Below are 57,671 nucleotides of genomic sequence, written 5' to 3'. Positions count from 1 at the left end.
GTATTACGTGATGGACAATTGATTCAAACCGTACAAGGAACGACATTTATTGATCAAAACTTAACAGCTAATAAGGAATATAAATATGCAGTGAAGGCTGTAGATGCAGCTGGAAATACATCAATTCAAAGTGAAATTCTTCCGGTAAAAACCAAAGATCAAAATGTATCTTATGAAAAATGGGATCCAAAGAAGGCATATACAAAGGGCGATAAAGTAGAACATCAAGGGACGGTGTATGAAGCGGTTCAAAATCATCAAGGAAATGGTGACCCGAATTGGATATTTGCGTTATCTTTATGGAAACCACTTACAATCAAATAACATGTAAGAATCAGATGTGAAGATAGAACAACATAAAATTGGGGCAGTATTTTAAAGATTACTGGATGTTGTTTGAATTTTGATAGATTTCTCTACTAAGTTATTATTCAATAATAAAAATTAGAAAAGGATGTAGATTAGTGATTAGTCAGAAAACGAAGAAAAGATTTAATAAAGTTATTATAATGACCGCAGCATGTAGCATGTTTTCTATGTTTGGAACGTCTATTTCGCACACTAAAGCTGCAACACATTCAGCTGCTCCAGCAGTTTATGTGAGTCCCCAAAATATACCTGCCTCAGATATTATTAGTATAGACTGGTCACCAGTTCAGACTCCACCTTATACGTACTGGGCTGTACACAACTGGAATGCAGGTGGTGAAGCTGGAGGATATGCTGGTTTTCAACAACAAAGTGGGTTTGATGAAAATGGAAAACGTACTTTACATTTTGCCTTATGGGATCCAATTTCCTCTAAAGAAGCAATAAAGGCCGAATACTTATCTCCTAATTCGCAAGCTGGACCCTTTGGGGGAGAAGGAACAGGAATGAAGGTTCAAACAACTTATGGTTGGAAAGACTACAATTGGTACACAATGACAATGCGTTCATGGCAAGAAAATGGTCATACTAAATTTGGACAATGGATGAAAGATGTAACAAAGAATAAATGGCATCAGATTGCAATTATGGACTTTCCGGTTGCTAATGTTGCATTTAATCATGGATTAGGAATGTTTCAAGAAGACTGGGCTGATAGTGGACAGAATGTTCGAGAAGCGCGCCTAAAAAATGGTTATAGCCGAAAATTAGTTGATAAACAATGGAGTTCTTGGAATAATCAAAGTATTTCTGGAACGCATGATAATACTTATCAATATGATGGAGGATCTACTTCAGAATATGTATGGGTCAAAGCAGGAGGTAATACGCAGTCTACTATTGGGTCAGGAAAAATATTCACGCTAAATCAACCTACTCAACCTGAAATAGGAAAACTAGATTTTGATATCCAATCTATATATTATGAAAATGAAAAATTAAATGTATCTTGGAAACTAAAAGAAAATAGTACACCGCAATTTAAGGGGAAAATTGAAATTTATAACAATGAAAATATGACGGGCCAACCTATTAACGTAATTAATGATATTAAATCTTATCAAAATGGAATCAGTCAATCTATATCATTACCAACAAATGCTTATGCAAAAATTGTATTAACGGATATATTTGATCAAACTGTTGAGAAAAAGGTACAAATCAAAAATGAATCTCCAAACATGTTTGAAGGTAATGAATTTGCATGGTCGCTGAAAGGGATTGGAGATTTTGAATTTGCGAAAGTAAATTTAAATAAATCAACAGAAGAAATGCAAATTGATCTAAAAGCAGGTGTACCACATGACTACTTTGATAGTACATATGCAAGTATTAAAGTGCAAAATGCAACAGGGAAAGTAGTATACAATAAAGATATTTATGGAAACAAACAGCAAAATGCTGAATCGCAAAAAGTTCCAGTCAAAGTAGGCGATTATATAGAGTTAACACATCTAGAAGGTGTACATAGAGCCACTCTTACAAATGTAGATAATAGTAAACAAGAGAGCTTTGGAAAAAAAGTCATGTACGAAGTTACAAAGGAAGGCCTGAAGAAAGTAGAAAAGATGCCAGAAGCAACAATTTTAGAAGGAAACAAGTTTGCGTGGTCATTAAAAGGATATAGTAATAGAGAAATTGCAAAAGTAGATTATGATAAAACGGTAGAAGAGATGAAGGTAAAACTAGAAGCAGGTGTACCACATTCCTATTTTGCTAGTACGTATGCTAGTATTAAGGTCCAGAATTCTTCTGGTAACGTTCTGTACAATAAGGAAATCGTGGGAAATAAACAACAAAATGCTGAAAGCCAAACTGTGCCCGTCAAGGTAGGGGATTACATTGAATTTACCCATATAGAAGGAGAAGTAGCAAAGGAAAAAACGCGAGCAACTTTAATTAACCTTGAAAATAACAAAAATGAAACCATTGGAAAAACAGCAAGATATCAAGTTACAAAAGAAGGCTTGAAGAAAGTAGAGAAAATGCCAGAAACAACGGTTTTAGATGGAAATCAATTCGCTTGGTCATTAAAGGGATATAATGATCGAGAAATCGCGAAAATAGAATATAACAAAGCAACAGAAAAAATGCAGCTTAAATTAGAAGCGGGTATACCCCATTCTTATTTTAGTAATACGTATGCAAGCATTAAAGTCCAGAATTTATCTGGTAATATTTTGTACAATAAAGAAATTATAGGGAATAGACAACAAGATGCTGAGAGCCAAACCGTTTCAGTCAAAGTAGGAGATTGTATTGAGTTTACTCATATAGAGGGAGAAACACAAAAGGAAAAGACACGCGCCACACTTACTAATCTTGAGAATAGTAAGCAGGAGTATATGGGAAAGAAAAGAATATATCAGGTTACCTCTATGGGATTATTAATAAAGTCATAGATTTCACTACAAAAGTTAAATTATAGATTTATATATTATATAAAAATCTTAACCATTATACGCATTAAAAAATTCTCAAGAGAATATAGATCGGCGGGTATAGTATGAACATATTTAAAGGGTTTCTAATTTCATCAATTGCAATGACCACATTTGTAGGAACAGATCTAATTTTACAAAATGATAGTATTCATAATAAAGTTTACGCTGAATCTTATAATGTCACATACAAAGAAAGAGATTCACAGGAAGAAAGATTAGTTGTAAAGTTTAAAAATCAAATTGACTTACCTTATGAAGATGGTATTGAGAAACGAATAAAAAATGGGGATTATGATAACAATTTAAAGAAGTTATTTTCCGAAAATACAGAACTTACTTTGAATCGTCTGTTCTCATCTGTAAATCCGATAGAGATTGAAAAGTTATCAGTACAATCTAAATCAGTTGCTAATGAATCAGCTAATAATTTATTAAATTATTATATTGTACAAGCTCCTAATAACATAGAAATAGAATTATTACTGAAAAAATTTGAAGCATCTCCTCTCGTAGAGGAGGCTTATATACAAGAAAAACAAATTTTGACACCTCCTGAAATACAGTTACCAAATTTATCTGTTAATCCGTACGATGATCCTAGATTTACAAATCAAGGATATCTTGAAGCGGCACCAAAGGGAATTAATGCCTCGCATGCTTGGAGCATTAAAGGTGGTGACGGAAAGGGTACAACTTTTGTGGATATGGAATATGGATGGTTATTGAACCATGAGGATCTAGTTAATAAAAATATAAAGCTTATGTCGGGACAAAATATAAGCCAGCATAGAGCTCATGGTACTTCTGTATTAGGAATTGTTTCATCTGAAGATAATCAAATTGGAAATATTGGAATTGTACCAAAAGCAAATGTAAAAGTAATATCCCAGATTAGGGACAATGGAATTTATAATACAGCGGATGCTATTTTAAGTGCTGTACATAATTTACAAGCGGGAGATATTCTTTTATTAGAGGCACAAGCTTCGTATGATGGGTATGGGGATAAATATTTACCTGTAGAAGTACATCCAGATATTTTTGATGCAATTCGTGTTGGTGCAGATAAAGGGATTATTATTATAGAAGCTGGCGCAAATGGTTCAAACGACTTAGATAATTTTAAAGATCGTAATGGAAAAAAGATCTTAAATCGAAATAGTCCAGACTTCAAGGATTCAGGTGCTATTATGGTTGGGGCGGGATCATCAACTGTTCCACATAAACGTTTATGGTTTTCAAATTATGGAAGTCGATTAGATGTATATGGATGGGGAGAAAATGTTGATACAACATCAGCAAATCCAAGTCAAAATACTACAAATTTATATACATCAACATTTAGTGGAACATCAAGTGCTTCACCAATTATTGCTGGAGCAGCAACTTCGATTCAAGGTATTGCTAAAGAACATCGAGGTTCTCCTTATACACCAGCCGAATTAAGAAATATCTTAAGTAATCCGAATACAGGAACAAAATCTCAAGATCCGTGGAATGATAGAATAGGTGTTTTACCTGATCTAAAATCTATATTAGATAACTTAGGTTTTAATTCAGATATACCGGACTCTTCTAGTATTTTAGAAGGAAACCAGTTTGCATGGTCACTAAAAGGAATTAGTGATTTCGAGTTTGCAAAAATTAATTTCAATAAGTCAACAGAAGAAATGCAAATCGACTTAAAAGCAGGCGTACCGCATCATTATTTTAATGAAACGTATGCGAGTATTAAAGTACAAAATGCATCAGGAAAAGTAGTATACAATAAAGACATTTATGGAAACAAACAACAAAATGCTGAATCGCAAAGAGTTCCAGTCAAAGTAGGAGACTATATTGAATTAACACATCTAGAAGGTATTCATAGAGCTACTTTAACAAATGTAGGTAATAGTAAACAAGAAAGCTTTGGAAAAAAAGCAATATACCAAGTTACAAAGGAAGGTCTGAAGAAAGCAGAAAAAATGCCCGAAGCTACAATTTTAGATGGAAATCAATTTGCATGGTCACTAAAAGGAATTAGTGATTTCGAGTTTGCAAAAGTTAATTTTAATAAGTCGACAGAAGAAATGCAAATCGCCTTAAAAGCAGGCGTACCGCATCATTATTTTAATGAAACGTATGCGAGTATTAAAGTACAAAACACATCAGGAAAAGTGGTCTATAACAAAGAGATTTATGGAAACAAACAGCAAAATGCTGAATCGCAAAAATTTCCAGTCAAAGTAGGGGATTATATAGAGTTAACACATCTAGAAGGTGTACATAGAGCTACTCTTACAAATGTAGATAATAGTAAACAAGAAAGTTTTGGAAAAAAAGTCATGTACGAAGTTACAAAAGAAGGCTTGAAGAAAGTAGAAAAAATGCCAGAAACAACGGTTTTAGATGGAAATCATTTTGGGTGGTCTTTAAAAGGATATAGTGATAGAGAAATCGCAAAAGTTGATTATAATAGGACAACAGAGAAAATGCAGGTGAATTTAGAAGCAGGCGTACCACATTCTTACTTTAATAATACGTATGCAAGTATTACAGTAAAGAATTCGACCGGTAGTGTTGTGTATAATAAGGAAATAGTAGGAAATAGACAACAAACTGCTGAAATCCAAAAGGTGCCCGTAAAAGCGGGAGATTACATTGAGATTACCCATATGGAAGGGGAAGCAGTAAAGGAAAAGACACGCGCTACACTTATTAACCTTGAGAATAATAAACAAGAATATATAGGCAAAAAAAGAACCTATCAAGTTACTTCAACGGGATTAAACAAAATAGATTAACATGAAGAACCTTCTAATTATTAGTTAGATGCAAATAGTCGTTCATTATGAACGACTATTTGGCTTTTATTTAAAGAAAAGTGAAATGAAAATACTCTCTCTTTTGTATATACTCTCCTTGCCATCAACTGCTACATTTGTTTATCAGGGGGTAAATTTTAAAAATGTGCTTGAGAATTGATAAATGTTTAAGTGTTATAGATTTGAGAAAAAAGAAACAGAATAGTAAGGTATTTGTTGATAAATCCTCTCTTTCGTTACAATATTTTACATATTTGGTATGATATATATATGAGTTCTATGTATATTAAGGGAGGAATGAGAATGAAAAGTTTCATAACACGTGCAAGTGGTAATACAATCTCAAAAAGGTTAGTTTTAATGGTGTTGTCGATGGTTTTAATGATATTGATGATTACACCATCGAATGATGTATCGGCAGCCAATCTATCAAAAGCAGGTTCACTAAAAGGCGTAAATTTATTTAATGGAAGTTGGACAGTTGCTATACAGGCAGCAAATTTACAATATGTTTCGGCTGAGCCTTCGGGAAATATAATAGCAAATCGTAATGCAGTTAATGGATGGGAGAAATTCGAATTAATTTCGACTGGGGAATTATATACGTACGCTTTAAAAGCTAAAAGTAATGGGAAGTATGTTTCGTTTGAGCCAAATGGTAGAGTAGTAGCAGATCGTACATCAATTGGTGCATGGGAAAAGTTTATCTTATATAATGGTGGAGACAATAGGATATATGTATTACAAGCACTAAGTAATGGTAGATATATATCAGCAAATGGTGGTAGAGAATTAACAGCTACTAGTTATGTAGCTGGAAGCTGGGAAAGATTTGTTATTGTATACTTCTAAACTTTGAAGTGTTATATATCTAAATGATAATGGCATGTTTAGTTGGTATAAATACCTAATACAATAAAGTTTTAAGCATGTAATACAAGTGTATATTAACGTGTAAAAGGGCTGCAAATAATTAGCAGTCCTTTTTGCATGGACTTACTGAGGTTATAATGAGAAGAAAAAGAACCCTATAGGGTTCTTTTTCAAGGCATATTAACAGTAAGGAGAATCATGAAATGCTACTTCAAATCTTTATTAGGGGAAAGATTTTGAAAAAGCTTAACACGTATTTATTTTTACATAAATGTAAGATGTAGTAAATTGATAATGTTTATACTTACTATTACTAATATTCAATTAAGATAGTTAATACTATTTGTATGGTGTTAATGAAGTACATATTTAGAAAACTAATAATAGCCCCAAGTTGGTTAAATATGTCTAATATTATATTTTATTTGTTAAAAGAGCTTATAGTTATATCATTTCAAAAATTAATTAACATTTAAACAATTTTAACTGAAATTGGATGTGTATTAAATAAAATAGACAAAGACCCTGTAATAAATACAGGGCCGGATACAGGGTTAAGGGAACGCATAGTTTCTTAATATCATAGTAGCATATATTCTTTGTATAGCTACATGAGGATTTTGACAGAATTAAGAACAAGACAGAAAATCTGTAGGAAAGTAAATATAGTGCTGGAAATGTGATTTTAAATTAAGCTATAGGTATATTGAAATGGATGAAAACTCTTGAGTACCATGATTAAATTGCCTTTAATTATGAGGTTTAGGTTAGAGGGATAATTGGATCTTACTGAAAAGAAAAAATGTTTTTTAGATTAAAAGAAGAAAAGACACCTTTTGGGTGTCTTTTCTTTAGGTAAACAGTTCACATATTGCTGAATTAGATACGAAACCATAATTCGACTACGAAGTAAATCCTAACATAATCTGAACAGAAAAAATATGTAATATTACATTTTTAGTTTTTAATTATTTTATTCAATATAGAGAAGCAACGTAAATAAAAGGGCATGCAGTAGTATCTGCAGCCCTTTTTAGGAGGAACTCAAGACATCATTAGGACACGTATTGGAAACAGGTTCAAGAATAGTATGTGTGAAAAGAAAAAGTCCTATACCAAAAGTAGACAGGACCTTATCTTTTTTACATTTTAAAAAATGAAATTCTGTCCTTTTGAAATCAGTACAGCACACACTTGGTTCGAAATGAAATTAGAAAAAGTATACATGAAAATGGCAGACAACTATTTTGTTGCCTGCCGGTGCCAGTGGGTTGAATGAGTTAGTCAATTCAATAAATTGTGCTATCCCATTACCAGAAGATTGAAGCCGCTAGTTCAAACGGCTTAGACATAGTTTGTCTAATAAAGAAAAAATTATGAGTAGAAATTTTGTTTGCTCTATATGAAAAGATAAGTAGATATTCATCAGACAAGGATAATTTAGCATATCTTGAATAGGGTGTAGGAATGAATTAAAGAAATGGATATTTGTTTAGGAGGGGACTGACTCAGGAGTGGGACTTTCGGACAGGGTTTGGGGAGCGGTGATTGCCTTTGGCATTGCGACTAATATCGTTGCTTGTATAATGGCAGTATACATTCAAAAATATGAGCTAATGATAAATCATCTTACAAATATTTTATTTTTAATAATTATCTCTTTAACGTTTATAAAGATGAAAATTAACAGATGGGTGGCTTTAGGATTTACATTAGTTGTAATAGAGAAAGGTATTAAAGCGGGATATGACTTCTACACACATAATTATTATAGTGTCAGTTGGAGTTTAGCTATTATTGTCTATTGCATATACGAGATGGAAAAGTATCATATTGAAATAAACGAATAGGCGCAACAAAAAGGTGTTAGTAGGTGGAATTCTTTTTAAAATACTATAAAAAAGACACTACAAGAGTGTCTTTTTTTTGAAAATACTCTATAATTAACTTTGGGGAAGGTAATGTTAGAGTATTCGTTTAGCATTATCTTTATATTTGATAAACCATGAAATCGAAAGATTTTGTGGTTTATTTTATGAACAATAGATATTACAGTATTGGCAGTGAGCTATTAATCATTTTAAGCATTAGGGGAGAATGGATTAAAAGTCTAACATCGAATAACGGTTCCGGAATATAGTGTTGCGAAATGATCTCCCATATCCCAAACGGTACTTGCCTGTATATAGCCCTTAAAGCCTTCTGAAGAATAATAAATCTCTTTTGGTATACTTTCTTTAGTTTGGAAATGTGCTTTAGAGTACTTTACATAATGGTTTTTAACAACTTTTGCTTCTGGAACAATAGTGTTTTTTTGTTCCAATGTTGGCCTAGCACTAGAAGGTGGTATGAATTTTACATTGTCTTGGTAATTAGGATCTAAGGTGTCAGCTTGTACACTGTGTGACGAAACAAAGGTGCTTAGACTACTTCCCGCGATTAAAGTTGCAAATACTAACTTTGAGAATTTTGTTAATCTACTCATTCTATAATCTCCTTTTTATTATTTTGTAAGGTATCTCCTTACACCTCACAGTCTATATCCACTACAAAAGGGTGTACATACATATTGATAGACAAAATTCTACAAAATACCGCATGTTTTTGGGATTTATGTATAATAATCCAATGTCTAATAGTCTATCAAAAGTAAAAAGTAGGTCTTATATAAAAGAAAATGAATAATTTATGCAGGTAATGTATATGGAATTATTGTTTAAATATTCTAAAATGAGTTGATAAAGATGTTGGTAGGTTTTTTGGAAAACAAATAATTTCCTAGGTGAAATTTGGAAGGAAGATTCTCTGTTAGAGTTTTTATAAGGGAATTCATTTTCGTAGATTCAAAATGTAAAAATAACTAAAAGAGCAAGTGTTTCAATGGGTAAAAAGCTATGTTGAGTCTTTTTTCTCTGTCGGTGGTCGTCTAATCAATGAAATGACGGATGCTTATGATAGTTTGTGTCTAGCAACATTCGTGTATAAACGAATGAATTAAGAAAAGGGTGAAATATTGGATAACTCGAAATGGATACCTTTAAGTAATGTTGATGATGATGAGGAAATTTGGGTAGGAGCAAGAGTTAGGTTGTACAATGTTGGTATGAATAGAGAAGATAAAGAAAATAATTTCTATGAATATATTATTTCTTATATCTACGACAACACTAAATACTTACAACTAACTAATTTAACAACAGGAAAAGCAGGTTATATTATTTGTGCCATTGAAAAAGAATTACCAAATAATTATGCTTTGGGCAGAACATTAAAGCAAAGAATAGGTTTAGAAAATACCTATTTTAGATTTGAATAATCAACAAATAAGGGAAGCACCAACTCTAAGGTGTCTTCCCTTATTTAATACTTTTTATCAATAATCAATATTAACAGAGCCTAAATAAAAAAGTGAGAAAAATGATAAACATTCTTCTCACTTTCATCAATTAGGGTGGCATATACATAAATATGCGTTTGGGTGGATTTTTGGATGAAAAATCCACATGCATAGTATAACAAACTACATAAGGTAGATTATATGTAATATTGCATATAGGGAAAGATTCTTCTATAGAAATAAAATACAGTTTATACTGAATTATTTATTTATTATAAGGTAATAATATATTATCGGATTTTATATCTATTACTTATGTATACGTGTTACAATGAATTTCTCCAATTTATTTTATTCTTTTATATAGAATTTATGGTTTAGTTATCTCTTACAACAAAATCGGCCGTAGTAAATGATTCATGAATAGTGTGATGCATTTAGAATGGTTCAAAGGCTGTTAAACATAATCATACAAAGAATAAATTTATGTAGTTATTTTTTAGAGAATTTATTATGGTAAAGACTTCATCCGATTTGAATAGCGCTAAATTAAAATTTTTATCCAATCAAGGTCAAATAATATCTGTTAAATGAAGGGTATGTTTCATCCATTTTATTGGGAACAATTCGTAGTTTTAGAATTGCTGAATATGGAAAGATAACATATTCGAAAGGAGGATAGATAAAACGCTGCCTGTGAAATTTAAATCGTTAAATAAGGAAGTTGAGATGATAGGATTTAATAGGGGTTTCATTTCGAATGGTACTGTAAATATATGTAGAAAAAATAAAGGAGAAAAATTTAAATAAACTATATCAGTAGTAAAAGTGAAAGGGAGAAGTATCTAGTGTTTAATATAAAAGAAAGATTGGGACAAATAAAGCTTAAAACGAAGTTGTCTATGGCATTTATTGCAATATTAATTATACCAAGCCTTATCGTAGGAATATCATCTTATAATAAAGCAAAAACAGATCTTAATGAAACAATTTTACAATCAGCACAAGATAATATAAGTATTTTAGATAAGATTGTTGATGATGAATTAGAAAATAAGCAAACAGATGTCTCTCATTTTGCAAAGGTACTCACACAAAGGGATTATAATCCTGAACAATCGCAAAATGTACAGAGTAAATTTGATCAATATATACAGTTACATCCAGAGATAGAAACGATTTATACGGCATCCAGTAACAATCAATTTATTCATGCACCTGTTGGAAAAATACCAGAAGGGTTTAATCCGTTAGAAAGCAGTTGGTATAAGGATGCAGTAAAAGCAAATGGAGAGATCATTGTTTCATCTCCATATAAATCAAAGGCTACAGGAAATATGGTAATAGCAATTGCAAAGCAAAATGCAGATAAAAGTGGTGTCATTGGCGTAGATTTGAATATTAAAGATATAGTAAAAACATCCAAAATGATTAAAATTGGAAAGCAAGGATTTGTATCTATAGTCAGTCAAGATAAAACAATAGTTATTCATCCATCACTAAAGCCAGGAGAGAAATTAGAGAAAACTTTAGCGGATGAACTGTACAAAAAAGAAGATGACGTAATTACTTATAGCCTTAACGGGGAAGATCGAAACATAAGCTTTAAAACAAACAAAAAAACAGGTTGGAAAATAGCTGGCGTAATGCCTACGAAAGAAATTGAAGAAGCTACCAATCCTATTTTTTATAAAACGCTCACTATAATAGGGGCTTCATTATTGTTAGGTGGAATTGTAATTTTATTCATACTTAGATCTATTATTAATCCACTAAGACAATTAGTTATTTCGGCCCAAAGAATTAGTCAGGGAGATTTAACCGAGAAAATAGATATTCGTTCAAAGGATGAACTTGGTCAATTAGGCGGTAGTTTCAATACAATGGCAGAGTCGTTACGTAATATTATTTCTCAAATTAACACATCTGCAGGACATGTAGCTGCGTCTTCTGAGGAACTAACTGCTAGTGTAGAACAAGCAAGCGTTGCGACGGAACAAATTACAAAAGAGATGGAAGAGATCTCGAATAGTGCAGAGGTTCAAAATAATGAAGTTGAGTCTGGAGCTGAATTAATTGGTGAGGTAACACGAAATATTCAATATGTAGCTGAGAATGCATCTGAAGTATCGGCTTCATCCATATACACAAAACAAAAAGCCAATGAAGGTGAACAATTAGTAGAACAAACTGTAACACAAATGCAGTCTATCCATCACTCTGTTTCTCAATCCGATAATGTAATAAAATTATTAGATAAGAAATCGCAACAAATTGGAAGTATATTAGAAGCGATTCAAAATATTGCGGAACAAACAAATTTATTAGCATTAAATGCAGCAATTGAAGCAGCTAGAGCAGGAGAACAGGGGCGAGGATTTGCAATTGTTGCCGATGAAGTTAGGAAGCTAGCAGAGCAATCATCCGATTCTTCGATGGAAATTGGAAGTTTAATTAAGGAAATACAAGCAGACGTACATGAGACTGTAAAAGCTATGAATGAAGTAGGAGTAGAAGTACAGTCGGGAATTAAGGTTGCGAATGATACAAAACAAAGTTTTTATGAGATTTCAAAATCTGCAAATGAAATTGTATCAAAAGTACATGGTATGGTAGAACTATCAAATAAAATGACAACTGATGCAATGAAAGTTGATACATCGATTGATCAAATAGCTATGGCTGTAAAAGAGAATTCTTCAAGTATGCAAACGATAGCTGGTTCATCTGAGGAACAACATGCTTCTATGGAAGAGATAAATTCTTCAGCAATACAATTAGCACAGATGGCGGAAGAACTTCAAGAGTTAATTGGTGGATTTAAGATTTAAGTTGAGATTCTAGGAGAGAATGCTAGAATCTTGTTACAGAGTGGAAATGAAAAATCTTATAACATAGTATATAAGTATAATACGTACTCTCTACACGTATTGAACAGGCAGATAAGCCATTTAAAAACCCTCCATTTGGAGGGTTTTTAAATACATTTACATTAAATTTGTTGTGGTGCACCACCAACACTATATGAAGGAGTAGGATAATGACCATGAGTAGCAAGCTGATTTGTTTTAGAAAACTGAAAAATTCCCACCGTTAATACCCCAATAAAAGCAATGCCTGATAATAATAAGCTAATTTTTTTCATTATTTTAACACTCCTTTTGCGATTGATTTTTGTCTTGCCTGATAACAAATATGGAAATAGTCACTTACCTTTTGGTAGTTCTCTAATTGTCTACATTTTGTGGCAAATAATTCAGCGTATTCGACAACATATTCCCATAATTCTTCTTCCTCAAAGTATAAGATTCCTTCTTGAATGATTTTTTCTAATTCTTCCAATGGAATATTTTCGTTTAATCTTTTTAAAATAGAGAAGTGGTGTGTGTATTCTTCGTTATGAATTTCTCTGCAAATTTGTAGTCCCTTATCAATGAGTTGGCTGGCCGTTGATTGTTCTCCTAACTTATAATGTTCCTTAGCTTGTAGGAAGATGGCCTTGAAGTGTGTAGGGATTTTCTCTGTTACTTCTGAAAGGTGACGAATGGCTAAAGTAGACATACTTTGATCAGAATACAGCCACCCCATAGTATTTTTTACGTATAACAAGGAATCTTCTTCCCTATTTTTTTGTAGTAAATCAATTGCACAATGTAGATATTCTTCTGCTTGTTCGTACTGTTTTAAATAGATGCAGCAACCACCTAACAAACTATTACAAAAGGCTGTTTTTACTTCATAACCTTCATATTTTGAAAAGATTACTCTCGATTTATTTGCGTATTCGATAGAAGCAAGCATGTTATAGGTATGGTGATAAAAAGTAGCAATTCTATAGTAGAATTCAGCGTGTTCAATTTCATCTGGTATGTCTACTAATATCTTTTCTGCCAGTTTATAATGTTCCTCTGCCTCAGTAAAATTTGATATAAAAGTGGAATGAATGGATTTAAAAAAGTGATAATAGAAGCGTAGAAAATGGTCTGTAGGCATATCATAGTCACTAATGGCATCAAAGCTATTTTGTTGGATACCAAGGCTATCTGTTAAGACATTATAACGGAATTCAAGTAGTGAATAATATAGTAACAAATTTTGATCTTGATGTTCTTGATTTGGCTCAGTACTTAATTTGCTGATTTTTTCATCAATTTTCTTTTTTAGATTAGTAGCTTTTATAACTTGTTGAGATAGCATAGATCGATACCAGTCGTTTAATAGAGAGGTTAACTGCTCATTTCCTTTTACTGAGACACTCATAATATACGCCCCCATCTTATAGAAATATCCTAATCCAATTTAATTGTAACTATCATAGCAAAATAGAAGAAAAAATAGTATGATTTTACAACTTTTTCAAGAAAATTCATAAAATAATCAATTATTGTCGAATGTACTTAGAATAAAACATCCAAAAATTATCAAAAGATGATATGAGTCTTTATACGTTCTATTAGGTGAACTAAGAAACTGTGATTGAAGATTTATGAAATTTCCTTTTCTTAAAACGGATCAATTACATATTACTTTTTAAATTGTTTATCAGATACTATAGTATGTATTACAAACAAATATATAAATCTTGTGTGTGTAAATAAGAAGAGAATAAAGAAAACAAAAAAAGAACTTGTAAGAATTCCTACAAGTCCTTATTTAGATAATGTAAAAAGGTGAAACAGAATACCTCATTATTTTTAATAGGGAAATTATCTTACTTATGGCTTGGTTTTATAGAAGATTTGTTCTTATTGTTGATTAAAGGGAAATTTAAGACTGGTAAGGGGGAAGTGCATAAAAGAGAAAGTCTCCTTTACTTATTCTGAAAAGATAATTCAAAAAGCTATTTGTGTATAGAATAAGCTATGCATAAATTCATCAACATTGGTGATAATAAATAAGAGAATCAACATATAAGCATAAACTTGTTAAAGCTCAGTGTAATTCTATAAATAGTAGATATAATCATCTGAAAAATAACATTATTTACTTTTCGAGTAGGGTAAGTAGAAAAAAATAGGAAGTTTTTCTTTGAAGAAAGCTCTTTTGACAGGAATAGATTTTTTCATAACTAGAACAAATAAATTAATAATCGCATATACTGTATTGTCGTTAAAGCAAGACATTATTTTCTCAGAACAAGGGAATCACTAGAAAAATACGTGATTCCTTTATTCTTCAATATAATATCAATAGTTGATTTGAAATAACCGAAGAAATAAAATCTTTGTTAATGGACAATCACATAATTTTAGGTATAGTAGGTTTATAATTTAGACTATAAAAATTAATGTGTCTTTTATTATTTAACTAAGAAGACTCACTCCATAAGGAACTCACAGCAAGTATGAGCATGTGGGAGTAGTTCAAAGCATGCAATATTGTTTGATTTGGCTAATACATAGATTTATCATCTCAGAACTGGTGTAAGAATTATAATGTTTATACCATTCTATTGTATTTTCTAAAGTCTGTTGTAGGGACCATTTTGGCTGCCAATTAAGATTGAATTTTGCTTTGCTAATGTCAAGATTCAGTAAATTTGCTTCATGGAAATTTATTGGACCTATATTTTCTGCTGTCCAATCCCCGCAGCCCCAAATATCTAGTAAACTGGTCACTAATTTTTCTACTGGAACAATATTGCTTAGGGATGGCCCGAAGTTCCATGCTCCTGAATAAAGGATACCATTATTTATAATTTTTTCTGTAAGGAGTAAATACCCGCTTAAGGGTTCTAGTACATGTTGCCAGGGTCTAATAGCAGTAGGGTTTCTAATAATAATGTTTTTGTTTGATTCTAATGCTCGTATACAATCAGGAATAATTCTATCTATTGACCAATCGCCACCACCAATTACATTACCAGCTCGAACGCTTGCAATTATTTTCTTGTGTTGAGAAAAGTTTTCTTCTGAAAAGTAAGAATTTCGATAGGAAGAAATTAAAAGTTCGCAGCATCCTTTACTTGAGCTATATATGTCATGGCCGCCCATAGGGTCAATTTCACGATAACCCCAAGGCCATTCTTTATTTTCATAGCACTTGTCACTTGTCACCATAATTCCTATTTTAGCTGATTCATGTAATCGAATTGCCTCTAGTACATTCATAGTTCCTACAACGTTTACCTCGTATGTTTCTCTAGGATATTCATATGAATACTTAACTAGAGGTTGGGCAGCTAAATGGAATACAATTTCAGGTTTATAATCTGTAAAAACCTTATTTAATTTATTAAAATCTCTAATGTCTCCACGAATATCAATTATATTATTTTGAAGGTTAGTAATGTTAAAGTTATCATTTTTATTTTTAGGATCTAATGAATATCCGATTACAGTAGCACCTAATTCATTCAACCATAGGGATAACCAAGAACCTTTAAAACCAGTATGTCCAGTAATTAAAATTGTTTTTCCGTAAAAAGCATTATTAAAGTTTTGGTTTAACAATTAGTCCACCTCCTTTAGTACCCTATTTTTAGGGGGTTAGGTATAAATGTTTATTATTTTTATACCAATTAACAGTTTTTATAATTCCTTCTTCAATATTAATTCTAGGTTCCCAGGAAAGAGAGTTTTTTATTTTTTGCACATCTGCTTCAGGAACCCATCTTTCATTTGTTCTAGAGGAAATTGCACCGTAATTTGGTCTGGAATTGGTTTTCAAATGTTTGAATAATAATTCTACATAATGTTTCAAGGGGTGAATAGTGCCGCTCCCAATATTAAAGATTTCATTTTGTACAGTAGTATTTTCTACTGCTAGGATACAGGCATCTATTACATTTTCTATATAACAATAATCTCTTAATTGATTACATAAAGTTAAATTTACATCTTTGTTTTGTAATACTCGCAAGATTATATAGCTAAAAATTTTATGCGGCTCTTCGCCTTCTCCGAATATGCCAAAAGGTCTTAATGTTATAAGATTAATATTGTTTTCGCTAGCAATTTGATGGGCGAGTATAGTAGCAGCAGCTTTGGTACTTCCATAGATATCCACAGGAGTTAGTAACATATTTTCATGAATAGGTTCCATCTTGTTACCGTATTCAGAACTACTCCCAAAATTGATGATTTTTTTACAATTCACCAATTTTGCTGCTTGAATAATGTTACAAGTCCCTATAACATTTGTTTCTATAGCATGGATGTAATCTGTATGGGCAGAATTTACACCATAGGCTGCCAGGTGAAAGATATAATCGGGATTAATTTTCTTTATTGCATCTTGTACTTGTTTTTTATCTCGTATATCTATTTCATAGGTTTCAATATATTTTAGAATATCCTTTAGTCTCCAAGAGTTTGATGGTGTTCTTATGAAAAGAACAATTTTTGCTTGTAAATTTAAAAGTCTTCGTGCCAAGTGAGAACCAATAAAACCGTATCCACCAGTAATAAGGAAAGTTTTATTTTTAAATGAAGCAATCATAGTGATAATCTATCCTTTATTAAGATGTATTTTTAGTTGCTGAAATAAATAGATTTATTTTTAAATAAGGAAAGTATCAGTCTTAATTGTGATGAGGGGAGGGGTATTTAAAATGATTTTTTATTGTTGTTGTATCAATTTGGTCAGCAAATAAAGAGGAGGGAGATTTTTGAAAAGTATTATGAAGGGTATGACATGTCTTGTTCAATTGTTCAATATAAGGAATGTATATATAATCTAAAACTGCTGGAGGTAATTCTAAAGTTTCTTGTTTCCATAAATCGAACTCGTTTGGATTAATAATTTGCATACTTCCAAAATGAAAAGCTATTAATTCATCTTGATCAATAAAAACTTTATTATCTGTTTTAGATATAGAACTGCTATTTAAAATGACATTCCAAGGTGCTGCATCAATACCTTTATGAGTCATGATTTTTATATTAGAAAAGATGTTAGGAATGTGATTTAAATATTTTTGGTCACCCCATCTATTCATTTCAACATCATAATGATTATTACAATATTCTAGGCATTTATCTTTCCACCATGTTAAAATTTCTTTACTATTTTGATCGTTTTTGAAGCCTACTAAACCAGCTTGGTATATACCGTGTATGCTTTCAATTGCAGTAGAGCTTCTTTGAGGGCAAAGGAATACAGAGTATTTCCACCACTCATCAAGAATGATATTAGGTGCTGTAAAGAAATACATATCAGCATCACAATATATAATGTGATCAACTTCCGGATAAAGACTAAGGACATGTAGACATAGGGGCGCTTTTAATGTCCAACAATATTCTTGTAAACTTCTATCATTTTTTATACTGAGGAGTTCATGATTTTCAATTTCTTTTACTGGAATTAGTATGGCGTGCTTTAATTTTAATTTCTCTAATATTTGATAAGTTAAATCATCCATACAACAGATCCATACAGTAAATTTAGCGTTGAAATTTTCTAAGGAATAATAAGAGGTCAATCCTTGAATTAATCGTTCTTTACTTATAATCATGGAAAAGTTCATAAAATGATTGGATTGATTCATTTTTCTTCTTAATTGTGAATCTTTATATAAAGTTTGAGCTTTATTTATATCTTTTTTACTTAAAAATTGTTTAGTATCTTTATTGAATTTATCCTTTAATTGCTTTAAAACAAATTGAATTCTCTCTAAATACGGAGTGTAAATATGGTTTAATATATTATTGGGTATTGAAATTTCTCCCAAAGACCAAAGGTCAAAATCATTTTCAGTAAAGATAGTAATACATGCAAAATGGTAAACAACTAGTTTGTCGTTTTCAATAAATACATCGTTTTTAGTCTTGTCAATTTTATAATCGTTATTATATATACAGTTCCAAGGCGCAGCATTTATACCTAAGTTATTTGAAATTTTTACTTTTGGAAAATATATAGGGATATAATCTAAATACTTTTGGTCTCCAAATTTCCCCTCCTCAGCCTCGGCACTGCACCAATCTATACATTTATTTTTCCACCATCTTACACTTTTTAGTCCATAGAGATCATTCTTAAATCCAATTAGACCGGCCTGATATTTTCCATACATCTTTTCTACCCAATCACGATCTCTTTGGGGGGTTAGGAAAATAGAATGGTCACCCCATTCCTCAAAAATAATATTAGGGTCAGAGAAAAAGCATAAATCACCATCACAATATAGAATAGATGGTAAATCATAATTGACCAATAAATATTCTATCAAGACAGATTTTAAAGTCCAACAATATTCATTTACTTTTCTTTTTCTCTTAATTGCTTTTAGTTCACGATCTTCTAATTCTTCAACTTGTAAAAGGTTTACATTAATTAAACTCATTTCTTTTAATAGTGAATATGCAAAAGGATCTATACAACAAATCCACAATGTGAATTTTTCTGAGTACTGCATTAGTGATTGCTGTAAAGCAATAATTTTCAAGACATACTCACTACCTACAATGACGCAGAAATGATTATTTAGATCATGTTGTTGATTATAGAATTGGGGATGTCTTTTTTGAGTATTTTTTTTGGAGAGATTTGAAGCTTTAATTCCTGTTGAAAGTGGGTTAACTATTTTCTCATTAGAGGGGATATACAATCGAGGTAAACTTATTTTTTTATCATTAGAGTTCAATGCTTATTCAGTCCTCTCCACTAAAATTTATTTGGATTCCAACTTTCATTTACAGTTTTTAAATCTTTAGGTGTATCGACACTAGCCCAAAAGTCATTGTGTTCATAGACTGCGAGCTCATTGTCTTTTATTAAATTTCGAAGAGGATCTTCTTCTAGAACACAATCATCATTATTACTTAAATAATCGAATATTTCTTTGTTAAATACAAAAAACCCGCCATTAATTACTTCATCAAGTAATGGTTTTTCTTTAAAATCAATAGCAATTCCATCTTCGACCTCCAATAGGCCGTATTGACTATTTTTTTTAATTCCAGTTAATGTAGCAATTTTTCCTTTTTCTTTATGGAATGCTATTAGTTGATCAATATCTATATTAGCTAATCCGTCACCATAAGTTAATAAAAAGGTTTCACCCTGTACAAAGGATTCAAGTTTTTTTAGTCTTGCCCCGGTCATTGTATCAATTCCTGTATCTATAAAATGTATATTCCAATTTTCTAATTCCTGAAGTAGCGTATATTGACTGGTTTTAAAATTCAAACTAAAGTCATTCTCTTTCCAGCTAAAGTCCATAAAATATTCTTTAATTTTCTCACCTTTATATCCTAAGGGCAAAATGAAATCAGAATGTCCATATTTTCTATACCAATTCATTATATGCAAGAGGAGAGGCTTTCCTTGAACTCGAACTAATGGTTTGGGAATGTCCTCTAAAATTCCTTGCATCCGAAGCCCTTTTCCGCCACACAAAATTATGACTTTCATAGATTTATTTCCTTCCTCTCTATATATTTTACTAATTTAAACTATGTAGTTTGTTTGATAAATGTATACACGGTTGTACCATAATGACAATCAACTAAAAAATATATGTTAGATTTATAATTCAAATGCTGATTAAACGTGAAGAATACGCACTGTAGTTTATTCTCAATCTTATGTAAATTAGGTTATTTTAAAATCAATGCTTTATTTTATTTAATACTAATGAAAGAAATTGCTTGTTTATAAGATAAAAGAAGGGGAGGGGAAACAAGGGAATTGAAGAAGCTTATAATGAAAAATCTAAGAAGGAAATTAACTATTTAAAGGAAAAGTGAACAAATATTAAATTGTAGATTTTACAAATTTAAAAAAGAGCACCGTATAAAGGTGCTCTAGTGATGGAATCAATTTTGTAAAGAACCATTTATTCAATAAAGAAGGACTTATGAATTATTATATGAACGGTTTATTAATTAAGTGTGTATCAATTAGATGGGAATTTTATTTCTCTACACCTATTTTAATTTACTGGCAAAATCATGTTAAAAGTAAGAAGGAAAGTATTAAGTTAATGTTATTTTATTTAAAATATAATCCCAATCGGAATCATCACCTTCCCATCTATCCTGATAACGTGGGAGTTCAATTGAACAAACCCTTGATATTCCCCAATTTTGTTCAACGATATTAGATATATCCTCCTTAAAATTGACAATAAGAATATTAAAATCTTTATTTGTAATTTCGGATAATACGTTTTTTAATTCAATCGCTTCATCTCGATTTCCCCAAATCCTAATGAATAAAATCGATTCACTACTATTTATTTTTTCAAGGAATCGATTAATTCTAGTGTCTAATTTAGCTTTAAAAGAAGGATAAGTTGATTTCCAATTCTTTTCTGAGTCAATAGGAAAGTCATGCATTGAAAAACAATTATAATAAGTGTCCTTTATACAATAGGTAATTCGTTCTGCCCATTTAGTTTGATTATCAAATTCTGATTCAATAAGACCGTAACTTTCTGAACCTTCTATGACCATATTTTCCAACTTCATAAATTTTTCAAACCGACTTTGAAGTAATCTGTTTACATCTGAAAGTGATGGATAATAAAACCAATCTAAAGGTCCAGAAAATGTTCTTAAATGGTGCCTTTTGATTTGGTTAGTGACTTGACACAATCCTCCTAAACTTACAATTACGCCATAGGATTTTTGTATATCATCTAGGTTCATCCTCATCATCCTTTTTAAAAGTAATTTAAATTATCTATTCAGTATATGATGCAATAACATATTGATGTGGACATATATATCAAAGTACATAGAACTAAGACAATGGTATAAATTTGAAAAGTCAAAATCCCTAAGTTAAGGGATTATATCTTTAATGTTATATCATTGAGTTGCTATTGGAATGAAAACTGGTAGGGATATTGCACCAGAGTTATTTACTCTCCAGTAACTTAAATTAGAAACCAGTCCTTGATTACTGTAGTAAAATTGTTGTCTTTTTAAAAGAATACTTAGATAAAAAAAGAAAACCCTATTGGTTAGCATTTAACGAGTAGAGTTTTCTTTGAAGTAGCACCTTTTACATGATAAATATTGAAGAGGGAAAACCCACTTAGAAAAACTTTTAAGCAGAAAAATAGACTAGTCTATTTTAATTTCTAATGGTCCCAGTATCTTTTATTTTGACGTGTGTCTTTACATTTATTTTAGCCTCTGCTAACGCTTGCAACCAATCTCCTTTTACTTTTTTCCACTCTTTATATTGAAATGCTCTAGCATATAGGGATAATCCGATTGGATCAATTTTATTCTGCTGTATTTCATACAACATATTTTGTAAATTATTATTAATTTCTTTTTGAATAGCACTTTTTAAATTATTTATATTTTTTTTATTATCATAGTGTCCCTTAATTGAATTCGCATTGGTTTTTTCTATTAAAGCTACATTAGCATATATATCGAGATTAAATACAAACTTTCCGTTTTGAAAATTAACAACTACCTTCCTTGTCGCGTTCTGTACGAAGATAGAAGTGTTTGTTTTTTTGTTGGACTTTTTAGGAGGAAGCGCAAGGTGTAGTATCATTCGCCCGCTACTTTTTTGCTTATTTATAAGATTGAAAAATTTAACATCTTTTTTAGGGATATGAGTTAAATATTTCCCTTTTTGATTTAAAAATGCAATTCCAACTGTGTCGATTTCATTCTTTGTTTTTTTGATAATTGGAACAGTTTGCGTCATTCCTTCTTCATTTTGTTCTCGCATTAATTGTTGAATTGTAGAAGAGACGGATTGGTTATTTTGAATTGACGATTCGATTACACCATTTATATAAGATGAAAGTGATGGTTTACTAGGCTTATGAATTTTAAAAACTTCTTCTGCAGGTCCATCTACAAGTACTACTTTAGCATTAATGGTAGCGTAAGGATCACGGTAAGAAGAATCAAGCTCCTGCAACCAATTTGCTTCTTGCGCTAATTTTTTCCCAATTAAAATGATTTCAGCTTTGGAAGCTGTCATAAAGCCTGTTAACTTCGTATCTATCTTACTGAATCCAGTATATACAGTTGATGCTTGTGTCCAATGTTCTATAGTACTTTTTGGTTGTTTATGATGAAAGAGTGGTATGCTTGTTCCAACTTTTATGTCTCCATTAGGGGTTCTATCCAAGCCAATTAACAGGATTAATGAAACCTTCTCAAGAGGAATTCTCTGACTACAACCAATTATATATACACAACAAATTACAATCCATATCCATTTTCGAATCAAAGTTGTTTCCTCCTAGTAATCCAAGTAAAAAGAATACTGTAAGCGAAAAATAAGATTGGTAATAGAATAAAGAAAAAGACATTTAAGATATCCATAAGATAATATATAAACAAATATTGATCCACATCGGGATTTAGGAAAATAAATAGGCCAACTATAAGTAACATAAAAGCAAGTAGCGCCCAATTGCGGGCGTTTTTTTGAAGTGAAATGGTCACAGATTCAAAACTGAAAAATAAATACGGATATATTGTAGTGGAAAATACAATTAAATAGTAAGCGATATATATAATTTCTAATCGTTCCATGAAAGAAAAACGAACCCCTTTTAACAGATGAAATACTGGCCAGATTACATCTTTTATCCCTTCTGGACTAAAGTATATATAAGAAAGGATAGTAACATATAGATAGAAAAACATGGTTCCAGTATTCGCTATTAGTAGTCCTTTTATGGCTTTTTGTTTTTTTTGTAAGAATGGGTATATATAATATGCAATTTCTAGGCCAGCATAAGGAGTAATGGTTTCTTTTGTTGCCTTTACAATAGGGTATAATCCTTCTTTAAATATAGGTAGTAGGTGTAAAGGATTGTAGTTAGTCTTTAGTGAAAAAAGAAGAAATAGCGGCATCCAAGTAGTGAAGAAGAAAACAAGCATAGAATAACTAGTAAGAGCCCTTAACCCACTCAGGGCTAAAATAATAAAAGGTAATAGTAATAATATGGTGATTTGATAAGCAGGAGTGGAAGGGAATATCCACACTTTTACAATATCAGTTGCCTTTAATAAAGTATTAAATCCAGCAAAAAATAGATAAAAGGCATATGCAAGAAAAAGAATTGTCCCTATCCATTTACCAAAGTATGTTTTTAAGATTTGTGAGAAATTTTTGTTAGGATTTTTTTGTAACATTAATATAATAAATACACCGATTATAGAAGTAACTATCCATCCGAGAATGATCGAAATCCAGCCATCTGTACCAGCAGTAGTAGCAAGTGGGCTTGGCATAATTAACATACCAGATGCGAGTTGCAGCGAATGAATGAAAATAATAAATTCGAATAAAGTTACTTTTTGGAACTTAAGATTCTCCATGTTAACCACCTTCTTTTTTCTTTCTTTGTTTCGGCTGTCCTGTACTCGAGCGGGTGGTAATCATCGAAATAGGAAATCTTACAAAAGAATCTTTTAACTCTTGGAGACGAAATGGTGCGATTGGCATTCCGTATGGTGAACCATAGGAAGTTAGTGAAACAAAATGAGCAAATAAGAGCATTAATCCACTAACAATACCTACAATCCCATAAAAGTAAGCCAATAACATCATTGGAAAACGGATAAGGCGTATAGAACTTGATAAATCATAATTAGAAACAATAAATGAAGCAATGGCTGTAATAGATACGATAATAACCATAACGTTACTAACAAGACCAGCTTGAACAGCTGCCTGTCCAATTACAATCCCTCCAACGATTCCAATAGTTTGTCCAATTGGTTGTGGTAAGCGAATGCCAGCTTCACGTAGCATTTCTAGTGTAATTTCCATTATAAAAGCTTCCAATAAGGGGGAGAAAGGGACTTTGACTCTTGATGTTGCAATAGAAGTGTATAAGTCTATAGGAATAATTTCAAAGTGAAAAGAGACTATAGCAATATAAAATGCGGGTAAAAAAATAGCTATAATAAATCCTGCAAATCGTAATAAGCGAAAAAATGATGCGATGAGCCAATGAATATTATAGTCATCTGGGGTTTGAAAAAATCCAATCAAATTCATCGGAACAACCATTGCACCAGGGGATCTATCCATTAATACTGCTACTTTCCCATCAAGTATATGATTTGAAATGGCGTCTGGGCGCTCGCTTAAATATGCCTGTGGAAAAGGAGTCCAATTTTGATCTTTTGTATAATTAGATAGCTCTCCAATACTTAATACCGCATCTGTTTTGATTTTACAGATTCTGGTTTCAATTTCTTGGACTACATCTGCGTTTGCTACATCACCTAAGTAAATTAAATAGACTAAAGAAGTGGCTCTTTCTCCAATCGTCAGCTTTTTGATTTTTAACTCTGTAGAAGGAATATATCGACGGATAAGACCTATATTTTTTGTGGCATTTTCAATAAATCCATCATGGGATCCTTTTATAGTAACTTCTGAAATTGGCTCTTGAATTGCTCTCTCTGCCCAGCCTTTTGTATTTATTAGAAGTGAACGCTTTTCTCCCTCCATAAACAGTACACATTGCCCCTCAAGTAATCCTTCTTTAATTTCATTCCATGTATATACTATTTTGGTATGAGTAGCAATAATATTAGAATTAAATATTTGACTGTCTTCATTTACGTTTTGTAATAATGGTGTAACAACATTGCTTTTTAATGCAACACCATCTGTAAGGCCTTCAAAATAATATAATAAAATATTCGTGTTTGTTTTTAATTGCAAAGGATGTTCAATTAAATCTGCACTAATATCAAAGATGTTATCTAATGTATTTTTAAGTTCTTTTAAGTTACTTGTTTGGATCTTTTCAATGGTTTTATCTGTCTTAGTTTCTAAGGTCTCTTCATTTAAGGACAAAATTGACACCTCTTTAATATATAACGATTAGTTGTATTTATTATTTTTATATGATTGAATTTTATTCACTAATTTAAACTAATTGGAGATAAGAATTAATAAATTTGATGTGCTATATTATTAATTCAATAATTGGGAGCAAAAAGCAGATGTAATTTGTGTGGAAATTTCAGTATTAAGATAGAATTGAAATTTGAATGATTATAATAAAAAGAGCCCTTGATAGGTTCTTTTTTTAGTTGGTAAATATGATGTCAACAATAGATGGCGATAAAGGTAGTAATTTAGATGTCTTTATGTTAATCTGCTAAATTTTGTAAGGAGAATTCTTTTTTTCATACCTTCATACTCAATGAAAAAGGATATTTCATTTATTTGGGTGTTCTAGTGTATTTTAATTTTGCGCACCAACAAATTTTGTTTAGGGACAAAATGCGTTTTCTTAATTATCAGAAAAAACAGTGCGACAAAATTCCTATTAATTATTTTGGTAGGTATCAAATATTTCTTTGACCTTATTTTCTTGATATTACCGTACGTTTATATGTTTCTAAGGGAAAGAAATACTTTCATTTTTATTACCATCTATTGTTTGATTAAGATGGTAACATGAAAGTGAAACGTTTACAACCAGAAAATAAAGAAAAAATATTAAAATACGACTTTTTTCGACAATCATTCTATGTTTATATTTCATTTTATTATAGGAAAAGGCGGGGGAAAGCGGACCTTTTCCTATAAAATGTTTTGTTGGAATTAGAAATAACTAAAAAAGTAATATTATCTTAAAATTAAAATGAAATTCAATGATAAGGTTATAATTGAATTTTTAAACCTCATGTGTATTGAAAGTATGGTCAAATCTTAATCCACGTTGCGTTTCTTCCTTTTGTAACTAGCTTAATATGGCCAAACACTTGCAAGGAATTTAAAGCCTTACTGATTGTACTTTCTGCAATGTCTGGATAAGTGTTACGAATACTTTCCTTAGTAAAGGGTTGTTTTTGTTTAAGTATAAAATCCTGAATTCTCTCAACTTTAGTATGTTTACATATAGAATCTAGAACTGTGTTATGTAGATCTTTGTAAGCCTCTAATATAATGGTTAAAAACGTTTTTAACCAAAAGCTATTATTATGTTCCTCGCAGTACCAATTCACCGAAGATTTATAAATCGAATTGTAATAATCAGATTCGTTTTTCTTAATATATTTATCCAAACATACATATTTTACAAATGTATGTCCACTCTTAATTAACAGCAATTGCATTAACATAAATGCCAGCCTGTTATTACCTTGATTGAAAGGGACTATGCAATAAAAATTTAATATAAAACGAGCTATTAATAAAAGTGAATGTAGCCCCTTACTAGTATTTAATGAGTTGTATTGATCACATAATTGCTCCATAAACCGTGGGATAAGTTCATGCGGAAGAATGCGGTAACTATTCAAGTGCATTCCATGTTCTGGAACTCCTGGAATAATAAAAGGTTTTTCACGCCATTTGGCACTGTCAGAGGTAATATAATGTATTAGTTGAAAATGTAATTCCTGTATAGTTGCTGGATTAATTAATAAAGTACAGGAGTTTTTATGTACAAAAGAAAGTGTTTGATAATAGCAGAAAATAGCATCTTCAGAAATATTTTGAGGTACTATATCATCTAAAATAAGTTCTTTTAATCTTTTATTAGGAACTTTTATATCCTCATAAATAGTTGTGAAATTTTTTATGTAATGTAGTGGTATAGTTTTTTCTAAACTATTAAATATGTCAGGGTTTTGTTCCTGATAAGCAGCTAATTTTCCTTTGAATTCGCTAATTTCACTTATTAAATTGATTAACCTCCTTTTTAATTCAATATTTTTGTACTTATCATCAAAAAAGTCTCTCATTTTTGTTCCTCCTGTAACCCCTTAACACGTTGTTGCATATATCTTTCCATTCTAAAGGTATGCCACGAAATCATTGTAAAATAAAGATATTGTAGGTCTGATTTTGAATATATATATCAGAATCTATATTTTTATTTAACAATTAAAATGTGGAAATTATAAAGAAGAATCGTTACGATTCAATTTTAATAGGCATAATCCTAACATCAAATGCAAAAATGTACAATAAAAAAATATAAAATATAAAACTATCAAATCTTTTGAAAGATTATCTAAAAGAGTTTTAAGAAGTTGTAGGTATAGATGTTCTTTGGTTTAGGAGTAAATAATAAAGCGATAATAAAGTTTTCATAGGTAATTAAAAAGTAGATAGACTATTAATTTGTGACAATTACGTGCCTAATCTATCATATGCTTTTATGAGAATTCTAAAATTAAATCCTAACGAGCTGAATTTTCTATATTTAGCATAAATATTAGGGAGGCGTGCTGATGAAATGTATCATTTTATATAGAAATATGTAACGTTTAACACTCGTATTGTAAAATATTTTGACATACGTTAATTTAAATATTAGGTACAGGAACATTTAATAAAAACTCAGTACTAAAATACCCTTTAAACGTTTCACCCTAAGAAAACTTTTCTCAAGCACACTGAAGTTCATCCTTTGTTTCTGTGCCTTATTAGATAAAAATAACACAATAAATTATTAGAATGTGATAGTTAAAATTGTATTTTTAAATCTTTTCTATTTTTAAACCTTTTCTCTTTTCTTAAACATTAACAATTTCTTGATAATCTGTTTAAAGTAAGGAAATACAGGATAGAAAATAGCTATTAATAAAGAAAATACAGTTAAGCTAGATACCTTAAGTTATTTTATAAGTAATTAAGCGTTAGTTTGAATTAGTAGGGGTATTATATGTGTTTTAACCTCAAGTGTATATGTTTAAGGTTAAAGAATTTGTGAGTGGTATAAAAGTAGCGGAAGTCTGGAAGAAACGGATATAATCGGTTTCTTCTAGACTTTTTTGCTTTTTGTAATATAAAAAATTTATTTTTCCTACATGAGGAATTTTTTTGTTTTAATATTTGAATTTTTTGTGAAATTAAATGAAGTTTTTATTCTTCTTTTAATACATAATGTTACAAAATTGCTTAATTGTATTTACTTTATTTTTATAGGAGATTAAAAATAATAATAAATGTACCAATTTATGAGAGATATTAATATATTAATTGACGATTTGTTCGTTTATCCCTATATTGCTATTATATTAGCGAAAGCAATATATTGGGGGGACAAAAATGAAATTGAAATTAACATCTAAATTGGAAAGATTAAGAACAAGTAAAAAGGGGATTGGTGCTTGTGTTTTGGCTGCAGGCATGACAGCAATCACAATGACTCCTCAAAGTGCGTATGCACACGGGTTTGTTGAAAAGCCGAGTAGTCGTGCTGCTTTATGTAGTCAGAATTATGGGGCATTAAATTTAAATTGTGGAAATGTAATGTATGAACCTCAAAGTCTAGAAGCACCTAAAGGGTTTCCCGATGGTGGACCGATTGATGGTAAAATCGCTTCGGCAGGAGGACTATTTGGAGGAACTCTTGACCAACAAACAACAAATCGTTGGTTCAAAAACACAATTAAGGGTGGAGAAAATACATTTACATGGAAATATACAGCAGCACATTCTACAAGTAAATGGCATTATTACATTACAAAAAAAGGATGGGATCCTAATAAACCATTAACACGTGCGGAATTAGAACCAATTGGAACTGTAAAACATGACGGTTCGGCCGCATCAAATAATTTAACACATACAATTAATGTACCAACTGATCGTAATGGTTATCATGTTATTTTAGCTGTATGGGATGTAGCAGATACGTCAAATGCCTTTTATAATGTAATTGATGTAAATTTAGTAAATAATGAAACACCTGATACAGTAGCTCCAAGTCAACCAACTGAATTAAATGCCTCTAAAGTTTCTGCCAATAGTGTTGAAATAACATGGAAGGCCTCTACTGATAATATAGGTGTAAAAGAATATCAAGTGTTACGTAATGGAGAAGTAATTAATACGGTACCAGGTACAACTTGTATTGATAAAAAACTAAAAGCAGATACGGAATATACTTATACAATAAAGGCATTAGACTCTGCTGGAAACATATCAAAAGAAAGTGAAAAACTAAAGGTTAAGACAACACATGCAATCCCAGATATAGAGGCTCCAGCTCAACCAAAAGGATTACATAGTATGGGTACAACGGCGACAACTGTTGATTTGATGTGGAGTCCGTCAGAAGATAATGTAGGTGTTGACCATTATATTGTATATAGAGAAAGCGCTGGGGTTATGAATAAAATTGGGACGGCGGCTAATACATCCTTTATGGATAAAGATTTGAAGGCTAATACATCGTATAAATATGTAGTGACGGCGGTTGATTTAGCTGGAAATGAATCTAGTAGAAGTGATGTTTTGAATGTAACAACAAAGTTAGAGGATTCCGCATATGAAAAATGGGATGCAAGAAAAGCATATACTAAAGGTGATAGAGTAATACATGAGGGGAAAGTGTACGAAGCGGTTCAAAATCATCAAGGAAATGGCGACTCAAATTGGATTTTTGCTTTATCGCTTTGGAAGCCAGTTTTGAATAAATGATAAGCTGAAAAAGGTAGTTAACAAATTTGGATTGCTCTTTAAAAATTAAGGGCTGTTTCAAATATAATTATCTAATGGATTAAATAATATGTTAATAAAGTGAAATTTTAATCAGTGAAGGTTTTGTTCATCCCCCACTGATTATCATCCCTCACCAATCGGGCTTTTACGGGCGCCCGTTAATGCGGGATAAAATTTAAACGCCATCCTAATGTTTACGAAATGAAATTAAAAAAGAATCCCAATGGAATTCCATTGGGATTCTTTTTTTTAATTTGTAATAGCGTATATTTTCACTGTGAATTTTCTAGTGGCACCAATTGGACTTGCAATATAATATTTAGTATTTGTGTAAGCTTCAGTCCTAGATTCATGTGAAATATTTTTCCAACGAGTAGAATCTATTCCTAGGGAAACATCAATCATTACATTGAAAGAAATAGTAGAAGGATAATCTTTTTCTGAAGGCTCAATAACCCATTTTAATTCTTTGGTACCTACAGGTAAACTATCAATTTTAAAGTTTTGGCTGGATCGATTTTGTTGCCCTGATAAAGGACTAGATTCAGATGATATTTGTGAAATTAATATTTCTTTTTCATTTGAATGTATACCATTTAATTTAATGATACTATCAATTAAACCTGGACCGGGAAAATCAGCTGCGATGATACCAGAATGTTTAATTGCGCCTTGTTGTAAGAGTTCGGTCCCAAGTGTATTCATCCCCCCATAGTATACTTGTCCGTTTCTATCACGAGGGAAATCACTCCACGCATTAGTGGAATTCGTTTGAATCAATTTAGGACTACTGTCAGTATTCCTGCTCTCTTTTCCGCTTGCAACAAACCAAGGATATACATTATTTAAAAATGCGGCTGCGCCTCCCGTACCACTAAAATGGTTGAGATAAATTTTTCCATTATTAAAATTAATATTTGTATTTTGTAGATGGTTTTTTATCGCAATCCATTTTGTATATATTTCGTCTGGTCCGCTTCCAATTTCAAATTTATCTTGTATATTTAAACCTTCGTAATCAATCCCGTACAATTGAGCGGATGTAAAGTTTTGTAAGATTACAATTTTTCCGCGGGTATCTCCTAAAGTAGGGTTATTTCTATCTGAAGTTGGTACGGAATTAGGATCCCAAAAATATGAAGCATTAACGTTTTTATATTTTAAAAATATCTCCTCAAATGATAGAGATCCACTTTCAGGATTAGTTTCTTCTTTTAAGCGCATTAATATTGTTTCTGTTGGATGATCTTTTAAAAATTGAATGGTCTCTTTTAATACATCTTCAAACACTGCTTTTTGATTTACAACGCCATGATACATTGCAAAAGAATCTTTTACACGTTTAACACGCATATCTACATATCGAATTCCGGAATTTAATTGTTGGGATAAACTCATAGTTTGATTTCTTGTCAAATTTTCATCAAGAAAACTCGCTCCATGTAAAGCCATCGTACCGTGAGTCCCTGGAATAGATATTTCACTTATTTTTGTTGAACCTTCTATTTTCGACATCCACGATGGATTTTGATACCCTATATTGGATTCATAGGAGTAACCTGGATGACTATCAGCTAAAATAGTAGATGGTGTACTTAAACTTGCTAGTGTAATACAAGTAAGGATGCTAATTTTAAAGAAATTTCTCATTTTTATTTTGTTCATTTTTTCTCTCCTGACCTTTAAACAATTGTTAGATGATTTTTTACTATATTTATTGTTTTTCATTCTTAAGATAATAAATTTTTGTATTTAAAAATAATTAACAATAGGAGGAGTAAGTTATTTGAGACTTTAATAATTTTTTATTATAAATTGTCCCTAATAGCCAAACGGATTCTTGAAAACTCGAAGTATAGCCTCCAAAAAACAACTGTTTATCGTATTCAATACAAACAAAACAGAAGTCCTAAAAAAGACTTCTATTTTGTGACATATAATGAATGATAAGGTGGTAAACAAATCAAGATAATGTGATTGAGTGGTAAAAATTTATTAATAGCTGTTTTAGAATCTCTTATAACAAGGCTGATTACAAAAAGCGGATCTCTACACTGCTAATAAAAATTGAAAAATTCTACTCATTAAAACTTAGACTAACTACAGTTGCAATTGATTGGGCTGCATGTTCCCAGCTTCCATCTATAACTTTACCAATCTGCTGACCAAGTGCATTTAAATCATTTGGATTAACTGGAATTCCATTATACGCAGCAAGAATTGATAAAAGTGGAGCAGCAAATGGTGTCCAACCACCTCTGTCAATATTAAATACAGGTTTATCTAGTACCTTTCCATCTTGTACTGTAAACTCATAATAAAATTGATCATCTGGACGAAAACTTAAATGATGAGAGATTTGCCCCTTAACATATTTTTTTCCTGCACCTAGATTTACTACTTCTATTTCCTTTACATTAAATTCATGTTCAAATACTTTGATTTTTTTGACTTCTGGACCATTTAAGGCAGCTTGAACGGCTGTTTCCAAATTGTTTTGTGCAAAAGGTTGAATACTTAATTGTGCCTCTTTTAGTTGAATAGGAGCCTCCTTTTCTGCAGCAAACACCGAGGTAGTAGGTAGTGCACCTGTAGCTAACGTAGCTGCAAGTGCCGTTGTCATCATGATTTTTCGTTTCATCTTCATAGTTTTCCTTCCTCTCTTAAAGTTATGATATATAATTTTTTAAGATTGACACGGTACAATTTTTTTCATAATGCACGCAAAAAACTGGTTTAAGAACTATGTGAAAAACGTGTCGGAAAATTAAAATTAATTATATATGTATTTTAAATGATATATATCTACACATATTTTTTCAATTTTTAGATAAATTAAACAGTCATTACTGCATAAGAGTCAATTTAGCACTTTATTTATCTATACACTTCCTATAAACACATTTAGTTCATAGTAAAAGTAATATATTTGATATTAAATGTCTTGCATAATGCGATAAAATTTCACAATTTTTTATCAATATATACAGAAAAAAGTAACGAAACTTAAGTGATATTTAATACTTTTCATATTTGTGAAGTATGTGAATTTGCTTATTGTAACATCTAAGATGTTAGATGTTGTTTTTTAAACATTACTTATCCGGATTCATGAAAAGTATTTTAATATATTTTTTATTTTATATAAAAATATATAGTTTTAATATTAAAACTAAAATATGGAAGTAACATAGGGGATTTACGCATATAGTAATGTTGATGGTGAAATTAACAAAATTTTCATTTAAATCAGATAAATCTATGATGTTTTTAACTTATAATAATGTTACTACGATGAAAAAATGGCTACTAATTAGTTAATTTAAAAATCAATTTTAGATAGGAAGAGGATAATGAAGACCAGAGATACTTATAAAATTATTGTAATTGGTGCTGGGACTGCAGGAATATCTTCTACTGCACATTTATTAAGAAATATCCCCCTATTGAAAGAAAGTATAGCGATTATTGATCCGTCAAAAAAACATTATTTTCAGCCACTATGGAGTTTAGTGGGGGGAGGAATTGTTTCAAAGGAAAGTACAATGCGTGATCAAGAATCGCTTATTCCAAAAGGGGCAACGTGGATCCCTAAAAGTGTTGTTAAGTTATTTCCGGATGAAAATAAGATACTGTTAGATGACGGACTGCTGCTTGAGTATGAAATTCTTATTGTAGCAGCTGGTATACAAATAAATTGGGAAGGTATTAAAGGCTTAAAAGAATCTATTGGGACTAATGGGGTATGTAGCAATTATTCTTATACATATGTTGATTCTACTTGGAGAGAAATCGAAAAATTTAAAGGAGGAAATGCGCTTTTTACCCACCCTAATACTCCTATTAAATGCGGTGGTGCTCCACAAAAAATTATGTATTTAGCAGAGGAGTATTTTTGTAATAGTGGTGTAAGAAACAGAAGTGAAGTAATGTTTTATTCTGCAAACAGTAACATCTTTCAGGTTCCGCGATATGCAAATACTTTAGAACAAGTACTAGAAAGAAAGCAAATTATAACGAACTATAATAAAAACTTAGTAGAGATTATCGCTGAAAAAAGAGAAGCAATTTTTGAAGATATGCAAACAATGAAAAGAGAAACAGTACCATATAGTATGATACATGTTGTTCCACCAATGGGACCACCTAACTTTATCAAAGAAAGTGAGATAAGTGATCATCAGGGCTGGGTAGATATAAGTCCTTATACTTTGCAGCATGTACAGTATAAGAATATTTTCGGACTTGGAGATTGTACCAATTTACCTACCTCTAAAACTGGAGCAGCAATTCGAAAGCAAATACCTGTCTTAAAACAAAATATTATGGACGTACTTAACGGAAGAGACTTGCAGGCTAAATATGATGGATATACATCATGTCCGATTGTTACAGGATATAAAAGTCTTATACTCGCTGAGTTTAACTATGAACATGAGCCACAAGAAACGTTTCCATTTAATCAAGCGAAAGAACGGTATAGTATGTTTTTACTTAAAAGATATATGTTGCCATATATGTATTGGAATTTAATGTTGAAAGGGATTATGTAAGGAAAGATAGAGAGTAGTTGTAAAAATTGAAAAGTAATTTGAAATAAGTATTCGGAGGGAATAGTTATGCTTTTAAAATATTTTTATGATGAAAAATTAGCTCATGCTTCCTATTTAGTTGGTTGTCAGAAGGAAGGCGTAGCAATTGTTATTGATCCTAGCCGCTATATAGAACAATATATAGAATTTGCTAAGAAAGAGGGGATGGAAGTAATTGCTGCGGCTGAGACTCATATTCATGCCGATTTTCTTTCTGGGTCTAGAGAACTTTCTTATCTTTATCATGCAAATTTATATGTATCTGATGAAGGAGATTGTGATTGGAAATATCAATATCTTAACGAAGGTCGATACAAATTAGTTAATGAAGGCACAGAGTTTAAAGTAGGTCATATAAAATTTAATGTAATTCACACCCCAGGGCATACGCCTGAAAGTATCTCTTTTTTAGTAACTGATACAAGTCAAAATAATTTTACGAATGATAAACCGATAGGGATTTTCACAGGTGACTTTATATTTGTAGGAGATATAGGAAGACCTGATTTATTAGAAACAGCTGTTGGTATGAAAGATACAGCACAAATAGGAGCGAAACAATTATTTGATTCTATACAAAAAGTAAAAATACTCCCTGATTATTTGCAAATATGGCCATCACATGGTGCAGGAAGCGCATGCGGAAAAGCATTAGGAGCAATTCCAACTTCTACATTAGGTTATGAAAAGATGTTCAATTGGGTATTTCAATGTAATGAAGAAAGTGATTTTGTATCGATTTTATTGACGGGACAGCCAGAGCCTCCAAAGTATTTTTCATTAATGAAGAATTTAAATAAGTATGGTCCTCCAATTCGTAAGAAGAGAAAGATTACTACTATTAATACAGTAGAAGAACTCCAAGAAGTTATGAGGAGTGTTCAGCAAATAGTTGATATAAGGGATGTAGAGAGTTTTGCTTCTGGTCACATTGAAAAATCAATTAACATACCTTATAACAATTCTTTTACAACTTGGTGTGGATGGTTACTAGATTATAAAACAGAGACTTTAATCATTCTAGATGAGGAAAAGGTTAAAGTGGAGGAAGTCATTAGGGACTTTGAATCTATTGGGCTAGATAATATTGTTGCTTTTGTACCTTTAAAAGTAATAAAAAAATTTGATATATTAGAAAGTTACAAGGAAAAAACATCAATTGAATTATATCGGCATATAAAAGATAGAAGTGTTAAGGTTATCGATGTGCGTAGTAAAAAAGAGTGGGAGGAAGGACACCTTCATGATGCAATACATATTACTTTAGGTAATCTATTTGAGAAGATAGATTCTATACCAAAAGATTGCCCAATAGTTTTACAATGTCGAACCGGGTTGCGTTCAGCTATAGCAGCTAGCATTTTACAAAAAGCTGGTATAAAGGAAGTAGTGAATTTAAAGGGGGGATTTATTGCATGGAAAAAAGAAGGGCTTCCTTATACAACATGCAATCTCAACGCGTAGGAAAATATTATATGACAGGTAAGAATAATTAAAAGAAGTTATAGATGACGTGTTAGACAAGGAAAGCATAATTGTTGCAGCTTCAGGAAATACATTAGGATTATTAATTGATTATCCAGTTAAATATGAAAATGTAATGTTTGTTTCAGCATTAAAGAATTTGACATTGGATCCATCTTTTATCGAATGGCAGTGTTGGAAGTACTTAGGTATTATCAATAAGAACCCAATCAAAAATTCTCTTGGATGCAAGAGAATTTTTTTATTGGGAATAGTAAGGGGGAGGGGAGGTGCATTACATATGGGAAAAGGTAGAAGTAATAATGCTGGTAAAAAGCAACCGAATTTTGATGATTCATCTAATTTTGCTAAACAAAGCCAACCGACAGAAAAGAAGAAGAAATAAGAACAGGAGCTCTCTTGATAAAGGGAGCTCCTGTTAAAAGTGGATTGACGTTTCAGAATAACATATCGATGGATTAACCCAATAGCCATAAATACAAGGTTTTAATTTTTACGAAGGGCACCTAATTTAATATTATTGTCCCGCTTTTTTATACTTATTGATGCGTTAAATCCATTTGAGATGCTCCTTAATGGCGTTGGGCGTGACCTTAATTAAAATTTTTTAAACCTAATGGGACTTACCATTAAGAGGGCGAGGATTAAAGTAATCCATGCATTACTATATGAAAACAATGCCATACCAGCCAATGATAATCCTGCAGCTGGAATAGGTAATCCCTTAAAATATCCAATAGTTGGTTTAATACTAAATTTAGCTAATCTTAAAGCACCCATTGTTGGGAATAGGATAAATGCCAAAGAAGTTAAAATAGAAGGTGTTGCTATCGTATGAAATAAAAGCGCAGGAGCGACGCCGAAACTAACAATATCAGCTAAGGAATCCAATTCTACGCCAAACTCACTGTTCACTTTTAATTTTCTCGCAATTCTTCCATCAAGAAAATCTAAAACAGCTGAAAAGAAAATGAAAATGGAGGCTACTCCCAAATATTCATTCATATTCAAGGTGATTGAGAAAACGCCGCACAATAAATTTCCAATCGTAAATAAATTCGGTATGATTTTTACAAGCTGATTAAACAAGTTTGTTCCTCCTAAATTAATTAAACTTCACATTTCTGTAGCAATTTCTATATATTCTTCCGTTATTCTTAAAAATATATGACCACTGTATTACTGTAAGCTAATTAAATTTCGATAAGAGAAAAATTGATTTCTTAAACGTTCCGCTGGTTTATAAAAATGTTTAATCATTTTCAGTACGCGTTATTGAATATTAGCACTTGATAGTTGATATTTCGAGTAGTCAGGGATTTTCCGGTTCTGGTGCAAAAAATTCAAGGTAATTAAAAATAATCTCTAAAAAGGAGACATAATGATACTATTATTTTAAAAAGGTTCGTGGTTGGTATCGAATATAAAAAATTGGAATTTTTATACAAAAGGCACCCGAAAGGGTGCCTTTTGTACCTCTTAAAATGACTGAAGATGCGTTTACTTGAGTTCATTAGATAGTTAGAGGTTGATAGACTATCTTTAACGAAAATGTTGCGTAGTTCATCTACATTATATATCGATTTAATAATGAACGGGGATTTAGAAAGTTCCAAGGAAAGTACATATCAACCTGATTGGAAGATTGGAAATTTAATAACTGGTGATACATTTTACTTAACGCAATATTTTGGTGCGCAAATGAAAATTTTTAAAGTCCACACAAATGGTACCCTAGAACGATTTCAAACAATAGAACCAGAATTAAAATAAAATTTTTGCAGGATCAATTAAATTCATTCCTTGTTATGCAAACACATTTTCAGCGGAAATAACTTCATCACTATTTTGCGCTAGACAGACTTTATAAAAAATGGTTACATTTCCTGATCTTGAAATAATCCTCTCAAATTGCAATTCTACTTTTTTTGCAAATTTTACTGCATCAACAATATTTGTAGAAGTAAATGCTACAAAAGTTTTTCAAATGAAATTTATAAAAGCTTGATAGGCAATACCAAGGGAAAAGACCGTAGCTACCATATGTGCAGTCCATTTAGGCATATTTAAATTTAATACGGTATTGTACAAGATTCCATATACGATACAAATGATTAATACAAATGCAATGAATTGAAGAGCTAACAAAAATAGTGGTTGATCCATTTATTCTCACTTCCTTTGTTTAATATATTAATATAATTTATTTGAAAGTAGAAGTTTTATTTCTATAAAGTTCCAAAAATTTGATGTGAAAGGGATATTAGTAATCACAAGAATTGATGCAACTATGATGTAACTAAAAATAGTATTACAAAATCAATAAAATAGTAAAGAAGGTCGCCATTCACGGCGACCTTCTTTACTATGCGTTATACCCAAATAATTTTAAATCTTCTCCAGACCCTGAAATGATTTTCTCAAAGCGTAATCCTACTTTTTCTAAAAGCTTTCCTGAGGCGATGTTATCTATAGAAGTAATTGCTACAATTCGTTTCATGCCGAGCTTTTGTACACCGTATTCGATTATTGCAGAAGCTGACTCGTAGCCATATCCTTTTGAACGGAATGTTTCTAAAAAGGCAAATCCGATATCAACGTCTTCTAATGAATCTCTTTTAATAAGGCCACACATACCAAGTGGAGTGAGATCTTCTTTTCGTTCTACTAAGTAAAGGCCAAATCCGAGTTTGTTATACATATCGATGGGACCGTTTACAATATAATTTTTTGCATCTTCTAAGTTTCTAACCCCTTTGTCACCGATAAACTGAATCCATGCAGGATCGTTTACTAACTCAAGAATAAAAGAAGCGTCTTTTATATCAAACCAACGAAGATTTAGACGTTCGGTTTCAAGAACTATCAATTATTACACCACCTTTAAAAAGTTATAACAATTAGTATGGATTGTGTAAAACAAAAGTGCAACATATTTTAATGGGGGTGTTTGTTCACATAAAGTTCGTTTGTTTTGTATAGAGAGATATTTTATAATTAGGATTGATTGTAAAGAGTGAGATACTTATACAATGACTCCTAGGTGACTAGGAGTTTTTACTATATAACTATCATTATTACTAAATATGACACACTACACATTCTACTCAAGGAGGTACATAATGAAGAAATTATATAATGCATCGTTTACGTATTTGATTATCGGTTTATTATCAGGGATTTTCGCTAGGGAGTATGGTAAGTATAAAGGGATTTTAGGATCTACTTTGTTAAATCTTTTGCATACACATACACTTGTACTTGGCTTTTTCTTCTTTTTAATTGCTTTAGGATTAGCAAAAGTATTCGCGTTTCATGAAGTGAAAGGGTTTAATAAGTGGTTTGTTTTACATAACATTGCATTAACATTAATGTTAGGTTCGCTAGCAGTGAGAGGGCTTCTTCAGTTAAATGGAGCTGACTTTAAAGGGTTAACTTATATTGTAGGGTTTTCTCATTCGTTGATGGCAGTTACTTTAATTTGGTTTATGTTGTTAATAAAGAAATCGTTTAAAATGTAGTGAAAAAGAACTTGTAGCGTGTGCTGCGGGTTCTTTTTTGTATGTTCAGGTTAAATAATCTTATTTTTCTAATTATTTTGTATAAAGATGGTATACTTGTTTTAAAATTAAAAAGGAGAGTTGATTATGGAAATAACAATTGAACATGTAGTAAATGAATTAAGAGGCATACTTCCTGAAGATCGAGTAGTAATAAATATGACAGTACGAGAGTTACATAGTAAAGATGAATCTTACCACGTTAGTAGTTTACCTGATGTAGTTGTTTTTCCAAAAACGACCGAAGAAGTTAGCACGATAATGAAAATAGCGAGTCAGCACGGAACAGCTGTCGTTCCATTTGGAGTAGGATCCAGTTTAGAGGGACATGTAATTCCTTACGAAAAAGGAATTACAATGGACTTTTCTCTTATGAACAAAATATTTGAAATAAGAGAAAAGGATTTTCTTGTGAGAGTACAGCCAGGGGTGACGCGCTCTCAGCTTAATAAAGAATTGAAAAAGTATGGATTATTTTTTAGTGTAGACCCAGGAGCTGATGCAACGTTAGGAGGAATGGCTGCTACAAATGCGAGCGGAACGACAGCGGTAAAGTATGGTGTAATGCGTGATCAAGTTCGAGATTTAGAAGTCGTTCTTGCTGATGGAGGAGTAATACATACCGGGAATTTAGCGGCGAAGTCATCATCAGGTTATCATTTAAATGGTATTTTCGTAGGATCAGAAGGAACACTTGGATGTTTCACGGAGTTAACTTTAAAAGTATACGGTATACCAGAACATGTTATGGCTGCGAGGGCATCGTTTCCAACTATAAATGATGCAGTAGAAGTTGTAATTAACATATTACAAGCAGGTATTCCAATCGCGAGAATTGAACTCGTTGATGAATTATCTATGAAACAAGTAAATTATTACAATGAAACAAGTTACAGAGAAGAACCGACACTGTTTTTAGAGTTTCACGGCAATGAAGCAGGATTAAAGCAAGATATTGAATTTACGAAAGAAATCGTTCTTGATCATAAATGTATAGAAATTACGTTTGAGACGGAAACAGCAGCGAGAAATAAACTGTGGGATGCAAGACATAACTTAGCGTACTCTTACGTGCATAGTTATCCTGGTAAAAAGCTAATGAGTACAGACGTATGTGTGCCAATTTCGGAATTAGCTGGAGCGATTCAACATGCGAAAGAGGTATTAGATAAAGTAGGGCTTATTGGCGGTATTCTAGGTCATGTTGGAGATGGGAATTTCCATGTACTCTTAATGATTGACACAAATGATAAACAGGAAGTAAAGAAGGCGGACGAAATAAACGAAAGTATCGTTCTGTATGCTCTTAAACGAGGAGGAACGTGTACAGGAGAACATGGCGTTGGAATCGGGAAACGAAAGTATCAAGAAGAAGAACATGGGGCGGCATTATTTGTAATGGAGAAAATAAAGAAAGTTCTTGATCCGCAAAATATTTTGAATCCGAAAAAGGTGTTTCAATTAAAAGATAGGGGCTGAGTGGATGAAAGTACTAGAAGCGATAAGTAATATAGCTGGAAAGTATTTTGCATTTTGGGTTATTTGTATTGCAGCTGTTGCATATTTCATTCCCGCGCCATTTCTCGGGTTAACTAGTTACATAACGATTTTACTTGGGGTTGTCATGTTTGGGATGGGATTAACATTGAAGGCTGTTGATTTCAAAATCATAGCTACAAAACCATTACCAGTTATTATCGGTGTATGTGCTCAGTTTATTATTATGCCACTTGTCGCATACGTACTAGCCTACGTTATGAATCTGCCAGCGGAATTAGCAGCTGGGTTAGTGTTGCTCGGTTCAGTACCGGGTGGCACTGCATCAAATGTTATGGTTTATTTAGCAAAAGGGAACTTAGCGTTGTCTATTGCAATGACTTCAGTATCAACGTTACTAGCACCAATTGCTACACCGCTCATTCTACTATTACTTGCAGGGCAATGGATGCCAGTAAATGCTATGTCCATGTTTCTTTCTATCGTACAAGTCATTATTGTGCCTATTATTTTAGGACTAGTAGTGAAAAAGTTTTTCCCTCATATCGTTAATAAAGGAATGACTGTTATTCCTTTAATATCAGTTGTAGCAATTATCATAATTGTTTCTGCAGTTGTTTCAGCAAATGTAAGTAGCATTACTTCTTCAGGACTTCTTATCTTTATTGCGGTGATGCTCCATAATGCTTTCGGTTTTTTGCTCGGATATATAACTGCGTTCGTACTTGGACTAGACGAAGGGACAAGAAGGGCTATTTCAATAGAAGTAGGAATGCAAAATTCAGGTTTAGGTGTTGCGCTGGCGACAGCACATTTTGGACCGGTTGCTGCACTCCCAAGTGTATTAGCGGCAGTATGGCATAACATTGCAGGGCCAATATTAGCAACCATCTGGTCAAAAAATACAAAGAATACTTTCAGCGATGAAAATGTATCAATAAATATAGAAAAATAGGAATGATAAATAATGCAAAAACGTATTGTACATTTTGAAGGAATGGTTGTATTTTTAGCCACGATTTATATGTATTCGATATATGAGTTTAGTTGGATTATATTTTTTGTATTCCTTTTAGCGCCGGATCTATCAATGTTAGCATATGGTATTAATAATCACGTTGGTGCGAAAATATATAATGTATGTCACGCATATATCATATCCATATTAATTGTTCTAATAGGTGTCTATTTTAAGATGGATATCGTTATAATGATTGGCTTAATATGGACAGCACATATTGGAATGGATCGAATGTTTGGATATGGATTGAAATATGAGACGGATTTTAAGGATACTCATATTCAGAGGTTATAAGAAAAAGTATTCATATTTACAGCGGGTCTATTAAAATATTGAACAAAATTCAGTGAATGAATTTCGTTCAATTGTTGAGAAATATATATATAGATAGATATAAATAATCGAATTATGTTATTTTTATGATAATTAAAAGAAGGAGAGTGGATTTGATGAATATACAAATCACTGGCAATGAATTAATTAATAAGATGCTGAATGATTGGTATCGAGATATTAGAGCTCAACGTATAAGTGAAGCAAAAAAATTAAAAGAAGAGATCGATAAAAAGCTTTATATTATCGAATCAGATATAAAGGTTTCATTTCACTATTATCTGTTAGAATTTCGATATAAAGTGCTAATAGATGGTTTAGGTAATTTGAAAAAAGCTTTTGATAAAATAGATGCATTGCCTAAACCAAATGATGAATATTCTAATTATTATTATTATTTATTCAAAGCCATTCATTATACAATTCTTACTAATTATAGTGAAGCTAGCAACTATTTTGAAAAAGCTGAAGGGTTATTAGAGTATATTTCAGATGAAATTGAATATGCAGAGTTTAATTATAGAGTTGCTATATTAAAATACCACTTGCATTACGCATATTCAGCTATTGAATACGCTTCAAAGGCAAGAGATATCTTTGTTAAACAAGCAGGGTATGAAGTGAACATAGCGCTGTGCGAAAATATATTAGGATTATCTTTTTCGGAATTAAAGCAGCATGATAAAGGTGAGGAATATATTGCGTCAGCAATAAACATTTTACAAAAAAATGATGCAGAAATGTTAGTATTAAGAATCAGACATAATTTAGGTTTATTGTATGCGAGTCAAAATCTTTCAGTTTTAGCAATTAGACACTTATCTGAGGTTTCTAAAAAAATGCCTACTCATTATAAGGCAATTTTTTTAGAGGCAAGAGAATATTATAAATTAGGTGAAATAGAAAAAGCGAAGGAATTAATTGAAAGTGGATTGAAGGTTTGTGAGGAATTAAAAAATGATGAATATAGATATCACTTTTTAATTCTAAAGGGATTTTGTCAGCATTTAGAGGTAGAAAAAATAGAAAAAATTATTCTTGAAGGTTTTTCTTACTTTGAAAGAAAAAATTTATCGGAGTATATTCACGAATATACTGAAAGTCTGGCATTAGAGTTTCATAAAGTAGGTAATATAGAAAAAGCAGAAAAGTATTTTTTTATGAGTTATGAAATAAAAAAGAGAATATTTGAAAAAGAAGCATTAAAATAAAGAAAAAACTTGGATTATCTATAATGGGAATAGCAGCTGGAGTTATGGGGTTTTATGGTAGAAGGTCTTTGCAATAAATTAGCTCACAGTGGATATGGTGGAACGTTTATAATTATAAAACCTAATGAAAATCCATATGCTGTCTCTGAAGATACAACGATGCCTGCAAAACAAACCTTCTATTGAACGTGGGTAATTAAACAAGTCACAAATTATAATTTGTGACTTGTTTAAGGTTGGATACTAAATGTGTTGCTTTCAATATTGAAAGCAACTTTTAAGTTTGTGATTAATAGTTAACTTAATAAATTTTGGGTTAAAATAAAAACAAATTTTTAATCAAGTCCCACAAAAAGTACGATAAGGGCGATTCGTCGGTGCAGGCGGAATGCAGTATTCTTCTTGATCTGTAGAATACGCATAAGGATTTGATAAAGCTTCAAGGAGTTTCTCCAATACGCTATAGTCGTCATTTGTAACAGCTGCTTCTAGTGCTTCTTCTACACGGTGGTTCCTCGGGATGATTGATGGGTTATTATTTTTCATCATCTCGTAGGCGTTTTCTTTTGATTGTTCTTGTCTTTCTAATCGAGATTGCCACAGTTTGTACCATTCTTTAAATTCAGGACTTTCAAATAGAGCTGTATTTTCGATAGCATCGAGAGTTAATGAACGGAATGTATTTGTATAATCCGCTTTATATTTCTCCATCATTTTTAAAAGTTGCTCAATAAGTGATTGATCTTGTTCTTCGTTGCTAAATAGTCCTAATTTCTTTTTCATTCCAAGGAACCAATTGTTTTCATACTGTACGCTAAATTTCGAAATTTCGTCTTGAGCGATTTTTAGTGCTTCTTCTTCATCTTCGTGCAGAATCGGTATTAAAGATTCTGCTAGTCGTGCGAGATCCCATGCGGCCATATATGGTTGATTTCCATATGCATAACGACCTTGTGTGTCAATAGAGCTAAATACAGTTCCTTGGTCGTAATTGTCCATAAATGCACAAGGACCGTAATCAATTGTTTCGCCACTGATCGTTATATTGTCAGTGTTCATTACGCCGTGAATAAATCCAACAAGTTGCCATTTTGCGATAAGACTGGCTTGTCTTTTAATGACTTCTTGTAGTAATGCAGTATATCGGTTTTTATGAGATTCAATTTCTGGGTAATGCCTTTTTATCGTATAGTCAGCTAGTGATTTCAGGTCCTCTATTGAACCACGAGCTGCAGCATATTGAAATGTACCGACCCGTATATGACTACTAGCGACTCTAGTTAAAATTGCTCCAGGTAATTTTGTTTCACGATAGGTTGGTTCCCCGGTTGTAACAACTGCTAAACTGCGAGTAGTCGGAATATCAAGTGCATACATTGCTTCACTAATAATATATTCACGTAGCATCGGACCGAGTGCAGCACGGCCATCTCCTCGGCGTGAATAGGGAGTAGGGCCAGAACCTTTCAGTTGAATATCGAAACGCTCACCTGAAGGAGTAATTTGTTCGCCAATTAAAAGAGCACGACCGTCGCCTAACATATTAAAATGTCCGAATTGATGACCAGCATATGCTTGAGCTAATGGATGAGCTCCTTCTGGAAGTCCATTGCCAGCGAAAATGGCAATTTCAGCTTCCTTTTTCAGTTCTTCAGGGGTTAAGCCAAGAGATATCGCTAATGAATGGTTTAGTTTAACTAACTCCGGTGAACTTACGGGAGTAGGGGGGATTTCTGTATAAAATGATTGTGGTAAAGTCGTATAACTATTATCTAAATTCCAACCTGTTTCATTATTTTTAGTCATTGTATCTCCTCCTTTTTGTATTTTAAATTATGTATTTGTACGTATATATTCTTTGTAAAGTTAACTAAAAGTATAATATAATATAATATTTCCCCTTGCAATCTATTGTAAGGACTTCATTGCACTATGTCTATTTAACAGTAAATACAAAACTCCATTTTAAAAAAATGGAGTTTTTATTATTACTTAATTTTTACAATTATCTTTCCTTTTGCTCTTCCAGACTCTGAATATTCCATTGCTTTTTGCGCATCTTCAAAAGGAAAAACTCGATCGATTACAGGTTTGATTTGTCCAGCTTCAATATAGTTTGCAATAGTACGTAATTGATCCCCGCTTGGCTTCATAAATAAAAATGAATATTGAGCATTATGCTTTTTTTCAAGTGCAGTAAGTTTTTTGCTGGCTAATGAAAATAAGAGAGTTTTAAAGAATCCTGAACCAAATTCTTTACCGAAGCGAGCGTTCGGCATGCCTGAAACGGAAACAATGTTTCCTCCGCTTTTTATAATATTGAATGATTTTTCAAGTGTTGCACCGCCGATTGTATCAAATACGGCATCATAATTTTTTAGTATATCTTCAAATTTCTCTGTTTTGTAATTAATAATTTCATCTGCGCCAAGAGACGTTACTAAATTCGCACCAGCTTCACTAGCAGTCGTTGTAACAATGGCACCCATTATTTTTGCTAGCTGAATAGCGAAAGTACCAACACCACCGGATCCAGCGTGAATTAAAATCTTTTGTCCTTTTTGTAATTGCATGATGTCATGTAATGCTTGATATGATGTTAAGCCAACGAGTGGAATCGAAGCAGCTTCCTCAAAATTTAAATTTTTCGGTTTTAAAGCTATATCATCTTCATGAATGGCTATATACTCCGCGAAAGTACCAATCTTATTTTTTCTTGGGCGTGCATATATTTCATCATCGACTTTAAAGTTAGTCACTTTTGCCCCAACCTTTACGATGACACCGGAAAAGTCATTACCAAGGATTAGGGGCATCTCATATTTAAGCAACATCTTCACTTTTCCATCGCGTATTTTAAAATCAATTGGATTAATACTAGCTGCATGAATTTCTGCGAGCACTTCATACTCATTAATTTCAGGAGTAGGTACCTCTGCCATACGCATTGGGACTTTTCCGTACTTATCAATTATCATTGCTTTCATTTCTTATACCTCCAAGTTTTAATAAAAGTTTTGCAATAGCTTCTCAATATCTAATACAAGATTTTTTAATAAACCTAATTTTGTACGTATATCAATATAATAAAAATTCTTTGTACCTTCTTTTCTCATTAAAATAATGCCAGCTTCTCGTAAAATCTTGAGGTGATGTGATACGGCTGGACGGGAAAGGTGTGTTTGCTTCGTGATTTCTCCTACACGTAATCCTGTTTGACATTCCGTTTCCATTAGCACTAATAAAATAGCTTGACGTGTTTCATCACCAATTGCCAATAATACTTTTTGAGAATCAATAAAATCTTTTTTTATAATATTTAATTGTTCTTGTTTATTCATTTCAATCACTTTGCCTCCAGGTAATTAGTCGAAAGGTTTAAGATGATGAACCATTACTTCGATACGGTAATGCTACATGATTGTTGTACGAGGTGCAATATTGAGAAAGAAAATCGAGACGAATGAATTTTTTATTGTTGAAAATTATAGGGAGATAGAAAAGGGATTGGAAGGATTACATAACAAAATAGATGAAGTTTAAAAAAATGATGTAACAATAAAATAAGCTGTCGTAACCTTGTATAATCCATAAGGTTATGACAGCTTATAATGTTTGTATTATTTTTGATTTTTACGATAGAACATGGTTCAACGTAAAGTACATTCTTTTGTTTTACACTTTCATACAGACACAATTCAGGTGGATTATAGATGTATGAAAAGGTAAAAGGAATTTTGGGGCGTAATCTATCTATATGATAATTCAAAATGAAATATAAGTCTATATTTTAATGTTTTTTTTGATTATATTTATGTCACTGAGCTCAGAACAATGATGTGGAGGGGAAATATATGAAATCGAATTATGTACCAGTTTTAATTGTTGGAGGGGGATTATCTGGGTTAGCGTCTGCGTTATTTCTTGCAAAACATAACATTGAGTACTTACTTATTGAAAGGCATCCGTCTACTGCCATTCATCCGAAAGCAGGCGGTCTTACTTTACGTACAATGGAGTTATTTCGAGAATTAGGCTTGGAAAAAAGAATTAAATTGGCAGGTAAAGCATTAGAGAACTGCCGAGGAAGAATAGCAGTTCATACAATAGCTGAGGCGAATAAAGAAGAATTGGAACAAATGAGAGCGACGCAATACGGAAACGATGAAGAGTTACTTCAAAAAATAGAAAAGATTAGTCCATCAAAACAAACTGCTTGTTATCAAATTATTTTAGAAGAGATGATGTTACAAGAAGCGAAAACATTAGGCGGGCAACTATCTTTTTATCATGAATTAGTTTCATTTGAACAAAATGAAAACGGGGTAAAAGCAACGATTCGAAATCGTGAAACAGAAAAAGAAAGTGTCATACATTGTGACTATGTAATTGCAGCAGATGGAGCGAAAAGTAAAATACGTGAGCAGTTAGGGATTAAAACTGAGGGGCGTGGAACCATTGGTGGCTATTATATGAATATTTATTTTGAAGCAGACTTAAGTGAGTTTATACAAGGAGACGCATTCGGTTTTTCTATGGTACTTCATCCAGAGGTTCTTGGTGCACTGATCCCAGTAGATAACGTGAAAAAATGGATTTACCATGTAGCCTACGATCCATTAAAAGGAGAGGGAACAGAGGATTTCACGATGGAACGTTGTAAACAAATTATTGAAATAGCAATTGGAAGTACAAATGTTGAGTCAGAAATATTAAGTGTTTTACCGTGGGAAGCGGCCGAAAGTACAGCAATGAAATTTCAAGGAAATCGAGTCTTTCTAGTTGGAGATTCAGCACATATTATGCCGCCAACAGGCGGATTTGGTTCAAATACAGGAATACAAGATGCGCATAACTTAGCTTGGAAATTAGCGGCTGTTATAAAAGGGAAGGCAAAACCAAAATTGTTAGAAACATATCATGAAGAGAGACACTCTGTTGCAAAATTAACGACAGCTTATGCAAGTAGTTTACTGTTTCGTGCTGCGAAGAGAGAGGAAGGCAGTTTGAATAATATGGATGGTTTAGCTGTTACAGTTGGATATCAGTATTGTTCAGAGGCGATTATAGATAATTTAGTCACTCCACATAGAATGGATAGCATAGAGTTGAACGGGAGACCTGGAACGCGAGCGTCACATTTATGGGGAACGTATGAAGGGAAGAAAGTTTCTACATTAGACTTATTCGGTAACAGTTTTGTATTACTTACAGGAGTAAAAAATAGTTCTTGGGCTGAGGCAGCACATACTGTTTCAGCTAAATTAGGAATAAATATAAAAGGGTATCGTGTTGGCTTAAGTGGAGACTTTGTTGCTCCAGAAGATATTTTTAGCAAATTATATGGTATAGGGAATGGAGGTGCTGTATTAATTAGACCAGATGGCTTTATCGGATGGCGTTCGGAAAAAACGGTAGTAAATCCAGATATAGTATTGGAAGAGGTAATAAGAAATTTATTATGTGATTTTTAAGTAACTACAGAAATATTGTTTTATGTACTTCACTGTACTGAAAAAAATATTCACAAATTTCAATAGGTTTGATATGATTAAATTCGACAAGTTAATAGAGGCCGGAGATATTTGAGAAAAGCCATAAATTTATTTAGGGATACAGGAGTGTAGCCTAAATAATTTATGGCTTTTTTTATTGAATGAACCGTACAAAATAGGGAGTTACATGTGAAAAGGAGGGCTATAGGAATTAAATAGGATAATACTAGTTTTTTATATTAATAATATAGAGAAAGTATATTTGTAAGAGTGGAATTTTAATATAGGTTTATAAAAATAATGAAAGTGTGTCTTCTATTTCGTGTAAATCTCATTAGCTTGTTGAAATTTGCAACGTAGGAAGGATTAGAAGGATGAGAAAGATTATTAGCGTTTTAGTTATTTTCTTTATGACGGGAAGTATCTTTGCTGGGGGAGCTGTTCATGCGAAAGCAGAAGGGAAGCATGAATGGAATACGAATAAGTTTTTAAATATTGCACATCGCGGAGCAAGTGGACATGCACCTGAGCACACTTTTGCTTCTTATGATTTAGTGAAAAAAATGAAAGCGGATTATTTAGAGTTAGATATTCAATTAACAAAGGATGGCAAATTAATTGCAATGCATGATACAGCGGTTGATCGCACTACAAATGGAACAGGCGAAGTACGTGATAAAACGTTAAGCGAAATAAAGAGTTTAGATGCAGGATCATGGTTTAATAAAGCGTATCCAGAAAAGGCTAAGCAAGAGTATGTTGGGCAAAAAGTTCCAACTCTTGAAGAAATTTTTCAAAAGTATGGAAGAAGTATGAAGTATTATATTGAAACAAAATCACCAGATGTGTATCCAGGAATGGAAGAGAAATTGTTGGCGTTGTTACAAAAATATAATTTAGTAGGTCAAAACATGTCTTCTAGCCGTGTTATGATTCAATCATTTAGTAAAGATAGTTTGAAAAAGATTCATAGTATGAATGAAAATATTCCGTTAGTTCAATTGCTTTGGTATTATCCAAATGAAAACAATGAAATTGTCGAATGGTCTGGCATTACACATGAACCGAAAAGTGTAACGAATGATGATTTTCAAGAAATTAAAAAGTATGCAGCTGGTATTGGACCAAACTTACGTAATGATAACGGAGAACTAATTATTGATGAGTCATATATGAAAATGGCTAGGAAAAATGGACTGTTAATTCACCCTTATACAATTAACGAGAAACCAGATATGAGACTGTTAATCAAATGGGGTGCTACAGGAATGTTTACAAATTATCCGGATCGATTACATAGTGTATTGAAGGAAAAATAAGTGGAAAAGGGTATACCAGTGTTTTAGGTATACCCTTTTTAATTTAATTCCCCGATAAACAGAATCTCTTTTTCATAGTATTCATCTTCATCATAAATAATTTCTTGAAAGCGAAGTGTTTGGAAGGAATGATAAACTGAAATTTCCCATGTCTCCCCAAAATCAATTTCATTTGAAAGAAGGATCCATTTTTGAAATTCACTATTTCTATTAAAGAAATTATGAAAATAGTCCTTATTTTTAAATATAATGATTTGCGAATCCCATAAATTATTTATAGAAATCAAAACAACAACTCGATATGTATGTGTATCGCTCGGTTTCATAGTTATTAAATGATTTGCTTGATTTAATAAGGTTTGAATACACAATCGTTTTACTTTTCTAGGTGTTTTACAAGAGGCAATAAAAGCTTGCGAAACTGGCAATAGCATATTCCAATATTCATCGTTATAGAAAGTAGAAGGGAATGTTTTTGTATGTTCCTCAATTCGCTGTATCATAGTGTTTGTTTTTCGTTTCATACCACGTATTTTCTTTTCACGCATTGAGAGTCATCTCCATAAATTTTTGTAATGCAGCAGAGTGATATATATCTTTTCTAGTAATAAAAGTAGTAGGAACTTTTTTGAAGCTATTTGGCAAAGGATTGAATGATATGTCATGTTTATGACCATTTAAAATAGACTTCATCATAATTGCTACGCCCATACCTGATTTTACACATGCGAGTATCGCTTCAATTGTTCCAAACTCTAATACTCGTTTAGGTGAAATTCCTTCTTCTTGAAGCCAATCTTCTAATAAATTTCTATAATAGCACCCGTGACTAAATGCAAGTAAATTCATGTCTCCTATGTCTTTAAAGGAAGATAAAGGCTTTTTGCTAATGAGAACTAATTCTTCTTCATGAAATATATTTGTATGAAGTTCAGCATGCTGAGTGGTTCCAGCGATAAACGCCCCGTCTAGTTTTCGTTCTAATACAAGTCTAATCAATTGTTCCGTCGTATTTGATTCTAAAATCAATTCGACTTTTGGGTATTCCTCATAATAGGCCGTTAATATAGATGGAAGTCTTACAGCTGTTGTAGATTCTGTACATCCAATTTTTAAAGTGCCCCTTGGTTCGATCTCATTACTTTGAACTGCTTTAATAGATTGATCCATTAAGTGGATAATTTGTTTAGCGTATGTTAATAAAATCTCACCGTTAGAAGTTAAAGTTACACCTTTTCCGTTTCGGTAAAATAAAGGTACACCTAGTTCGTTTTCTAGTTGTTTCATACGCATTGTTACGCCAGACTGTACATAGTTTAAATTTTTAGCTGCGTGAGATATGTTTTTTTCTTTCGCAACTTCGTAAAATACAGTTAAATCTTTTATATCCAAGTATCATCCCTCCATAAAAGGTATCATTTTTTTTGATGGATTACATGATAAATCTTTATTTTATATGATATCAGAACTTTCATACAATGGAAGGGGATGGAGGGATTATTGTGTTAATGGAAGAAGGGATGAATGGTACTTATAAGTGGGTTATGTTAATTTTTGCGACAGTTGCTCAAACAACAGCGACACTTATAACGTATGGTATTGGAGCATTTGCTTTATTTTGGAAAGAAGAATATGCACTTACGAATACGGAGAGTGGATTGTTAGTAAGTGTTGTAAATATAGGACCGCTATTTTGTATGCTTTTTGTTGGGCGGCTACTTGATCAATACAATGAAAAGTTGTTAATTTCGATAAGTTTATTTTTACTAGGGGGTTCGTTTTTACTGACTAATATGGTCAATGGATTTAATGGGTTACTCTTTGTACTTTTATTAGTAGGAACGTTTTATAGTGTTTCGCACCCAGGAGGAAGTAAGGTGATAATGAAGTGGTTCTCAAAAGAAAATCGCGGGTTAGCGATGGGGATTAGACAAGCCGGTATACCGATTGGTGGTACATTAGCGGGAGTATTGATCCCGTTTCTTACAATAAAATATAATATGGCCTATGCGGTAAATAGCATTGCATGCATTTGTATAATTGGAGGGTTTTTATTTTTTATATTTTATAAGGAACCATATATTCAAGAGAAAGTTAAACAAGAACGTAGTAAACTTTCTTTTTGGATGCAGTTAAAAGAAGTGATGTGTAAAAAAGAGTTGTATGCAATTTATATAACTGGCATTTGTATGATTTCATTGCAAATGGTGTTAGTTGCACACTTTATAAAATTTTTAGTATTGGAACAATCAATCACGCCAATTTTAGCTGGAAAAGTATTTTCCGTTATGTTCTTTTCTGGAATGGTTGGTAGGGTTATATTAGCAGCTACTAGTGATTTATTTTATAAGGGGAATAGGCGTACCCCCTTATTTATAACTGTTTGTATTTCTATTTTCTTCATTCTAATATTAGTAATGAGCATACATACAATAACGAATGTATTGTATGGCGTAAGTGCATTGTTAGGGTTCTTTTCAATTGGATGGTTTAGTCTTTTTATAACTGAAGTTGCGGAATCAGCAAGTGAAGAATCGGTAGGGATGACAGTGAGTTTTGCACTTACATTAAATCAAATTGCTATTATTGTTGCGCCTGCTTTATTTGGTTATATTGTAGATAAGAAGGGATATACCTACGCGTGGTTATGCATAGTTGTATTACTAACTATTTCAGCGGTTAGCTTATATAGGAAGTATAGAAAATGAAGGAATGTTAGCAATGTAAATTTTTTATGAAGAAAGTCTAAAGAAATGTTGAATGAGCGACATTTCTTTTTTATTTGTTGTATAATCAAAATGTAAATGAGATTCGTTTTCAATTTCGTTCATTACCTCTTTTGAAATTACCTGTAATTTTAGCCATAATTAGCTGTTTTTCTTTATCGTTATTTGCATGATTTATTTTATTTAAAAATTTTTCAGCATCATTTCCTTTTAATACCATAATCTGTTTTCTGTAATATTCAATTAATACCATGTTGTTTTTTATTATCCGATAATGAAACATTTTATCATCTAAACGATTGCGTTTATCGGTATTTTTCATATTACATCTCCATTCTTTTTAGTATGTAACAAATGTTACAAAAGAATTTGAAATTATAGTTTAATGCATCCGATTGTATGTTGGAAATTTTGCAAGAAAGAAATACAATAGAGAGTAGTAAAAATTGAAAATGAGAAAAAGGAATCTAGTTTTAACAGAGTGAATATTAAATAATATTATAATATACTTGATAATTAAAAGATATAAAATAGAATGGATGTACGTTAAGTGAAACTAGATAAAAGAGGGTTCCTAGTATGTTAAAGAAATGGTTAATCGTTTTCTTTATTTTTGCTGTTTTTTGTGGAAGTGTTGTTACACTAATACATGCAAATAAAGGAAAAAAATATGATACAAAGGCATTTTCTAATGTAAATAGTAAGCAAAAAGATGTTAAGCAGGAAGTTGATGCGAATGAGAAAAAGCGTTATGAAATTGCAGCTGGAAAACTAGATCAGTACTTAAAAGATAAAGGATTTAATGGGAGTGTTCTTGTAGCAAGTAAAGATCATGTCATTTTACGAAAAGGCTACGGTTATGCGAATGTGAAAGATCAAGTATTAACAACGCCAAGAACGAAATATCGCATTGGGTCTATTACGAAAACAGTAGTTGCAATATCTATTATGCAACTAAAAGAAAAAGGGAAGTTGAACATTGAAGACAATGTAAATAAATATATCCCATCGTTTCCAGCAGATAAAAATATTACGTTACGAAACTTGTTAACACATACGTCTGGATTACCAGAACAGGGACAAGGTAGTGTTGACGCAGCATCACGGTTAAAATTAGTAACGTGGATTGGGGCACAAACGTTACAATTTCCAGCAGGGACAGGATGGAAATATACAGATTATAATTATATGGTGCTTGCATATATTGTAGAAAAAATATCGAATAAACCACTTGCTGAATATGTGAAAGAAAATATTTTGACTCCTGTTGAAATGAATGAATCTGGAATGGGCGCAACACTCCCAGAAGATATTTTCTTAGCAGAAGGGTATACGAAAAAAGATAATAAGTTAATAGCCACGCCTCGCTTAAAAATGAACTGGCTGTATGGTTGTGGTGAAATGTATACGACTGTTGAAGATATGAAAAAGTTAGATGAAGCTATTATGGATGGTAAACTACTTTCCAAACAAAGTGTATCAGATATGTTTTCTGCATCACCTGCAAGAAAATATGGATTTAGTTTCTATATTTACCCAGATTATTATCATAACCACGGTGTATTAGCTGGCTGGAACACTTTTAATAATTTTAACTGGGATAAACGAACGTTTGTCATATTATTTTCTAACGTCCAAAATGGTATGAATGATGCATTTAATCAAGAATTTAGGAAAATGGCGAATGATTTAATAGAAGGAAAGTAATTATAAAAAAATCGGTATTGATATGTAATTATCAATACCGATTTTTTTATTTTGTAAAGTTTTACTTACTGAATAAAGTGAAACTTTAATCAGCAGGGCCCCACCTAACTTCTTTGCTTTCGCTGAATTTTGAGGTGGGGGTCTTACTGCCCACAAATGGCGGGATAAATAGGTAAAAAGGTGATTGGCATTTGAATAAATCTAAATAGGTCGTTAAATGATAAGTAATGCAAAGAACAATTGGTAATTTTTACATTGATAAAAAAGCTTGAGCTTCACACTATGTGAAGCTTTACAGTATTGGAGACAAGAACAGGAGGTTGGAAAAATGAAAAAAGCAATAAAGTTTTGTTTAATAGCTACATTATCTACAACGATTATTAGTGGATGCTCTTTTGAGCGTAACAATGAAAATGTTAAAGGGAAAGAAGGAGAAAAAGTAGAGGTACAGAAAAATGCTGGGAAATATACGATGCCAGATGAAAAAGATAAACATGAAGGTACATGGCTGCAATGGCCACATGAATACACATATGGTGAAGAGTATAAGCAGGAAGTTGAACCTATTTGGGTTAAGATGGCAAGTGCTTTAACTGAGGGTGAGAAAGTTCACATTGTTGCATATGACCAGGAAGAAAAGGAGAGAATCAATAAGCTTTTAACAAATGAAGGGTTAAATATGGAGAAGATTGATTTCTTTATCGCGCCTACTGATGATGTATGGGCAAGGGATAGTGGACCAATTTTTGTTTATGACAGCAATAAAAATCTCAAAATATTAGATCCAGCATTTAATGGTTGGGGGAAGAAAACACCTTATAAAAATGATGCTCAAATACGTAAAAATGTTAGTAAACAATCAGGAATTGAAAGAATTGATTGGGGGAAATTTGTCCTTGAAGGCGGCGCAATTGAATTAGACAGCAATGGGACTGCGTTATTAACTCGAAGTTCGGTAACGAATAAAAATAGAAATCCTGATTTATCAGAAAAGGAAATTGAAAAATATATAAGTGACCTAGGGGTATCAAACTTTATTTGGTTAGACGGAGTACCTAATTTAGATATTACGGACTTTCATATTGATGGATTTGCTAAATTCCATAATAAATCTACCATTGTAACGATGAAAGAAGATGACCTAGCCGAATGGGGTTTATCTAATAAAGATATGGATACATTGTTAGATGCAAAAAATGCTTCAGGACAGAAATATAAGTATGAATACTTGCCGCTTAGTAAAGAAAAGGTTGCTTTAGAAAATGGAAAAACTCTCGATTATAAGGGATCGTATATCAATTATTATATCGGGAATACAGTTGTATTAGTGCCTAATTATAATGACTCGAATGATAAAATCGCAAACGATACGATTCAGAAGTTATACCCAGATCGTAAAGTAGTCGGTATTGATGTGAGAGAGTTGTATAAAAACGGCGGTATGATTCATTGTGTGACACAACAACAACCAATTGCATTGAAGTAATTAATTGTAATTTCGTTGTGCTGCTATATGGACAAAATAGGTGAAATCTTATCTTTACCTATTTTGTCGTTCCTTATTATTTGTAAAAATAAAATTTAAATATGATGATAATTGAATTGTAGTGTATGTTCGCTTTTCGTTTTATATGGTAAAGGAGAAAAATGTTTGTGTTAAAGAATTTTAAAATAGTGTTTTCGTATTTCCCTATCGTTTTACAGTACATTTTAAATGTAGCTTTAATTTGCTTAGGAGTTGTTCTAAGTGTGTTTCTTATGAAAGAAGTCATTCAGTTTATACAAGAACTGAAATTGGATGGTAATGAATCTAGTTATCATTTAATTGATAGTATCGTCGTATTCTTTTTGTACTTTGAATTCATCGTAATGATTATAAAGTATTTTCAAATGAATTTTCATTTTCCATTACGATATTTTATATATATAGGTATAACAGCTATTGTGCGTCTTATTATTATAGATCACGATAGTCCGTTAGATTTATTGTTATATGCCTGTGCAATCTTTGTATTAATTAGTGCGTTATTCATTGCGAATTCTAAAATGATGCGTCGGGATTTAGAATAGTGAACATTTGTTGTTGAATTAAATAAGATATTTTATCTTTTTGCCAAAAAGGAGTAACGGTATTGAAAGAAATAATCTTAACCAGCCTCATAATGATAGGGTTTATGATTCTATTATTTAATTGTATACTTTCGTGATTTAAAAGAATAAAAGGTTAATAGAGAAAGAGGTTTTTGTAAATATGGTTCATTACAATAATCAAAATAGTTTACATTTATAAGTTTTACATTCATAGGTATTGAAGCAATAGGGGTTGAAATTGAAGATCCCTTTGGTCAGGATCCAAATGATCTTCCGCTAGAAGGAATTTGTATAGGAGTAGAAGCGCATTTAGTGAATTTATATAATCAAAACGATCTATTAGAAGTAATGGGTTTGAATCTTGATAAAAAAATCATTTAATC

The 57,671-nt window shown here is 31.9% G+C and carries 49 protein-coding genes and 2 pseudogenes (1 of these 51 only partly in view); 28 read left to right on the top strand and 23 right to left on the bottom strand.

What is annotated here, in order from left to right; all coding sequences use genetic code 11:
* From MHH27_RS17965 to MHH27_RS17945, 5 genes are all read left to right on the top strand, one after another.
* Positions 1 to 324: the 3' portion of a M60 family metallopeptidase gene (locus tag MHH27_RS17965; RefSeq protein ID WP_340943596.1), read on the top strand. It extends 1,917 nt beyond the left edge of the window; only the last 324 of its 2,241 coding nucleotides appear in the window; the start codon falls outside the window, past its left edge; its stop codon occupies positions 322 to 324.
* Positions 325 to 464: 140 nt separating this feature from the next.
* Complete coding sequence (locus tag MHH27_RS17960) at positions 465 to 2,831, top strand: putative mucin/carbohydrate-binding domain-containing protein (RefSeq protein WP_340943591.1); 2,367 nt, start codon at positions 465 to 467, stop codon at positions 2,829 to 2,831.
* Between the two features lie 104 nt (positions 2,832 to 2,935).
* The gene (locus MHH27_RS17955) at positions 2,936 to 5,659 is read left to right on the top strand and encodes a putative mucin/carbohydrate-binding domain-containing protein (protein ID WP_090977458.1); all 2,724 of its coding nucleotides are present in this window, start codon (positions 2,936 to 2,938) and stop codon (positions 5,657 to 5,659) included.
* 324 nt (positions 5,660 to 5,983) lie between these two features.
* Positions 5,984 to 6,532 (top strand): fascin domain-containing protein, encoded by a 549-nt coding sequence (locus tag MHH27_RS17950; RefSeq protein WP_000834557.1) that lies wholly within the window; start codon positions 5,984 to 5,986, stop codon positions 6,530 to 6,532.
* A 1,535-nt stretch (positions 6,533 to 8,067) separates the two neighbouring features.
* Positions 8,068 to 8,403: a hypothetical protein gene (locus MHH27_RS17945; protein ID WP_000524431.1), complete on the top strand. Its 336-nt coding sequence runs from the start codon at positions 8,068 to 8,070 to the stop codon at positions 8,401 to 8,403.
* Positions 8,404 to 8,663: 260 nt separating this feature from the next.
* Here MHH27_RS17945 and MHH27_RS17940 read toward each other — a convergent pair whose 3' ends face one another.
* Positions 8,664 to 9,038 (bottom strand): hypothetical protein, encoded by a 375-nt coding sequence (locus MHH27_RS17940; RefSeq protein ID WP_000088962.1) that lies wholly within the window; start codon positions 9,036 to 9,038, stop codon positions 8,664 to 8,666.
* 387 nt (positions 9,039 to 9,425) lie between these two features.
* On the opposite strand from MHH27_RS17940, the gene MHH27_RS17935 reads away from it, so the two are divergent.
* The 4 genes and pseudogenes from MHH27_RS17935 to MHH27_RS32055 all read left to right on the top strand — a co-directional run bounded on the left by MHH27_RS17935 (position 9,426) and on the right by MHH27_RS32055 (position 12,721).
* A complete protein-coding gene (locus MHH27_RS17935) occupies positions 9,426 to 9,551 on the top strand; it encodes a hypothetical protein (RefSeq protein WP_002026153.1) in 126 nt (41 codons plus the stop codon).
* A gap of 33 nt (positions 9,552 to 9,584) precedes the next feature.
* The gene (locus MHH27_RS17930) at positions 9,585 to 9,869 is read left to right on the top strand and encodes a hypothetical protein (protein ID WP_090977645.1); all 285 of its coding nucleotides are present in this window, start codon (positions 9,585 to 9,587) and stop codon (positions 9,867 to 9,869) included.
* 923 nt (positions 9,870 to 10,792) lie between these two features.
* Positions 10,793 to 11,779, top strand: a pseudogene (locus MHH27_RS32060) (HAMP domain-containing protein); the annotation flags it as partial.
* Positions 11,774 to 12,721, top strand: coding sequence for a methyl-accepting chemotaxis protein (locus MHH27_RS32055; protein ID WP_438825349.1), 948 nt, complete (start codon positions 11,774 to 11,776; stop codon positions 12,719 to 12,721). The pseudogene MHH27_RS32060 and the gene MHH27_RS32055, both read left to right, overlap by 6 nt.
* A 161-nt stretch (positions 12,722 to 12,882) precedes the next feature.
* Here MHH27_RS32055 and MHH27_RS17920 read toward each other — a convergent pair whose 3' ends face one another.
* The 11 genes from MHH27_RS17920 to MHH27_RS17870 form a co-directional block, all read right to left on the bottom strand.
* On the bottom strand, positions 12,883 to 13,035 hold the full coding sequence (locus tag MHH27_RS17920; RefSeq protein WP_000724110.1) for a hypothetical protein: 153 nt from the start codon (positions 13,033 to 13,035) through the stop codon (positions 12,883 to 12,885).
* Positions 13,035 to 14,150: a Rap family tetratricopeptide repeat protein gene (locus MHH27_RS17915; protein ID WP_016512475.1), complete on the bottom strand. Its 1,116-nt coding sequence runs from the start codon at positions 14,148 to 14,150 to the stop codon at positions 13,035 to 13,037. The genes MHH27_RS17920 and MHH27_RS17915 overlap by 1 nt, the downstream gene beginning before the upstream one ends.
* A gap of 1,103 nt (positions 14,151 to 15,253) precedes the next feature.
* On the bottom strand, positions 15,254 to 16,342 hold the full coding sequence (gene rfbG / locus MHH27_RS17910) for a CDP-glucose 4,6-dehydratase (RefSeq protein ID WP_000934344.1): 1,089 nt from the start codon (positions 16,340 to 16,342) through the stop codon (positions 15,254 to 15,256).
* A gap of 28 nt (positions 16,343 to 16,370) precedes the next feature.
* Positions 16,371 to 17,330: an NAD-dependent epimerase/dehydratase family protein gene (locus MHH27_RS17905; protein ID WP_000561952.1), complete on the bottom strand. Its 960-nt coding sequence runs from the start codon at positions 17,328 to 17,330 to the stop codon at positions 16,371 to 16,373.
* Between the two features lie 82 nt (positions 17,331 to 17,412).
* The gene (locus MHH27_RS17900) at positions 17,413 to 19,479 is read right to left on the bottom strand and encodes a hypothetical protein (RefSeq protein WP_001087519.1); all 2,067 of its coding nucleotides are present in this window, start codon (positions 19,477 to 19,479) and stop codon (positions 17,413 to 17,415) included.
* Between the two features lie 20 nt (positions 19,480 to 19,499).
* Positions 19,500 to 20,249 (bottom strand): sugar phosphate nucleotidyltransferase, encoded by a 750-nt coding sequence (locus tag MHH27_RS17895; protein WP_000864429.1) that lies wholly within the window; start codon positions 20,247 to 20,249, stop codon positions 19,500 to 19,502.
* A 563-nt stretch (positions 20,250 to 20,812) separates the two neighbouring features.
* Complete coding sequence (locus MHH27_RS17890) at positions 20,813 to 21,487, bottom strand: papain-like cysteine peptidase (protein ID WP_016512478.1); 675 nt, start codon at positions 21,485 to 21,487, stop codon at positions 20,813 to 20,815.
* Positions 21,488 to 21,917: 430 nt separating this feature from the next.
* Positions 21,918 to 23,045 carry a Ger(x)C family spore germination protein gene (locus MHH27_RS17885; RefSeq protein ID WP_000619980.1) on the bottom strand — a complete coding sequence of 376 codons (1,128 nt, stop codon included), beginning with the start codon at positions 23,043 to 23,045 and terminating at the stop codon, positions 21,918 to 21,920.
* Complete coding sequence (locus tag MHH27_RS17880) at positions 23,042 to 24,145, bottom strand: GerAB/ArcD/ProY family transporter (protein WP_340943582.1); 1,104 nt, start codon at positions 24,143 to 24,145, stop codon at positions 23,042 to 23,044. Before MHH27_RS17880 ends, MHH27_RS17885 begins: the two co-directional genes overlap by 4 nt.
* A 1-nt stretch (position 24,146) precedes the next feature.
* Positions 24,147 to 25,640 (bottom strand): spore germination protein, encoded by a 1,494-nt coding sequence (locus MHH27_RS17875; RefSeq protein WP_340943579.1) that lies wholly within the window; start codon positions 25,638 to 25,640, stop codon positions 24,147 to 24,149.
* An 857-nt stretch (positions 25,641 to 26,497) separates the two neighbouring features.
* Positions 26,498 to 27,541, bottom strand: coding sequence for a Fic family protein (locus tag MHH27_RS17870; protein WP_001204217.1), 1,044 nt, complete (start codon positions 27,539 to 27,541; stop codon positions 26,498 to 26,500).
* 1,312 nt (positions 27,542 to 28,853) lie between these two features.
* On the opposite strand from MHH27_RS17870, the gene MHH27_RS17865 reads away from it, so the two are divergent.
* Positions 28,854 to 30,230, top strand: a complete 1,377-nt coding sequence (locus MHH27_RS17865) for a lytic polysaccharide monooxygenase (RefSeq protein WP_340943577.1) — start codon at positions 28,854 to 28,856, stop codon at positions 30,228 to 30,230.
* A 270-nt stretch (positions 30,231 to 30,500) separates the two neighbouring features.
* On the opposite strand, the gene MHH27_RS17860 is transcribed toward MHH27_RS17865, so the two are convergent.
* Together MHH27_RS17860 and MHH27_RS17855 are read right to left on the bottom strand one after the other, a co-directional pair.
* Positions 30,501 to 31,916, bottom strand: a complete 1,416-nt coding sequence (locus MHH27_RS17860; RefSeq protein WP_065229160.1) for a phosphatidylinositol-specific phospholipase C — start codon at positions 31,914 to 31,916, stop codon at positions 30,501 to 30,503.
* A gap of 412 nt (positions 31,917 to 32,328) precedes the next feature.
* Positions 32,329 to 32,898: a hypothetical protein gene (locus MHH27_RS17855; RefSeq protein ID WP_000782798.1), complete on the bottom strand. Its 570-nt coding sequence runs from the start codon at positions 32,896 to 32,898 to the stop codon at positions 32,329 to 32,331.
* A 706-nt stretch (positions 32,899 to 33,604) separates the two neighbouring features.
* Here MHH27_RS17855 and MHH27_RS17850 point away from each other — a divergent pair.
* From MHH27_RS17850 to MHH27_RS17840, 3 genes are all read left to right on the top strand, one after another.
* Complete coding sequence (locus tag MHH27_RS17850; RefSeq protein ID WP_061661125.1) at positions 33,605 to 34,804, top strand: FAD/NAD(P)-binding oxidoreductase; 1,200 nt, start codon at positions 33,605 to 33,607, stop codon at positions 34,802 to 34,804.
* A gap of 66 nt (positions 34,805 to 34,870) precedes the next feature.
* On the top strand, positions 34,871 to 36,307 hold the full coding sequence (locus MHH27_RS17845; RefSeq protein ID WP_098329517.1) for an MBL fold metallo-hydrolase: 1,437 nt from the start codon (positions 34,871 to 34,873) through the stop codon (positions 36,305 to 36,307).
* A 49-nt stretch (positions 36,308 to 36,356) separates the two neighbouring features.
* Positions 36,357 to 36,713: a hypothetical protein gene (locus tag MHH27_RS17840; RefSeq protein WP_225988587.1), complete on the top strand. Its 357-nt coding sequence runs from the start codon at positions 36,357 to 36,359 to the stop codon at positions 36,711 to 36,713.
* Between the two features lie 212 nt (positions 36,714 to 36,925).
* Here the strand turns inward: MHH27_RS17840 and pssA are convergent, their stop codons facing one another.
* The gene (pssA, locus tag MHH27_RS17835) at positions 36,926 to 37,417 is read right to left on the bottom strand and encodes a CDP-diacylglycerol--serine O-phosphatidyltransferase (protein WP_071714627.1); all 492 of its coding nucleotides are present in this window, start codon (positions 37,415 to 37,417) and stop codon (positions 36,926 to 36,928) included.
* A gap of 501 nt (positions 37,418 to 37,918) precedes the next feature.
* On the opposite strand from pssA, the gene MHH27_RS17830 reads away from it, so the two are divergent.
* On the top strand, positions 37,919 to 38,101 hold the full coding sequence (locus MHH27_RS17830; protein ID WP_043352867.1) for a DUF5065 family protein: 183 nt from the start codon (positions 37,919 to 37,921) through the stop codon (positions 38,099 to 38,101).
* Positions 38,102 to 38,311: 210 nt separating this feature from the next.
* On the opposite strand, the gene MHH27_RS17825 is transcribed toward MHH27_RS17830, so the two are convergent.
* Together MHH27_RS17825 and MHH27_RS17820 are read right to left on the bottom strand one after the other, a co-directional pair.
* Positions 38,312 to 38,494: a hypothetical protein gene (locus MHH27_RS17825; protein WP_071714626.1), complete on the bottom strand. Its 183-nt coding sequence runs from the start codon at positions 38,492 to 38,494 to the stop codon at positions 38,312 to 38,314.
* Between the two features lie 199 nt (positions 38,495 to 38,693).
* The gene (locus MHH27_RS17820) at positions 38,694 to 39,197 is read right to left on the bottom strand and encodes a GNAT family N-acetyltransferase (RefSeq protein ID WP_016512486.1); all 504 of its coding nucleotides are present in this window, start codon (positions 39,195 to 39,197) and stop codon (positions 38,694 to 38,696) included.
* Between the two features lie 253 nt (positions 39,198 to 39,450).
* Here MHH27_RS17820 and MHH27_RS17815 point away from each other — a divergent pair, with 253 nt between their 5' ends.
* The 6 genes from MHH27_RS17815 (at position 39,451) to MHH27_RS17790 (ending at position 44,136) form a co-directional block, all read left to right on the top strand.
* Positions 39,451 to 39,849, top strand: a complete 399-nt coding sequence (locus tag MHH27_RS17815) for a DUF2871 family protein (RefSeq protein WP_016512487.1) — start codon at positions 39,451 to 39,453, stop codon at positions 39,847 to 39,849.
* Positions 39,850 to 39,975: 126 nt separating this feature from the next.
* On the top strand, positions 39,976 to 41,367 hold the full coding sequence (locus tag MHH27_RS17810) for an FAD-binding oxidoreductase (RefSeq protein ID WP_097924137.1): 1,392 nt from the start codon (positions 39,976 to 39,978) through the stop codon (positions 41,365 to 41,367).
* Between the two features lie 4 nt (positions 41,368 to 41,371).
* Entirely contained in the window at positions 41,372 to 42,340 is a 969-nt protein-coding gene (locus MHH27_RS17805; RefSeq protein ID WP_072939282.1) for a bile acid:sodium symporter family protein, read from the top strand.
* A gap of 12 nt (positions 42,341 to 42,352) precedes the next feature.
* Positions 42,353 to 42,700, top strand: a complete 348-nt coding sequence (locus tag MHH27_RS17800; RefSeq protein ID WP_340943570.1) for a DUF4260 domain-containing protein — start codon at positions 42,353 to 42,355, stop codon at positions 42,698 to 42,700.
* Positions 42,701 to 42,855: 155 nt separating this feature from the next.
* Complete coding sequence (locus tag MHH27_RS17795) at positions 42,856 to 43,950, top strand: response regulator aspartate phosphatase (protein ID WP_141548256.1); 1,095 nt, start codon at positions 42,856 to 42,858, stop codon at positions 43,948 to 43,950.
* 54 nt (positions 43,951 to 44,004) lie between these two features.
* Positions 44,005 to 44,136 carry a hypothetical protein gene (locus tag MHH27_RS17790; RefSeq protein ID WP_000229164.1) on the top strand — a complete coding sequence of 44 codons (132 nt, stop codon included), beginning with the start codon at positions 44,005 to 44,007 and terminating at the stop codon, positions 44,134 to 44,136.
* Positions 44,137 to 44,289: 153 nt separating this feature from the next.
* Here the strand turns inward: MHH27_RS17790 and MHH27_RS17785 are convergent, their stop codons facing one another.
* The 3 genes from MHH27_RS17785 to MHH27_RS17775 form a co-directional block, all read right to left on the bottom strand.
* On the bottom strand, positions 44,290 to 45,756 hold the full coding sequence (locus MHH27_RS17785; RefSeq protein WP_098236182.1) for a protein adenylyltransferase SelO: 1,467 nt from the start codon (positions 45,754 to 45,756) through the stop codon (positions 44,290 to 44,292).
* A gap of 182 nt (positions 45,757 to 45,938) precedes the next feature.
* Entirely contained in the window at positions 45,939 to 46,937 is a 999-nt protein-coding gene (locus MHH27_RS17780; protein ID WP_075717383.1) for an NADP-dependent oxidoreductase, read from the bottom strand.
* A gap of 18 nt (positions 46,938 to 46,955) precedes the next feature.
* A complete protein-coding gene (locus MHH27_RS17775) occupies positions 46,956 to 47,300 on the bottom strand; it encodes an ArsR/SmtB family transcription factor (RefSeq protein WP_000571870.1) in 345 nt (114 codons plus the stop codon).
* Between the two features lie 67 nt (positions 47,301 to 47,367).
* On the opposite strand from MHH27_RS17775, the gene MHH27_RS17770 reads away from it, so the two are divergent.
* From MHH27_RS17770 to MHH27_RS17760, 3 genes are all read left to right on the top strand, one after another.
* Positions 47,368 to 47,493, top strand: a complete 126-nt coding sequence (locus tag MHH27_RS17770; protein ID WP_257205660.1) for a hypothetical protein — start codon at positions 47,368 to 47,370, stop codon at positions 47,491 to 47,493.
* Between the two features lie 311 nt (positions 47,494 to 47,804).
* Complete coding sequence (locus MHH27_RS17765) at positions 47,805 to 49,424, top strand: FAD-dependent oxidoreductase (RefSeq protein ID WP_098566752.1); 1,620 nt, start codon at positions 47,805 to 47,807, stop codon at positions 49,422 to 49,424.
* A gap of 395 nt (positions 49,425 to 49,819) precedes the next feature.
* Complete coding sequence (locus tag MHH27_RS17760; RefSeq protein ID WP_340943560.1) at positions 49,820 to 50,764, top strand: glycerophosphodiester phosphodiesterase; 945 nt, start codon at positions 49,820 to 49,822, stop codon at positions 50,762 to 50,764.
* Between the two features lie 38 nt (positions 50,765 to 50,802).
* Here the strand turns inward: MHH27_RS17760 and MHH27_RS17755 are convergent, their stop codons facing one another.
* The gene (locus MHH27_RS17755; RefSeq protein ID WP_340943557.1) at positions 50,803 to 51,312 is read right to left on the bottom strand and encodes a DUF3916 domain-containing protein; all 510 of its coding nucleotides are present in this window, start codon (positions 51,310 to 51,312) and stop codon (positions 50,803 to 50,805) included.
* Positions 51,305 to 52,156 (bottom strand): LysR family transcriptional regulator, encoded by an 852-nt coding sequence (locus MHH27_RS17750; RefSeq protein ID WP_097924140.1) that lies wholly within the window; start codon positions 52,154 to 52,156, stop codon positions 51,305 to 51,307. The genes MHH27_RS17755 and MHH27_RS17750 overlap by 8 nt, the downstream gene beginning before the upstream one ends.
* A gap of 86 nt (positions 52,157 to 52,242) precedes the next feature.
* Between MHH27_RS17750 and MHH27_RS17745 the strand changes: the two genes are divergently transcribed.
* Entirely contained in the window at positions 52,243 to 53,472 is a 1,230-nt protein-coding gene (locus tag MHH27_RS17745) for an MFS transporter (RefSeq protein WP_065229152.1), read from the top strand.
* A 109-nt stretch (positions 53,473 to 53,581) separates the two neighbouring features.
* Here MHH27_RS17745 and MHH27_RS17740 read toward each other — a convergent pair whose 3' ends face one another.
* Positions 53,582 to 53,812, bottom strand: a complete 231-nt coding sequence (locus MHH27_RS17740; RefSeq protein ID WP_000798787.1) for a hypothetical protein — start codon at positions 53,810 to 53,812, stop codon at positions 53,582 to 53,584.
* A 257-nt stretch (positions 53,813 to 54,069) separates the two neighbouring features.
* Between MHH27_RS17740 and MHH27_RS17735 the strand changes: the two genes are divergently transcribed.
* The 4 genes and pseudogenes from MHH27_RS17735 to MHH27_RS17720 all read left to right on the top strand — a co-directional run.
* The gene (locus MHH27_RS17735; protein ID WP_000915203.1) at positions 54,070 to 55,197 is read left to right on the top strand and encodes a serine hydrolase domain-containing protein; all 1,128 of its coding nucleotides are present in this window, start codon (positions 54,070 to 54,072) and stop codon (positions 55,195 to 55,197) included.
* A 328-nt stretch (positions 55,198 to 55,525) separates the two neighbouring features.
* Positions 55,526 to 56,683 carry an agmatine deiminase family protein gene (locus MHH27_RS17730; protein WP_100910095.1) on the top strand — a complete coding sequence of 386 codons (1,158 nt, stop codon included), beginning with the start codon at positions 55,526 to 55,528 and terminating at the stop codon, positions 56,681 to 56,683.
* Positions 56,684 to 56,850: 167 nt separating this feature from the next.
* Entirely contained in the window at positions 56,851 to 57,267 is a 417-nt protein-coding gene (gene psiE / locus MHH27_RS17725) for a phosphate-starvation-inducible protein PsiE (protein WP_000916570.1), read from the top strand.
* Positions 57,268 to 57,477: 210 nt separating this feature from the next.
* A pseudogene (locus MHH27_RS17720) lies at positions 57,478 to 57,669 on the top strand (bestrophin family protein); the annotation flags it as partial.
* Between the last annotated feature and the right edge of the window lie 2 nt (positions 57,670 to 57,671).

Source organism: Bacillus sp. FSL L8-0152 (genome assembly GCF_038006365.1).
GTDB lineage: Bacteria > Bacillota > Bacilli > Bacillales > Bacillaceae_G > Bacillus_A > Bacillus_A cereus.
Note: the sequence above shows the minus strand (reverse complement) of the source record. Positions and strands in the feature narration are given on the sequence as shown.

What these genes read in the sequence shown, in the direction of transcription:
- MHH27_RS17845 (WP_098329517.1), top strand. Translation starts at nt 34,871, where the DNA reads ATGCTTTTAAAATATTTTTATGATGAAAAATTAGCTCATGCTTCCTAT.
- MHH27_RS17855 (WP_000782798.1), bottom strand. Translation starts at nt 32,898, where the DNA reads ATGAAGATGAAACGAAAAATCATGATGACAACGGCACTTGCAGCTACG.
- MHH27_RS32055 (WP_438825349.1), top strand. Translation starts at nt 11,774, where the DNA reads ATGGCAGAGTCGTTACGTAATATTATTTCTCAAATTAACACATCTGCA.
- MHH27_RS17765 (WP_098566752.1), top strand. Translation starts at nt 47,805, where the DNA reads ATGAAATCGAATTATGTACCAGTTTTAATTGTTGGAGGGGGATTATCT.
- MHH27_RS17755 (WP_340943557.1), bottom strand. Translation starts at nt 51,312, where the DNA reads ATGCGTGAAAAGAAAATACGTGGTATGAAACGAAAAACAAACACTATG.
- MHH27_RS17800 (WP_340943570.1), top strand. Translation starts at nt 42,353, where the DNA reads ATGCAAAAACGTATTGTACATTTTGAAGGAATGGTTGTATTTTTAGCC.
- MHH27_RS17880 (WP_340943582.1), bottom strand. Translation starts at nt 24,145, where the DNA reads ATGGAGAATCTTAAGTTCCAAAAAGTAACTTTATTCGAATTTATTATT.
- MHH27_RS17745 (WP_065229152.1), top strand. Translation starts at nt 52,243, where the DNA reads ATGGAAGGGGATGGAGGGATTATTGTGTTAATGGAAGAAGGGATGAAT.
- MHH27_RS17780 (WP_075717383.1), bottom strand. Translation starts at nt 46,937, where the DNA reads ATGAAAGCAATGATAATTGATAAGTACGGAAAAGTCCCAATGCGTATG.
- MHH27_RS17760 (WP_340943560.1), top strand. Translation starts at nt 49,820, where the DNA reads ATGAGAAAGATTATTAGCGTTTTAGTTATTTTCTTTATGACGGGAAGT.
- MHH27_RS17810 (WP_097924137.1), top strand. Translation starts at nt 39,976, where the DNA reads ATGGAAATAACAATTGAACATGTAGTAAATGAATTAAGAGGCATACTT.
- MHH27_RS17805 (WP_072939282.1), top strand. Translation starts at nt 41,372, where the DNA reads ATGAAAGTACTAGAAGCGATAAGTAATATAGCTGGAAAGTATTTTGCA.
- MHH27_RS17770 (WP_257205660.1), top strand. Translation starts at nt 47,368, where the DNA reads ATGATTGTTGTACGAGGTGCAATATTGAGAAAGAAAATCGAGACGAAT.
- MHH27_RS17870 (WP_001204217.1), bottom strand. Translation starts at nt 27,541, where the DNA reads ATGAGAGACTTTTTTGATGATAAGTACAAAAATATTGAATTAAAAAGG.
- MHH27_RS17865 (WP_340943577.1), top strand. Translation starts at nt 28,854, where the DNA reads ATGAAATTGAAATTAACATCTAAATTGGAAAGATTAAGAACAAGTAAA.
- MHH27_RS17730 (WP_100910095.1), top strand. Translation starts at nt 55,526, where the DNA reads ATGAAAAAAGCAATAAAGTTTTGTTTAATAGCTACATTATCTACAACG.
- MHH27_RS17950 (WP_000834557.1), top strand. Translation starts at nt 5,984, where the DNA reads ATGAAAAGTTTCATAACACGTGCAAGTGGTAATACAATCTCAAAAAGG.
- MHH27_RS17795 (WP_141548256.1), top strand. Translation starts at nt 42,856, where the DNA reads ATGAATATACAAATCACTGGCAATGAATTAATTAATAAGATGCTGAAT.
- MHH27_RS17740 (WP_000798787.1), bottom strand. Translation starts at nt 53,812, where the DNA reads ATGAAAAATACCGATAAACGCAATCGTTTAGATGATAAAATGTTTCAT.
- MHH27_RS17905 (WP_000561952.1), bottom strand. Translation starts at nt 17,330, where the DNA reads ATGATTGCTTCATTTAAAAATAAAACTTTCCTTATTACTGGTGGATAC.
- MHH27_RS17920 (WP_000724110.1), bottom strand. Translation starts at nt 13,035, where the DNA reads ATGAAAAAAATTAGCTTATTATTATCAGGCATTGCTTTTATTGGGGTA.
- MHH27_RS17940 (WP_000088962.1), bottom strand. Translation starts at nt 9,038, where the DNA reads ATGAGTAGATTAACAAAATTCTCAAAGTTAGTATTTGCAACTTTAATC.
- MHH27_RS17955 (WP_090977458.1), top strand. Translation starts at nt 2,936, where the DNA reads ATGAACATATTTAAAGGGTTTCTAATTTCATCAATTGCAATGACCACA.
- MHH27_RS17830 (WP_043352867.1), top strand. Translation starts at nt 37,919, where the DNA reads ATGAACGGGGATTTAGAAAGTTCCAAGGAAAGTACATATCAACCTGAT.
- MHH27_RS17860 (WP_065229160.1), bottom strand. Translation starts at nt 31,916, where the DNA reads ATGAACAAAATAAAAATGAGAAATTTCTTTAAAATTAGCATCCTTACT.
- MHH27_RS17825 (WP_071714626.1), bottom strand. Translation starts at nt 38,494, where the DNA reads ATGGATCAACCACTATTTTTGTTAGCTCTTCAATTCATTGCATTTGTA.
- MHH27_RS17790 (WP_000229164.1), top strand. Translation starts at nt 44,005, where the DNA reads ATGGTAGAAGGTCTTTGCAATAAATTAGCTCACAGTGGATATGGTGGA.
- MHH27_RS17895 (WP_000864429.1), bottom strand. Translation starts at nt 20,249, where the DNA reads ATGAAAGTCATAATTTTGTGTGGCGGAAAAGGGCTTCGGATGCAAGGA.
- MHH27_RS17735 (WP_000915203.1), top strand. Translation starts at nt 54,070, where the DNA reads ATGTTAAAGAAATGGTTAATCGTTTTCTTTATTTTTGCTGTTTTTTGT.
- MHH27_RS17785 (WP_098236182.1), bottom strand. Translation starts at nt 45,756, where the DNA reads ATGACTAAAAATAATGAAACAGGTTGGAATTTAGATAATAGTTATACG.
- MHH27_RS17890 (WP_016512478.1), bottom strand. Translation starts at nt 21,487, where the DNA reads ATGAACCTAGATGATATACAAAAATCCTATGGCGTAATTGTAAGTTTA.
- MHH27_RS17850 (WP_061661125.1), top strand. Translation starts at nt 33,605, where the DNA reads ATGAAGACCAGAGATACTTATAAAATTATTGTAATTGGTGCTGGGACT.
- MHH27_RS17915 (WP_016512475.1), bottom strand. Translation starts at nt 14,150, where the DNA reads ATGAGTGTCTCAGTAAAAGGAAATGAGCAGTTAACCTCTCTATTAAAC.
- MHH27_RS17815 (WP_016512487.1), top strand. Translation starts at nt 39,451, where the DNA reads ATGAAGAAATTATATAATGCATCGTTTACGTATTTGATTATCGGTTTA.